This is a genomic window from Rhizobium sp. NZLR11 (assembly GCF_019685115.1).
In the GTDB taxonomy this organism is placed as follows: Bacteria; Pseudomonadota; Alphaproteobacteria; order Rhizobiales; family Rhizobiaceae; genus Rhizobium.
The window spans coordinates 1-57,671 of sequence record NZ_JABDWD010000026.1 but is presented as its reverse complement, the minus strand read 5'-3'; the positions used below and the strand labels follow the sequence as shown (position 1 = coordinate 57,671).

The 57,671-nt window shown below is 56.9% G+C and carries 41 protein-coding genes, 8 pseudogenes and 1 riboswitch (1 of these 50 running past the window's edge); of the genes and pseudogenes, 22 read left to right on the top strand and 27 right to left on the bottom strand.

What is annotated here, in order from left to right; all coding sequences use genetic code 11:
- A protein-coding gene (gene thiC, locus HJB83_RS30015; protein ID WP_221159703.1) for a phosphomethylpyrimidine synthase ThiC crosses the window boundary here: on the bottom strand, positions 1 to 1,626 show its 5' portion. It extends 192 nt beyond the left edge of the window; 1,626 of the gene's 1,818 nt are visible here — the first part of the coding sequence; it begins with the start codon at positions 1,624 to 1,626; the stop codon falls past the left edge of the window.
- Positions 1,627 to 1,718: 92 nt separating this feature from the next.
- Positions 1,719 to 1,850, bottom strand: a riboswitch (TPP riboswitch).
- Positions 1,851 to 2,059: 209 nt separating this feature from the next.
- Positions 2,060 to 2,770, bottom strand: coding sequence for a hypothetical protein (locus HJB83_RS30010; protein ID WP_221140630.1), 711 nt, complete (start codon positions 2,768 to 2,770; stop codon positions 2,060 to 2,062).
- A 1,136-nt stretch (positions 2,771 to 3,906) separates the two neighbouring features.
- Between HJB83_RS30010 and HJB83_RS30000 the strand changes: the two are divergent.
- The 3 genes and pseudogenes from HJB83_RS30000 to HJB83_RS29990 all read left to right on the top strand — a co-directional run.
- Positions 3,907 to 4,148: pseudogene (locus tag HJB83_RS30000) on the top strand (rhizopine-binding protein); the annotation flags it as partial.
- Positions 4,149 to 4,729: 581 nt separating this feature from the next.
- A pseudogene (locus HJB83_RS29995) lies at positions 4,730 to 4,962 on the top strand (helix-turn-helix domain-containing protein).
- Positions 4,963 to 5,447: 485 nt separating this feature from the next.
- On the top strand, positions 5,448 to 5,867 hold the full coding sequence (locus tag HJB83_RS29990) for an ACT domain-containing protein (RefSeq protein ID WP_168260224.1): 420 nt from the start codon (positions 5,448 to 5,450) through the stop codon (positions 5,865 to 5,867).
- A 364-nt stretch (positions 5,868 to 6,231) separates the two neighbouring features.
- On the opposite strand, the gene HJB83_RS29985 is transcribed toward HJB83_RS29990, so the two are convergent.
- Positions 6,232 to 7,326 carry a TlpA disulfide reductase family protein gene (locus HJB83_RS29985; protein WP_221159702.1) on the bottom strand — a complete coding sequence of 365 codons (1,095 nt, stop codon included), beginning with the start codon at positions 7,324 to 7,326 and terminating at the stop codon, positions 6,232 to 6,234.
- Between the two features lie 684 nt (positions 7,327 to 8,010).
- Between HJB83_RS29985 and HJB83_RS29980 the strand changes: the two genes are divergently transcribed.
- Both HJB83_RS29980 and HJB83_RS29975 read left to right on the top strand, forming a co-directional pair.
- Positions 8,011 to 8,352, top strand: a complete 342-nt coding sequence (locus HJB83_RS29980; RefSeq protein WP_221140488.1) for a hypothetical protein — start codon at positions 8,011 to 8,013, stop codon at positions 8,350 to 8,352.
- Positions 8,353 to 8,409: 57 nt separating this feature from the next.
- Positions 8,410 to 8,547, top strand: a pseudogene (locus tag HJB83_RS29975) (IS481 family transposase); the annotation flags it as partial.
- Positions 8,548 to 8,735: 188 nt separating this feature from the next.
- Here the strand turns inward: HJB83_RS29975 and HJB83_RS29970 are convergent.
- The 21 genes and pseudogenes from HJB83_RS29970 to nifH form a co-directional block, all read right to left on the bottom strand.
- Positions 8,736 to 9,266: a hypothetical protein gene (locus HJB83_RS29970; RefSeq protein ID WP_221159701.1), complete on the bottom strand. Its 531-nt coding sequence runs from the start codon at positions 9,264 to 9,266 to the stop codon at positions 8,736 to 8,738.
- A 131-nt stretch (positions 9,267 to 9,397) separates the two neighbouring features.
- The gene (locus tag HJB83_RS29965) at positions 9,398 to 10,060 is read right to left on the bottom strand and encodes a transcriptional regulator (RefSeq protein WP_168260073.1); all 663 of its coding nucleotides are present in this window, start codon (positions 10,058 to 10,060) and stop codon (positions 9,398 to 9,400) included.
- A 40-nt stretch (positions 10,061 to 10,100) separates the two neighbouring features.
- Entirely contained in the window at positions 10,101 to 10,496 is a 396-nt protein-coding gene (locus HJB83_RS29960) for a hypothetical protein (protein WP_221140483.1), read from the bottom strand.
- A 176-nt stretch (positions 10,497 to 10,672) separates the two neighbouring features.
- Positions 10,673 to 12,229: an RNA polymerase factor sigma-54 gene (rpoN, locus tag HJB83_RS29955; RefSeq protein ID WP_221159700.1), complete on the bottom strand. Its 1,557-nt coding sequence runs from the start codon at positions 12,227 to 12,229 to the stop codon at positions 10,673 to 10,675.
- Between the two features lie 312 nt (positions 12,230 to 12,541).
- A complete protein-coding gene (gene ccoS / locus HJB83_RS29950; RefSeq protein ID WP_221140480.1) occupies positions 12,542 to 12,700 on the bottom strand; it encodes a cbb3-type cytochrome oxidase assembly protein CcoS in 159 nt (52 codons plus the stop codon).
- Entirely contained in the window at positions 12,697 to 14,982 is a 2,286-nt protein-coding gene (locus HJB83_RS29945; protein ID WP_221140478.1) for a cation-translocating P-type ATPase, read from the bottom strand. Before HJB83_RS29945 ends, ccoS begins: the two co-directional genes overlap by 4 nt.
- Positions 14,979 to 15,464, bottom strand: coding sequence for a FixH family protein (locus tag HJB83_RS29940; RefSeq protein ID WP_221140476.1), 486 nt, complete (start codon positions 15,462 to 15,464; stop codon positions 14,979 to 14,981). Before HJB83_RS29940 ends, HJB83_RS29945 begins: the two co-directional genes overlap by 4 nt.
- Positions 15,461 to 17,028 (bottom strand): annotated as a pseudogene (gene ccoG / locus HJB83_RS29935) (cytochrome c oxidase accessory protein CcoG). The gene HJB83_RS29940 and the pseudogene ccoG overlap by 4 nt, the downstream one beginning before the upstream one ends.
- Before the next feature lie 338 nt (positions 17,029 to 17,366).
- Positions 17,367 to 18,230 carry a cytochrome-c oxidase, cbb3-type subunit III gene (ccoP, locus tag HJB83_RS29930; RefSeq protein WP_221140471.1) on the bottom strand — a complete coding sequence of 288 codons (864 nt, stop codon included), beginning with the start codon at positions 18,228 to 18,230 and terminating at the stop codon, positions 17,367 to 17,369.
- 1 nt (position 18,231) lies between these two features.
- Complete coding sequence (locus tag HJB83_RS29925) at positions 18,232 to 18,384, bottom strand: CcoQ/FixQ family Cbb3-type cytochrome c oxidase assembly chaperone (RefSeq protein ID WP_003568501.1); 153 nt, start codon at positions 18,382 to 18,384, stop codon at positions 18,232 to 18,234.
- A gap of 8 nt (positions 18,385 to 18,392) precedes the next feature.
- On the bottom strand, positions 18,393 to 19,127 hold the full coding sequence (gene ccoO / locus HJB83_RS29920) for a cytochrome-c oxidase, cbb3-type subunit II (RefSeq protein WP_221140469.1): 735 nt from the start codon (positions 19,125 to 19,127) through the stop codon (positions 18,393 to 18,395).
- A gap of 8 nt (positions 19,128 to 19,135) precedes the next feature.
- On the bottom strand, positions 19,136 to 20,758 hold the full coding sequence (ccoN, locus tag HJB83_RS29915) for a cytochrome-c oxidase, cbb3-type subunit I (protein WP_221140467.1): 1,623 nt from the start codon (positions 20,756 to 20,758) through the stop codon (positions 19,136 to 19,138).
- A gap of 1,231 nt (positions 20,759 to 21,989) precedes the next feature.
- Positions 21,990 to 23,090 carry a uridylate kinase gene (locus HJB83_RS29910; protein WP_221140465.1) on the bottom strand — a complete coding sequence of 367 codons (1,101 nt, stop codon included), beginning with the start codon at positions 23,088 to 23,090 and terminating at the stop codon, positions 21,990 to 21,992.
- Positions 23,087 to 24,112 carry an aspartate-semialdehyde dehydrogenase gene (locus tag HJB83_RS29905; RefSeq protein ID WP_221159698.1) on the bottom strand — a complete coding sequence of 342 codons (1,026 nt, stop codon included), beginning with the start codon at positions 24,110 to 24,112 and terminating at the stop codon, positions 23,087 to 23,089. The genes HJB83_RS29910 and HJB83_RS29905 overlap by 4 nt, the downstream gene beginning before the upstream one ends.
- A 326-nt stretch (positions 24,113 to 24,438) precedes the next feature.
- Positions 24,439 to 24,762, bottom strand: coding sequence for a ferredoxin III, nif-specific (fdxB, locus tag HJB83_RS29900; protein ID WP_168301764.1), 324 nt, complete (start codon positions 24,760 to 24,762; stop codon positions 24,439 to 24,441).
- Positions 24,763 to 24,775: 13 nt separating this feature from the next.
- Positions 24,776 to 25,117 carry a hypothetical protein gene (locus HJB83_RS29895; RefSeq protein WP_221140455.1) on the bottom strand — a complete coding sequence of 114 codons (342 nt, stop codon included), beginning with the start codon at positions 25,115 to 25,117 and terminating at the stop codon, positions 24,776 to 24,778.
- Between the two features lie 25 nt (positions 25,118 to 25,142).
- A complete protein-coding gene (gene nifN / locus HJB83_RS29890; RefSeq protein ID WP_221140453.1) occupies positions 25,143 to 26,462 on the bottom strand; it encodes a nitrogenase iron-molybdenum cofactor biosynthesis protein NifN in 1,320 nt (439 codons plus the stop codon).
- Positions 26,463 to 26,539: 77 nt separating this feature from the next.
- The gene (nifE, locus tag HJB83_RS29885) at positions 26,540 to 27,937 is read right to left on the bottom strand and encodes a nitrogenase iron-molybdenum cofactor biosynthesis protein NifE (protein ID WP_221159697.1); all 1,398 of its coding nucleotides are present in this window, start codon (positions 27,935 to 27,937) and stop codon (positions 26,540 to 26,542) included.
- A 54-nt stretch (positions 27,938 to 27,991) separates the two neighbouring features.
- Positions 27,992 to 29,533 carry a nitrogenase molybdenum-iron protein subunit beta gene (gene nifK, locus HJB83_RS29880; RefSeq protein ID WP_168301761.1) on the bottom strand — a complete coding sequence of 514 codons (1,542 nt, stop codon included), beginning with the start codon at positions 29,531 to 29,533 and terminating at the stop codon, positions 27,992 to 27,994.
- Between the two features lie 94 nt (positions 29,534 to 29,627).
- Positions 29,628 to 31,112 carry a nitrogenase molybdenum-iron protein alpha chain gene (gene nifD / locus HJB83_RS29875; RefSeq protein ID WP_168301760.1) on the bottom strand — a complete coding sequence of 495 codons (1,485 nt, stop codon included), beginning with the start codon at positions 31,110 to 31,112 and terminating at the stop codon, positions 29,628 to 29,630.
- 95 nt (positions 31,113 to 31,207) lie between these two features.
- Positions 31,208 to 32,101 (bottom strand): nitrogenase iron protein, encoded by an 894-nt coding sequence (gene nifH / locus HJB83_RS29870; RefSeq protein ID WP_003551759.1) that lies wholly within the window; start codon positions 32,099 to 32,101, stop codon positions 31,208 to 31,210.
- A 1,111-nt stretch (positions 32,102 to 33,212) separates the two neighbouring features.
- On the opposite strand from nifH, the gene HJB83_RS29865 reads away from it, so the two are divergent.
- The 12 genes from HJB83_RS29865 to HJB83_RS29810 all read left to right on the top strand — a co-directional run bounded on the left by HJB83_RS29865 (position 33,213) and on the right by HJB83_RS29810 (position 50,658).
- Complete coding sequence (locus HJB83_RS29865; RefSeq protein ID WP_168260056.1) at positions 33,213 to 33,695, top strand: TlpA disulfide reductase family protein; 483 nt, start codon at positions 33,213 to 33,215, stop codon at positions 33,693 to 33,695.
- A gap of 431 nt (positions 33,696 to 34,126) precedes the next feature.
- A complete protein-coding gene (locus tag HJB83_RS29860) occupies positions 34,127 to 34,696 on the top strand; it encodes a hypothetical protein (RefSeq protein ID WP_221140450.1) in 570 nt (189 codons plus the stop codon).
- A 531-nt stretch (positions 34,697 to 35,227) separates the two neighbouring features.
- Positions 35,228 to 36,502, top strand: coding sequence for a diaminobutyrate--2-oxoglutarate transaminase (gene ectB, locus HJB83_RS29855; RefSeq protein ID WP_221140448.1), 1,275 nt, complete (start codon positions 35,228 to 35,230; stop codon positions 36,500 to 36,502).
- 557 nt (positions 36,503 to 37,059) lie between these two features.
- On the top strand, positions 37,060 to 37,761 hold the full coding sequence (locus tag HJB83_RS29850) for a hypothetical protein (RefSeq protein ID WP_206990211.1): 702 nt from the start codon (positions 37,060 to 37,062) through the stop codon (positions 37,759 to 37,761).
- Between the two features lie 474 nt (positions 37,762 to 38,235).
- Positions 38,236 to 38,445: a helix-turn-helix transcriptional regulator gene (locus HJB83_RS29845; protein ID WP_206990212.1), complete on the top strand. Its 210-nt coding sequence runs from the start codon at positions 38,236 to 38,238 to the stop codon at positions 38,443 to 38,445.
- Between the two features lie 104 nt (positions 38,446 to 38,549).
- Positions 38,550 to 39,785 carry an acetyl-CoA carboxylase biotin carboxylase subunit family protein gene (locus HJB83_RS29840; protein ID WP_221140443.1) on the top strand — a complete coding sequence of 412 codons (1,236 nt, stop codon included), beginning with the start codon at positions 38,550 to 38,552 and terminating at the stop codon, positions 39,783 to 39,785.
- Between the two features lie 672 nt (positions 39,786 to 40,457).
- The gene (gltB, locus tag HJB83_RS29835) at positions 40,458 to 45,116 is read left to right on the top strand and encodes a glutamate synthase large subunit (protein WP_259671441.1); all 4,659 of its coding nucleotides are present in this window, start codon (positions 40,458 to 40,460) and stop codon (positions 45,114 to 45,116) included.
- A gap of 228 nt (positions 45,117 to 45,344) precedes the next feature.
- The gene (gene glnA, locus HJB83_RS29830) at positions 45,345 to 46,751 is read left to right on the top strand and encodes a type I glutamate--ammonia ligase (RefSeq protein ID WP_206990214.1); all 1,407 of its coding nucleotides are present in this window, start codon (positions 45,345 to 45,347) and stop codon (positions 46,749 to 46,751) included.
- A gap of 72 nt (positions 46,752 to 46,823) precedes the next feature.
- Positions 46,824 to 47,144, top strand: coding sequence for a thioredoxin (gene trxA / locus HJB83_RS29825; protein WP_221140439.1), 321 nt, complete (start codon positions 46,824 to 46,826; stop codon positions 47,142 to 47,144).
- Between the two features lie 257 nt (positions 47,145 to 47,401).
- Positions 47,402 to 48,682 carry a D-amino acid dehydrogenase gene (locus HJB83_RS29820; protein ID WP_221140438.1) on the top strand — a complete coding sequence of 427 codons (1,281 nt, stop codon included), beginning with the start codon at positions 47,402 to 47,404 and terminating at the stop codon, positions 48,680 to 48,682.
- Between the two features lie 4 nt (positions 48,683 to 48,686).
- A complete protein-coding gene (locus HJB83_RS29815; protein WP_206990217.1) occupies positions 48,687 to 49,067 on the top strand; it encodes a RidA family protein in 381 nt (126 codons plus the stop codon).
- Positions 49,068 to 49,182: 115 nt separating this feature from the next.
- Positions 49,183 to 50,658, top strand: a complete 1,476-nt coding sequence (locus HJB83_RS29810; RefSeq protein WP_221140436.1) for an NAD-dependent succinate-semialdehyde dehydrogenase — start codon at positions 49,183 to 49,185, stop codon at positions 50,656 to 50,658.
- A 69-nt stretch (positions 50,659 to 50,727) separates the two neighbouring features.
- Here HJB83_RS29810 and HJB83_RS34800 read toward each other — a convergent pair.
- A pseudogene (locus tag HJB83_RS34800) lies at positions 50,728 to 50,866 on the bottom strand (IS5/IS1182 family transposase); the annotation flags it as partial.
- A 46-nt stretch (positions 50,867 to 50,912) separates the two neighbouring features.
- Here HJB83_RS34800 and tnpC point away from each other — a divergent pair.
- Positions 50,913 to 51,505, top strand: a pseudogene (gene tnpC, locus HJB83_RS29805) (IS66 family transposase); the annotation flags it as partial.
- 9 nt (positions 51,506 to 51,514) lie between these two features.
- Here the strand turns inward: tnpC and HJB83_RS34375 are convergent.
- A pseudogene (locus HJB83_RS34375) lies at positions 51,515 to 52,061 on the bottom strand (serine recombinase); the annotation flags it as partial.
- An 84-nt stretch (positions 52,062 to 52,145) separates the two neighbouring features.
- Positions 52,146 to 52,610 carry an Lrp/AsnC family transcriptional regulator gene (locus tag HJB83_RS29795; RefSeq protein ID WP_115097769.1) on the bottom strand — a complete coding sequence of 155 codons (465 nt, stop codon included), beginning with the start codon at positions 52,608 to 52,610 and terminating at the stop codon, positions 52,146 to 52,148.
- A 185-nt stretch (positions 52,611 to 52,795) separates the two neighbouring features.
- Here HJB83_RS29795 and HJB83_RS29790 point away from each other — a divergent pair, with 185 nt between their 5' ends.
- From HJB83_RS29790 to HJB83_RS29775, 4 genes and pseudogenes are all read left to right on the top strand, one after another.
- On the top strand, positions 52,796 to 54,199 hold the full coding sequence (locus HJB83_RS29790) for an aspartate aminotransferase family protein (protein ID WP_221140429.1): 1,404 nt from the start codon (positions 52,796 to 52,798) through the stop codon (positions 54,197 to 54,199).
- 169 nt (positions 54,200 to 54,368) lie between these two features.
- Positions 54,369 to 55,778 (top strand): aldehyde dehydrogenase family protein, encoded by a 1,410-nt coding sequence (locus HJB83_RS29785; protein WP_221140428.1) that lies wholly within the window; start codon positions 54,369 to 54,371, stop codon positions 55,776 to 55,778.
- Between the two features lie 78 nt (positions 55,779 to 55,856).
- A complete protein-coding gene (locus HJB83_RS29780) occupies positions 55,857 to 57,158 on the top strand; it encodes an aspartate ammonia-lyase (RefSeq protein WP_221140427.1) in 1,302 nt (433 codons plus the stop codon).
- A 287-nt stretch (positions 57,159 to 57,445) separates the two neighbouring features.
- Positions 57,446 to 57,671 (top strand): annotated as a pseudogene (locus tag HJB83_RS29775) (CapA family protein); the annotation flags it as partial.

Below are 57,671 nucleotides of genomic sequence, written 5' to 3'. Positions count from 1 at the left end.
CTTGTCGTGGAAGCTGCGGGCGGTTTCTGGGTCCAGCGAGAGGTTGAACTGATCTTCCCAGCGGAATTCGAAACGGGCGCGGGAGAGCGCGTCGTCGCGCAGCTGTGCCGCCGGATGCCCCTTGGCGAGATCTGCGGCGTGAGCCGCGATCTTGTAGGTGATGACGCCTACCTTCACGTCGTTGCGGTCGGGAAGCCCCAGATGCTCCTTGGGCGTGACGTAGCAGAGCATCGCCGTGCCGAACCAGCCGATCATGGCTGCGCCTATCCCAGAGGTGATGTGATCGTAGCCCGGCGCGATATCGGTCGTCAGCGGCCCGAGCGTGTAGAAAGGCGCCTCGCCGCAGACTTCGAGCTGCTTGTCCATGTTCTCCTTAATCTTGTGCATCGGCACATGGCCGGGGCCTTCGATCATCACTTGGCAGTCTTTCGCCCAGGCGATCTTGGTCAGCTCTCCCAGTGTTTCCAGTTCGGCGAACTGCGCCGCATCATTCGCGTCGGCGATCGAGCCGGGGCGCAGGCCATCGCCGAGCGAAAAGGAGACGTCATAGGCGCGGCAGATGTCGCAGATCTCCTCGAAATGCTCGTAGAGGAAGCTTTCGCGATGGTGATGGAGACACCACTTCGCCATGATCGAACCGCCGCGCGACACGATGCCCGTCAAACGGTTGACGGTGAGCGGGATGTAGTGAAGCCGCACGCCGGCATGGATGGTGAAATAGTCGACGCCCTGTTCGGCCTGTTCGATCAGCGTGTCACGATAGACCTCCCAGGACAGGTCTTTGGCAATGCCCTCGACCTTCTCCAGCGCCTGATAGAGCGGCACGGTACCGATCGGCACCGGCGAATTGCGGATGATCCATTCGCGGATATTGTGGATATTGCGGCCGGTGGAAAGATCCATGACCGTGTCGGCGCCCCAGCGGGCCGCCCAGACCATTTTCTCGACCTCTTCCGTCATGGACGAGGTGACAGCAGAATTGCCAATATTGGCGTTGATCTTCACCAGGAAATTCCGGCCGATGATCATCGGCTCGGATTCCGGATGATTGATGTTGGCGGGGATGATCGCCCGACCCGCCGCCAATTCCTGCCGGACGAATTCCGCCGTCACATGGTCCGGAATATGGGCGCCGAAGCTTTCGCCGTCGCGGACCATGGCATCCGCCTGCGCCTTGCGACCAAGGTTTTCGCGGATGGCTATGAATTCCATCTCGGGCGTGATGATGCCTGATCGCGCATAGGCGAGCTGGGTGACCGCCTTGCCATCCCTGGCTCGTAGCGGCTGACGTTTAGTGGGAAATTCGGGCGTCAGCCTTTCGCCGCTGGCAAAGCCGTTGTCTTCGGGGCGGATATGGCGCCCCTGATAGTGTTCGACATCGCCCCGCCCGAGCACCCAGTCGCGTCGCAGTGAGGGAAGCCCTTGTTCGATACGGATCTGGGCGCCCTCGAGCGTATAGGGGCCGGAGGAGTCGTAGACGACAACGGGCGGCTCGCCCGATGTCGGGTGCAGGCTGATTTCGCGCATCGGCACGCAAATGTCGGGATGGACGTCCCCCCGAATGTAGATCTTCCTGGATGCCGGCAAGGGGCCGGTGGTGACAGTTGGGGTGGCGGCGATATTCATGGTTTGAGGCTCCAAGTTTTCGATTGGAGACCCAGTCATCAGCCGGAATGATGAAAAGACGCCGGCACGGATTCCGCGCGTGAATCCACTGCCTTCGAGCGCTTGCACCGTCCCTACGCCAGTATGAACTGGATCAGGTTCAACGGGTCACTGCGCCACAATCGGCAAAGCCGTATTGTCCAGCAGTATCTCAGCCCCTTGCCGGGACCCCCCTGGTGAATGCAAAAAGGGTAGAGGCTTGCCGAGGGGACTGTCAAGCGACAATCTGCGATGGCTCGGGGTTAGGTTACACACAGGATATCGTGCGTGTCGCCGCTGTTAAACGATGGACAAGGGCAATCGTGCCGGCCGGCACGCTTCCGCAAGACAAGCGCCCTTGTCGCATGCAGTGGCAGTCGATTTATTTCGCCAAATCTACCGAGATACCGAAGCGCTATTGAGAAAGCAGGCGCGGAACTGGAAAGTCTAGTACTTTTTCCGTGTAGCTTTCGACCAGGGCGCTAAACGGCGTGCCGTCTGGAAGTTTCAATACGGCTCGATGTTCGAGCAGGAACGCCGGCAGGCCGGGGGAACTTGTTTCATGCGCTGTTGAGCCGTCCATGTCCCAGCCTTCGGATAGAGGGGACCAGAGCAACTTGGCAGACAGGTTTGTGCGAGTGAAATTGAGAGCCTGAACGGCTCTGCCAAAAGGGATATCGCTGGTATTCAGCGCCTGATTCATTTCTGCAGTTAACTTTGCAGGTACATACCAGTTGTCGGCTTCAGACAAGACGCGATCTCCGCAGACCAGTCGGACGCGGCGATAAGCGATCAACTCACCGGGTCCGACGGTCAGAAGTTTACGGATGTCCTCATCGGCCGGTTTGCCTTGCCCGCCCACACGCTGAGCTACGATCTTGAAACCTTCCGGTGCGAGCTTATGCGCGGCGCACCAACGGTCAAGGGTCAACGTAGCACTGGCGTTACTCAGGAGATTGGCATTCAGGGTCTGGAGGACCGCAAGCGCTTCCACCCGAGATACCGGCGTGTTCAGCCACTGAGCCCCTATAGACGGTTCTTGCGCAATTGCGAACTGGGTGCCCAGCACGATGGCAGCCGCTGCAAGCGCGGCGATGCGAATGCATTTCGCAGAACATAATGACATAGAGAATGAAATCCTTTCGGAAGTATAATTGGGCGAACCTTGCGGGCCAAATACCCTTGAATTTTGCCGACAAGTGAGCGTTGTCAGTGTATATGATAGCGGCAGCAGGATTTGAACTAGGGCTTGCGCGTACCGTGTAACGGTCAGGTTCCTGAAGACTTTCTTACCATCTTTCGATGTTCCTGCCGTGCTGGTTCGCACGTTTTGAAACCCGTGTGCCCGAGCCGTCCTTTGCTTGCGTTGCATCCATGTCGTCCATGATGTCCTCCATCCGCTCGCCGACCTGTTGTTGTAGTTTGCAAGAGTTGGCGACTGAGCAGGCGCTTCCATTCTGGAATATGGAAACCCGAGAGACGTGGATTTCAAATGAGGGACGTGGCGGCCGGTCCGAACTCTCCCAGTTCCATACTCGTAACTCTCACCTAATGGTTTAGCGCCCTTGTCGTCGCCCTCGCTCGTTGCGAGATGTTCATATAGCTGGATCGGATAAAATAGCTCGCAGCCGAAAGCAAAATCCAGGAGCAATTGTTGGAGAAAGGTCTTCTTCGTCGACCCAGAACCCTCCTGCGGCTCGAGTGACAACTGCAGACCAGACAGCGACACGCCGTCGATGGTTGCCAACCGCAGATGCGAGCAGCCAAGGCGCTTGTCTGATTGCTTTTGATGATCCATGTCATGTGCTCCTTGTGCAAGCCTCCAGACGATGCTGTCGCCGGAAAGGTTTCAGCATTCATAGGGAAAGAATTTCCCGTGCTACCGTAGCTCCCCATGACGGGACACTCGATGAAAACGATAAACAACGCAACAGATGTATTGAGTATATATTATCGTATATCATTTCCAGTTTGGCGAACTTTACCTATTATTTTGAGAAACCTTCGAGTTATAAAGTATGTCATTCATATATTATTACATATATCGCACTTCACGGCGCCTAGGTGAAATGGCAGGTCTCTACCGCTACGGCAAACTCTTGCTGGTGAAAACGGTAGTCGGGCGATACAAGGCCATCATAGGGCGGCCTCTGGGAGCCAGGTCGCGGCCTGGTCGGCAGACCGAACTCGCCATCAGTTGCTCCGTTCTCGACCGCATGCTTGACGGGCACGCCCGAAAGCCGTCTGCCGCCATGCAGACACGGCGTGATCAGACGTTTCAAAGAGGCAAGGAATATGACCACGGTCGTCGTCGGCGCCGGCGCCGACGCCACACAGGACGTGCTTGCCGCCATGCAGGCGCGCGATCTCGACCTTACCGTGTTCCAGGATGGCGCCGGCCAGGGCAAGGCTCAGTCGATACCGCACTCAAGCCTGCTAAGGGCGAAAAGGTCGAAAAGAAGGGCTACATTCCGTTTCAGCTCGTCACGCCTCAAGGACTCCGTCATCAAGAGCTGAAGGGCGAATGCGACACAATGCAGGTTTGCTTGCATCCTCTTTTTGGGCGCTCCAAGTCTCACTAAACCCTTAGAGTGCCAAGACGATGAAGGGTCCTTGAACTCAGGCCGCGCTTGACCTCGACGCGCCGTTCTCCGGCGATCTATTCAACCCGACGCCGATCAACAGAGCCCGGGAGATTTTTTACAAGCTCTGGCCGAACCTGCGGCCCACGAGCTAATCACGCCGAGGCAACGCCCGAATTGTTTGTCCATCACTCCCCGCTTGGGAACAATCAGTGCATTACTCCCTACGAGCTTCCCACCGCCGCGAACGCTCCCGCCAGATAGGAAGCTGTTTGTCGGCCGTCGCGAGTTTGCGCCGCAGTTCGGAGCTGGTCACCTCTCGTTGTTTGCCATGCAAGCGTTGTCCATCCTTCATCGCGTTAGACCTATACTCCGTCGCACAAACTGATAGAAAGAGCGCTCGCGGATTTCGAAGCAACTGTCCGTTGCCGGACGCGATCGGCAGCGGTGGAACTAGAAAACGGATGCACGTTTTCCGGCCGCCAAAAGGAGCCTTAAACGACATGAACATGGTCTCGAAAATTGCGAAATTCCCAGTTGCCCCGTCCGTTGGCGCTCTGCTTGCAGAAGCTCGTCTGGCTCGCGGCTATTCGCTGGACGACGTCGCAGAAACCACTGGTCTGACTGTGGCAGAGGTGACAGCTCTGGAAATGACGCGGATTTCGACGCGTCGAGGATCCGAAGGACCGCATCCGCTCTAGGGATTCTAAAAAAAATATGTGATGCGCCGCGCTGACTTTTTTGAACAGCTTCTTCCACGCTGCACCTCTTCCAGGAAGATTGGTGCCGCAACTCACGGGTCGCGCTTCAACCACTATCTCGAGCAAGAAATCAATGCCTCCCGAGACGAGGTGACATGCTATTACTTCGGGAATGGGGAGGCCTCTAGGAAGGAGTCTGCGTTGTCGTGGGAGTACCGTGCGGCGTAACGGAATATCCTCACTCCAATTGAGTAGGCCGGCACGGTTGATCGCGGGCTATGAAGACAGCCAACCTTTTCCTCAAGCGCTCTAATATGCTGCGAGACCGCCAAAGGCGTAACCCGAAGTACTTTGGTCACCCGCTCAAGGGCTTGCGTTGCGAAGGACTGCGCTTAAGTTGAAACGATCCAACATCGTCAATCTGCCTTATGCCAGTTAAGGAAATCTCATTTGTTCGCGCCCAGTTCCCGTCTTAGACATGGCCAAGACATCCTGTGATACGCAGAGGAGACCGCTGGCAATGGCTATTGTGTTGCGAGACAAATTCGAAATGCTGTCGAACATGACGCCCTCGCTCAAAGAAGGCGAGTATGTATTCTGCTCGATTCCCAATGAAGGGAGCAAAGCCCACAATCTGAATCCGATCGCGACATTTCACGAAAAAGAAGGTTTGACAGTCATCCTTGAGAAAGGAGAGGCGCACGAAGCGGGGTTCGAAATTTCACTTGCGATGCGCCAGATCACCCTCAATGTGAATTCTGCGCTCGATGGCGTCGGCCTTACGGCGGGCGTCGCCGCCTCTCTCGCAGAAGCCGGGATACCGTGCAACATGGTGGCCGCGTATCACCACGACCACATCTTTGTTCCGACGGGCTTAGCCGATCGAGCATTGCATCTGTTGGAAAGGCTGCAACGCGAGTCCGCGCGGGCGATGCGCTGACGAACGGTAATCCCCGCACATAGCGGCGAAGCTTTGTGAAATTCGCGGGCAAGCGGCAGCACGAGCAGACCTGGCGTTGGTTCGCGATTCGGGTAGACCTTGATATCAGCGCTCAGTTTGACATTGCGCAAAGCTCCGATGATCGCCGTCAATGCATCCAAATTCCCGTATCCCAGCGAACGCTTCATTCCATTGCGCTGATTTCGGAAGAAACTGACAGATCGACCGTCTTCCCTCGTGATGCCGGTTGTGGGATGTGTGCGAAACGCGAGCGATCCGGCCGGATCAAACATGCGTTTTTGCTCCAATGGTTCGTTAGAATTCCTGTCGACGCTGTCTGAGCAGCGCCAACAGGTTCCTATTTTCAACACTGCTTTCGCGGAGCTGCACAAATCCCCCCATAACAAACCTGCTCACCCTTATACTCCGCCAAGGTATGCAGCAATTGTGCCATCCGTTCGTGCTTCTCGACGTCCGGGAGAGCCTCTCCGTCCACGAACTTCAGAGCCTGCTCGATCAAATCGACAGCGCGGTCATCGTCGCCGCTCTCATGGTAGTAAAAGGCAATTGTCAGGTAAGAATGATAGCGGAAAGGAGCATCGTGCTGCGGATACAGTCTCAGGATTCGTTCGGAGAGCTCCTTAGCCATCGAAGAACGTTCGGCCAATGGAAGGCCCGAGTAATCGTAGATTGGACCGAAGAGGTCTTGCAGCGCCGCGAGAAGCCAATCTTCAGAGTTTCGTTCAATTGCAGTGCGAGCAAATTGGACTAATGCGATCCAGCCCGCCTCCATGTCGCGCATTACTCCAATCAATATCTCGACATGCTTCTGGTGGAACCTGATGTTGTCCGGGAAAAGGATGATGCCCTCTTCAATGGCAGAGAGCGCCGTCTTCCAATCCTCAATCTCTGTCGCCTCCCGGATTCGACGAAGCAACGCGCGCTGCGGAGCATGGATCTCGGCTTCAGCAATCCGCTCCTCTTCGGCATTTTTTGCTTCGGCGCTGGCGCGCCAGCTGCCGTCAATCACTTTTGGCAGAACGTCCTCGAGCTTAACCAGATCGCCGATAAAGGCGATCCTACCGTCTCGGTCGACAATGAACGCCTTTGGAACGTGGAACGTCAGGCTGGCTTTGAGCCAATCCTTATCCATTTCGCCTGAGTGGTCGAACCCGATCCGTATGTTCGCATTCGGGAGCCATTTGGTTACCCATGCGTCCACCTCAGCTGGGGCCTCGTCAGCCGTTACAATGCCGATGACCTCAATTCCGATATCCCGGTATTGCTCATGCAACTGAGCCAGGCGGGCCAGCGCCGGCCCGCAACCACTGCAGGTAGTCGAAACGAACGCAGGGATGTATATCTTGCCGAGCTGGAAGTTGGAAAGCGGATCGCCTCGCAGCCAGTGCTGCACATTGATAGACGGAGCTGGAGAGTCTATGCCTAAACAAGAGGTCATTTTCATTCTCCACCAATAGCTATCCGACGCTTCGTGCGCCAGGAATGAGCGTGTGAAGTATCAGGCCGAGTTGCTTCGATTTCGAAGCGCGGCGCATGTTCCGTCTGTTGGACCCACGCTTGTGATCTCGTCTTCTAAAATGGCTTCTGCGGGTGCGGGCGGCCATTGCGATAGTGTCCTTCTTTTGGGAGGATGGCGATGTCTCCGTCGTGACAGGAAGACACCCGAGCCTTGATGCAGATGGCGGTCATTGGAATTCCCATTAGTCATGAACACCTATGCTTCTCCGCGTTGGACGCCGCGGGTCGTGCAAGAGACGCCTGTAAGTCAGTCACCGGAGGTTCTGCATCTTTGCAATTGCGGATCCGACCGGGGCCGGGTGTCCATCAATTGTCCGCTTTCCGGAACGACGATCAGGCGCCTGAATGTCCGGCACCCGTTTGATAAAAGGCACAGTGTGCATAGTCACTTGATCTCCCAAAATCGGAACAGGTCAGTAGCGACCCGACTTACTCTGAGCACTACTCGTGCCAGTCAGGTTGCGCCGATAACCCTTTGAAATTGCACATGTGCTGTTGTCGCTATTCGCAGGGTTTGTAGGGCTTCCGACATGCGTTGTCGGAAGCAGCCCCGATCACTACCGCGTTGAAGAGGCGCTCCGACAGGCTTCAAATCGGATAAGTCATGAAGGCTGCGCTACGAGCGGGTAGATTTGGACAATCCCCATACCGTGGGTACCCATCGCCCCTGGTCGCGTCCTTCTCCGGGCGCGCTTCTCGCATCCTGGACGACGGCCGGGTTGCGCAAGATCAGGAGATCCTCACCCTGGATAATGAGGTGGTTGCGAAAAAGCTCATGGCGGTTAGAGCCAATGTTCGGGCTAGCAGCGATCTTGCCATTCACCTCAAAGCTCTGATCTCGTTCGGATCCACCATCGGCCCGGTCCGCCTCCTCACCGAAACGGTTAAGGCCGAGCTGGCGCATTTTCTCAACCTGCTGCGTGAGAACCGATTTTTCCCGTACTAGGTGTTTGATCCCGGGAATTGATGGTGCGATCTTTTCCGCCGAATGGAAGGAAGCACTATCGGCCAAATACGTCACGGCAGCGCCACGACCGCGCACGCAATTCGAGCTGCAATACAGCGATCGCAAGCTTCGGCCGCGGAGCTGAGCCGGAGCTACGGGATCAATCCGAAGACGGTTCTGAAGTGGCGCAAGCGGGCATAAATCAGGCGACCTACTTCAAATGGAAGAAGAAGTATGCCGGCTTTCCGCGCCGATCAGGCCTGTCTGGAACGTCGTCTTCGTGAGATCTGCGAGAAGCGTGTGCGGTACGGCTATCGTCCTCAGCATAAAATGCGTTGACACGCAGCTCAAACCCGCGGCCGGTGGATCGGACTTGGACACGTTCAGTGCTCGAAACGCTCCAGCATATGCTTCAGTTGCGCATTTTGCATTCGAAGCTTGCTCTCGAGTTGGTGGCGGAGGAGCCTGATCTCTTCATTGAGATTGACCGCATCGTCAGAAGCAGTGCAAACGCTCGGGGACCGTGGGAGAACGACTGCAATAGTTTTCGACTTCTTGCCCCGCGTGCTGCGCTTTCGCGTTTGACCTTCACCCGCGGCATGCGCAGCTATGTCGACTTCATCGAACAAAGCTGGATCAGCTCCTTCCTCCGGTCCCGCGCCTTCGATATCTGCGGGACCATTAACAGCGCTTGCCGCCTCTTCGGCACGACCCGGGTCGACTGGCGCCGCCGCGGAATGACCCTGGAGAACTGACTTTTCATCGGCCGGACGGTCTGCGGCGCCTAACTGGTTGTTGGCTGCCGGCTTGGCAATGGCCAATACGTCCTTCACGGCATCGGTCGAGCCGTGTTCTTGCCTCTGCTGCCGTTGCGGGGACACCAGTCTGGCAAGAAGCTTCCATGGAGACGCCATTTTATTCGACCTCGAATTCTACCCCGTGCGCAAACTACGTGCAAAAGCGTTGCCGGCATGACTAACCGCCGCCAAACTATTCGCATCAATAAGCATGAGAATGCGGCCAGCGCTTGATCGACGGCTGTCGATCAACCGAGGTTGAGCCTCTTTCGCAGATCGGCATTTTCAGCACGTAGCTTCTCGGCCAGCAGCTTCCGCAGTCTTTGATTTTCCTCTTCCAGCTGCAGAAGATCCGAAAACTCGTCAACTGCAGCTACCGACGGTGCCGTCGCTGCCTGAACCGCCCTCGGAGCACGCCTGATAGGCGCACGTCTGGCGTTTGTCGCACCTTCGTCAGACTTTGCTTTGCGTCCTCTCTTTTGCTTTCCGGCGGTGGCATTCGAAGCCAATGCTGGTTGCACAGAAACCGGGGCTGGGGCCGTTTCAGGCACTGCCTTCTTGGCGCGAGGTTTGCGCACTTTCTTCGATACATCGGACGCGATCGCGGCCGGCGGTTCAGCATTGATCATCGTATCGTTTTCGTCGGCCATTGTGGTCTCCTGTAAAGCCGATGCATTTGTCTCCTGCTCGATCGGCAGTGTCAATAACGACCCAGCCTGTTCTTCTCCGGATACAAGCATCTCGCTGCTTTTTGCCTGAGGAGTTAATGACAGAAATGGCATTGCCTCGTTCTGAAGATCTTGAGCAACGGACTTGAGATCGGTGTCTCCCCAGATTGAGTTCGGTTTGAAATTGAGTTTCCGGCGACCTGATTTGTACTCGACGGCAAAGCTGCGTTGGACTTTTTTCATCTTAATGAAGCCTCGGGTGTCTGATTCGGCGGCGACGTCTTCAGCGTCGCAAGCCTTTCAGATAGCGACTGCAGTCCATCCGGTCTATATTTTTTGAATATTGGCTCACTGGGTCGAATCGAAAACAAGCAACTGCTATGATATCGTTCCGTTGGCGCCGCTCGATGATTGCGAGCCGATCTTGGCTGGTGAGAGGATAGCCCTTCGACGTGGCAACACGGCCTGATCCGATGTTCCGGCTATACAAACATTGCGTTAGTTCGTTTTGCGCCGAACCATCGCATAGACGACCAATAGCTGACGCGCCGAACCCGATCACGGTTGTGCAAGTGTCGGGCGAATAGCCGAATGCGTGACGTAGAAAATGGCCGGCTTTCTGCGCCAGCGCAAGCTCATCGTCCGGCAAAGCGAAAAAGATCGAGCGCAATTGGGTCATAGTCCTCCGCAATTAGGGTATCGCCCACGCCGCGGCCTAACCGGCTCGGGTAGGCATATCCGGCAATGCCTTCTCCTCGATCAAGGGTTGGTTCTATCGTAACCTGAGCGCAGCCGGACACGGAAACCCGCGCCGCCGATTAGAGCAGGATAATTCGATCCGGGTTGAAGACAGCCTCAGAAGCCCGCGACCTTGGCGAGTGCCCGCTTCTCGCGGCGGCGCTGGACCGAAGAGGCGATGTTCATCTCTTGCCGGTATTTCGCAACCGTGCGGCGGGCAAGATCGACGCCGCCCTTCTTCAGCATCTCGACGATATCGTTATCGGAAAGCACCGCCTCCGGGCTCTCCCGCAGGATCAGCGCACGGATCTTGTGACGCACGGCTTCGGCCGAATGGCTGTCACCGCCCGCGACGGCGCTGATCGAGACGGTGAAGAAATATTTGAGTTCAAAGAGGCCGCGTGGCGTCAGCATATATTTGTTCGACGTGACGCGGCTGACGGTGGATTCATCCATCTTGATCGCCTCGGCGACCGTCTTCTGGTTCAGCGGGCGCAGGTAGTCGACGCCGTGCAACAGGAAGGCGTCCTGCTGGCGGACGATTTCGATTACCACCTTCATGATGGTTTTTTCCCGCTCGTCGAGGCTGCGCTTCAGCCAACTGACCTTCTCCTGGCAACCGGCAAGGAAGGCGCGAGCTTCGTCGTTCTTTTTCACCAGGGAAGAATAGGACTTGTTGACCAGCGGGCGCGGCATTGCATCCGGATTGAGCTCGACCAGCCAGCCGCCATCCGAGGAGGCTCTGACGACCACATCGGGTATGATCGCTTCGGAAACAGCTGCCTCGAAATCGCTGCCGGGCTTGGGATTGAGCTGACGGATCTCGCCGTGCATGTCGAGAAGATCTTCTTCGTCGACGCCGCAGAGCCGCTTCAGCGTCGCAAAGTCGCGCCGGGCGAGCAGCTCGAGGTTTTCGACCAGAGCCTGCATGGCCGGGTCGTACCGGTCCTTCTGCCTGAGCTGGATCGCCAGGCATTCGGCGAGGCTACGGGCGAAAACACCTGGCGGATCAAGGCTCTGCAGGGTGGCAAGCACGCGCTCGGCCTGTGCGAGGCTCGTGCCCAGCCTCTCGCTTGCCTCGACAATATCGGCCTGCAGATGACCTCGCTCGTCGAGCTGGTCGACGAAAGTCTGCGCGATCAGCCGGTCGGCCATGTCAGGCAGGACGAAGGGGATCTGCTGGGCGAGGTGATCGCGCAGCGACACCTGGCCGGCGACGAAATCGTCGATATCGTAGTCGACGCCATCGCCGCTGCCCGGCATCGACTTCCACTGGCTGACGAGCTCCGGCGCGTCGAGGCGCTGCGGGGCCGCGTCGTCAGGAAAGACATCGGTGTAGTTGGCGTCGAGCTCGTCGTTCAGTCGGCTGGTGCTGGCGCTGCCGCCATTGTCGCACCAGTCGGTGGAGAGCGCCTGGTCACGATTGTCATAACCATCGTCCCCGCCAGCATCCTCCGATTGATGAGCATACTCACCATCTTGGGTTCCGCCGCATTCGCCATCCGCCACGTTGTCGTCCTGAAATTCGAGCAGCGGATTCTGTTCCACTTCTTGAGCGATAAACTGGCTGAGTTCGAAATGATTCATTTGCAGCAACCGGATGGATTGCATCTGTTGCGGTGACATCACCAGGGACTGGGTCTGGCGCTGGATAAGATTGGCGGAAGGTTTCATGATAAAGTCCACTTAATTCTCGGATCAATGCCCGATCATGACCTCAGGGCACGAGATCGATGCCGTCAGGTGGCACGTGCTTGGCATCATGAACCAAATTGGGGCAACTTGGGCGCCCCGTCGCTTAGTAGCTTTCAAGAAAGCCCTCCAAATCATCGAGTGAATCCCGAAAAGAATATTCCTAAGTTTTAGTTATTTTGGCGAGCCGTGAACTCGGTTAGGAAAGGGAATTTGTCGCGGAGCCGACAAACGACGACAGTGCAGATTGTCGCAATTCTGTATCTACATTTCCTTTTTGGACCCAGTGTTTGGTCAGGGTTTTCGTTGATCGGTTTCGTCCTGGGCGAGGATTCGCCAGGCGGCGCCTTCAAGGTCGTCGTACTGGCCGCTCTTCAGCGACCAAAGGAATGCCAGGAGTCCTATTCCTCCCATCAGCAGCGCGATCGTTATGAGATAGATCAACATGTTCATGCGGCTTTGACCTCCGCGATCCTGCCGATCCGCCCTCGAATGTGCATATCCGGACGCTTGCTGAAGGCGTTCAGGCGCAGTGCGTTCGTCACGACGATGATCGAAGATGTCGACATTGCCACCGCCGCTATCAGCGGCGTCGCCAATCCGGCGATGGCGATCGGCACCGCCAGCGCATTATAACCAATCGCCAGAACAAAGTTCTGCCGGATCAGCGTGGCAGATCTTCTCGCAATGGCGATCGCTTCCGGAACAGCGTCAAGGTGATCGTTGAAGAAAACCAGGTCGGCCGCCTGTCTGCCGATATCGGAGGCTGTGGCCGGCGCCATCGAGACATGCGCGGCAGCAAGCGCCGGGGCGTCGTTGATCCCGTCGCCGACCATGAGCACGCGACGACCTTCGCCATTCAGCCTCTGGCATTCCTCGACCTTCTGTTTCGGCGTCAGAGAGCCCAAAGCCCTGTCGATACCTAGGGCATGTGCCGTATTGTCGACGACGGTTTGCCTGTCTCCGGACACGATCAGCGTTTCAAGGCCGGCTGCATCGAGCCGGTCGATGGCCTCGCAAGCACCCGGACGAAGCGTGTCATCGAAGAAGAAGCGGGCAAGATCGACGCCATTCTTCGACAGGACCACTTCCGAGAACGGACTGTCGGCGGTGCGGGGCACGACGCTGGTTCCGCAGGCAAACGCCGCGTTGCCCAATCGATAGACATCTGCTCCGTTCCTGGCTTCCAGTCCCCCGCCGGGGATTTCCGTGACGAGGTCGAAGAACATGAGGTCGGTTTCGGTATCCCGTACCAGGGCCCGAGAAAGAGGATGCCGTGAATGCGCTGCCAATCCACGAGCGATCACGGTGGCGCTCTCGTCCATGGCGTCCACTCTGACAAGGCGCGAACTGCCGATCGTCAAGGTGCCCGTCTTGTCAAAGGCCACGGTGTCGGTCTCGGCCAGTCTTTCGAGTGCTGAACCGTCCTTCACCATGATGCCTTTCCGGAAAAGCTCCCCCGCAGCGACAACCTGGACCACGGGCACGGCAAGACCCAACGCACATGGGCAGGTGATGATCAGCACCGCTACGGCGACCAGCATGGCCTGTTTCCAATCTCCGCCCAGGAGGCCCCAGGCAAGGAAGGAGACCAGCGCCAGCAGATGCACGACCGGGGAATAGAGTGTCGCAGCGCGATCGGCGATCCTGCGATAGCGAGCTCTTCCGCCCTCGGCGGCTTCCATGAGGCCGATGATCTCCGAGAGAAGCGAATTCTTGGCAATTCTCGTCGCCCGCAACACGAGGGAGCCGGTCAGATTCATCGCCCCGGAACTCACTTCGCTGTTGCTGGCGACGGCGACGGGGCTGCTCTCGCCGGTGACGATGGAGAGGTCCAGGTCGCTCTCTCCGCTGACGACGATGCCATCGACGGGAACCCGTTCGCCTGCGGCTATCGAGATTTCATCCCCCGCCGCGATCTCATCTACCGCAATGTAGCGTCGCGACCCGTCCGGATTGATCAGCAATGCTCCGCGCGGGGCCAGTCTAGCGAGTCCGTTGATCGCCGCCCGAGCCTTTTCCCGCATGACATGATCGAGGGTTCTGCCGATCAGCAGGAAGAAGAGCAGCGAGACCGAAGCGTCGAACCACGCATGCTCGCCGTGATGGACGGTCTCCCACAATGAAACGGCATAGGAGAGCGTCACGGCGAGCGAAATCGGAACGTCCATGTTGGTGCGCCCATGCCGCAGCGCATTCGAGGCCGATTTGAAGAAGAAGCGCCCCGCATAAACCAGCGCGGGCGCTGCTATCATCGCCGAGATCCAATGAAACATGTCGCGCGTCGCAGCATCTGCGCCCGACCAGACCGATACCGAGAGCAACATGATGTTGGCGGCCGCAAAACCGGACACGCCGATCGCGAGGAGAAGTTGATTTCTGGTCTTGTCGTTCTCGGGAGCTGAGGGCGTGAAGACATGCGCGCGATATCCGGCCGAGTTGATCGCTGCGAGGATCTTGGACGGATCGGTTGCGCCCGTCTCGATCTCCTCCTGGTAGACGCAGCTCACCCTTCGCGCCGTGAGATTGACTCGTGCTGTCTTGACGAAGGGAAGCGCCAACAACGCCCTTTCGATGGTCGAAATGCAGCCACCGCAGTGGGCGTCGGGAACGCTCAGGTCCAGCTGGCGCAATCCTTCGCCGAGCGGCTGGCTGGCAAGGCGAACCTCTTCGGCACTGAATGATGTCGTGCTGAGGGCAAGCACGCTTTCCGCGTCCATGGTACAGCAGCTCACTGGCCTAACTCCGCGGTATCGATGCGTTTTGCCTCATGCATGACGACCACGCCGCCGTTTCGCGAGATGGCCTCGACGATCCAGTCACCGTCGGCTAGATCATGCTCCGCTTCGAACCGCCCCGCCGCTCTCTTCCTGAGCGTAAGGAGGAAGTCTTCGTGGTCTCCGACCGGACGTTTGAAATTCAGAATGACGTCGTCGACGATCGCAGGCGATCCGCTCTTGTCGTGAATATCGTAGCGGATCTCGTGCCCCTTTATGGAGAGGTTGCCCTCGATGTCGGAAGCGGCCATTGCCTTCATCGCCGCCGCTTTGCGGTTGAACTCCTGACTGGCGACATAGGTGTTTTCCACGACCAGACCGCTCCAGCTGGAAGAGGCATAGAAGGCCATGGTGACGTTCACCGCGATCACCACGCCAAAGAATGCCGAGGTCGAAAGCAGCATGTGCAGGCCTGTAAAACCTTGAGCAGAGGTCTTCATTTGATGTCTCCCGGTGCATTGAACGCCGCGCGGTAGGTTGCCCGATCGGCATGATCGATATCTTCGATAACGAACAGAAATTCATTGATCGGGGCTCCGGTAGGCTTGCGCGTAACGAAGATCTTCAGCGTCGTGGCCGCGTCGGGCTCGGCATGAACTGTAAAGCTGCGGGCGTCTTCATTGCCTACCTCGGGAATACGCATCGTCGCCCCCTCCAGCCCGACCAGGCTTATGTTCACATCCCTCGGCTTCGGCACCATGTTCAGGATACGAAGCGTGTAACCATTCCGCAGCGAGCCGTCGCTTTCCAGAACATACTGGGGGTTTCGGTCGTGAACGACGTTGAGTTCAAGGCGCTCCCGAAAGGTGAGATGGACGAGCATGGCCACGCCGACTGCCGCCCAGGAGAGTGCGTAAAGAACGATTCTCGGACGAAAGATGATGCGCCAGTTGAAGTGCCGGATCGCCGGAACGAAAGTCCCATCATCGTTTCGAACCCTTGACGGCTGAACGGCTGTTCGCCCTACCCTGGTGGCAAGCGACATGTTGCTCGAGTATTCGCTCAGCGTGGCGTAGGCGATCAGGCCGCGAGGCTTCCCGCGCTTGTCCATACGACCGTCGCAGGCGTCGATGCAAAGCGCGCATGTGATGCACTCCATCTGCTGCCCGTTGCGAATGTCAATTCCCATCGGACACACCGCCACGCAGGCATTGCAATCGACGCAATCCCCAACCGGGATGCCCCTGGCTCGAGCGCTCTTGGGGTACCGCGACCGCTGCTCGCCCCTCCAGGCATTGTAGGTGACGACGAGAGAATTTTCGTCGAGCATCGCACCCTGGATGCGTGGCCAAGGGCACATATAGGTGCACACCTGCTCTCGCATGAGACCGCCGAGCACATAGGTGGTTGCAGTAAGGATGGCGACGGTCGTGTAGGCGGCTGCAGGAGCGTGGCCGGTGAACAGCGAAACAAGCAGGCTCGGCGCGTCGGCAAAATAAAAGATCCACGCTAATCCCGTGACTACGCCTATCAGCAGCCAGATCGAATGCTTGACGACACGCTTCCTCAGCTTGGCAAAGCTCATTGGCCTAGCGTCGAGCTTCATTCGCGCGTTTCGATCGCCTTCGAGTGCACGTTCGACGACGAGAAAAAGATCAACCCAGACGGTCTGCGGACAAGCGTAGCCGCACCAGGCGCGGCCAACGGCGGAAGTGACGAGAAACAGGCCGAGGCCTGCCATGACGAGGAGACCCGCTACATAGTAAAATTCCTGAGGCCAGATTTCAATGAAGAAAAAGAAGAAGCGCCGTGAGGAAAGGTCGATGAGGATTGCCTGGTCAGGCGCGTAAGGCCCGCGATCCCAGCGAATCCATGGCGCGAGATAGTAGATGCAGAGCGTAACCAGCATGACGATCCACTTGAACCGACGGAATCGTCCCTCTGCACGCTTGGGAAAGACCTTCTTCCGAGGAGCGTAGAGAGGCTGCCGGTTGCGACGGGCGTTGACTGGCTCGCCACTGAGCCTTTTGATGTATCGGGATCTGGGGCGGTGCGGAGGTTCATGGGGCCTATCGGACTTCATCTGCCGTTGTCCCATCTGCTGCGCATCTGCCCTTGATGCAGATCAAGAGACAAGGCCTTCCCGCGAAAGGAAAACGCCATGGAGAGAGGGCGTGGCTTTGGGGGGCTGCGGGGGAACAAGCAACCACGCTGGAACGTCCTCGACAAGGCTATTGCAACCGGCTTGTCTGCTCGTGGTCTTTGAGGCAGGTCCAACTGATGATCGACCTGCCGCTCTTTGCTAGGTCGTCCTGATTGGAAGGTGGCGGCGTGGCCTTGCCGCGTCGTGCCATAGAGATCGAAGATTTGGTTGTCGCCGTGAGCTGTCATGGTTTTTTTCCTCACGTCCCGCCGCCAAGCGAATGCACGAAAATGGTAAGTTCCTTGACGGTCGTATCGCCGAGACGCCCTGCCCAGGCAGGCATGACGCCATGCTTGGGAGCGGCCACCTGACGGATGATCGCATCCTCGCCACGTGCCTTCAGCCAGATCGCATCGGCGAGATCTGGCGCGCCCATTTCGGCTTTTCCTTTGGCGTCGTCGCCGTGACATGCGGCACAGTTATCGACGAAGACCTGTTTTCCGGCCTCTGCGAGGCCGGGGTCCGACGGTGTATTGGTCAGTCCCCAGACGTAAGCCGCGACCTGCCTTGTCTGGAGGGGATCCAGAACATCGGCAAAGGGCGGCATCTCGGAAGCATGAGTGTCCGTATCCTCGTTGAAGCGAATTCCATGCGCGATCGTCGCCTGGATGGCATCCAGGTCTCCACCCCACAGCCAATCGTCGTCGTTGAGGTTCGGAAATCCCGGGCCGCCGCTTGCTCCCGAGCCATGGCACGGCGCGCAGTTCACCTTGAATGCAGATGCGCCGCCGGCGACCGCGAATTCGCGAAGAGCAGAATCGGAATCGATCTCGTGCACCGTCTTGGCGGCGATCAGATCACGCAGCGTCGTCTGCGATGCTTTGGCCTGATCCAGGTTCTGCTGCAACTCGGCGCGGCTGGAGAAACCCAGCATGCCCTTGGTGGCGTCGGTAACCATCGGGATCGCGGGATATGCGATCGCATAACCCAAGGCCCAGACGATGGTGGCGTAGAAGGTCCACACCCACCAGCGGGGCATCGGATTGTTGAGTTCGCGGATGCCGTCCCATTCATGTCCGGTCGTTTCGACGCCGCTAAATTCATCGATATGTTTTTCCGACATCTCAATCGTCCTTCAAGGGAATATCGGCGGCTTCTTTCGCCGTTTGCTTGCTGCCTGGGCGAAGGGTGAACACAACCGCGCCGACGAAGAATGCCGCCATTGCCAAAAGGCCCCAGCTGTCAGCGAAGTGTCTCATTGCAGTGTAGGTTTCCATGGATCACCTCATCGGTAGCCGGTCGCGTCGTCGTAGGTCGAGAAATCGACCAACGTTCCGAGCATCTGCAGGTAGGACACCAGGGCATCCATTTCGGTCAGCGCAGCAGGATCGCCGTCGAAATCGCCGGTCTTCGCCTTCGGATAGCGGGCAAGCAGGGTCGTCGTATCTGCGTTCGGATCGGCTTGGGCCTTCATGTCGGCCTCCGCATTCGCCAGCATGTCGTCGTTGTAAGGCACGCCCACGTCCTCGTTGGCCTTTAGGTCCATTCCCACGTCCTTGACCGTCACCCTCTGCTCTTTGAGGAAGGCGTAACTCGGCATGATCGACTCCGGCACGACCGCCCGTGGATCCGCGAGATGCTGGACATGCCATTCGTTGGAGTAACGTGCACCGACACGCGCCAGATCCGGCCCGGTTCGCTTGGATCCCCATTGGAAAGGATGATCGTACATGGACTCGGCCGCGAGCGAATAATGGCCGTAACGTTCGACCTCGTCGCGGAACGGCCTGATCATCTGGCTGTGGCAGAGGTAGCAGCCTTCGCGGATGTAGATGTTCCGGCCGGCCAATTCGAGCGGCGTATACGGCCGCATGCCTTCCACCTTTTCAATCGTATTCTGCAGGTAGAACAGCGGTGCGATTTCGACGATGCCGCCGATGCTCACGACGAGCAGCGAGCCGACGAGAAGAAGCGTCGCGTTCTTCTCGAGGATCTGATGTTTATCTAGTATCGATGCCATGTCTCACCTCATTCGGCAGGCTGTGGTTGGGGCACGAAAGTGGTTGGGATTGCAGCTTCGTCGCGCAGGTGGCCGCGGATCGTCATGAACACGTTCCAGGCCATGACGAGACCGCCTGCCAGGTAAAGCGTTCCGCCGACCGCGCGCAGCACGTAGTAGGGGAACATCGCCGCGACTGTCTCCGCGAAGGAATAGACGAGGAAGCCCTGAGAATTGTACTCGCGCCACATCAGCCCCTGCTGGATGCCGGCAACCCAAAGCACGGCGGCGTAGACGACGATCCCGAGGGTTGCGAGCCAGAAGTGCCAGTTGACCATCCGCAGGCTGTAGAGACGCTCGCGTCCCCATAGCTTCGGCGTCAGATAGTAGATCGCCCCGAAGGTGATCATACCCACCCAGCCGAGGGCGCCGGAATGCACGTGGCCGATCGTCCATTCGGTATAGTGGCTGAGCGAATTGACGGTTTTCACCGACATCATCGGGCCTTCGAAGGTCGACATCCCGTAAAAGGCGATGGCGACGATCATCATACGGATGATCGGATCGGTGCGGATCTTGTCCCAGGCGCCTGAAAGGGTCATGAGACCGTTGATCATGCCGCCCCAGGAGGGCATCCAGAGCATGATCGAGAAAACCATGCCGAGCGTTTGGGCCCAGTCGGGCAGTGCCGTGTAGTGCAGATGATGCGGGCCGGCCCAGATGTACATGAAGATCAGCGCCCAGAAGTGGATGATCGAAAGCCGGTATGAATAGACGGGTCGGTTGGCCTGCTTCGGCACGAAATAGTACATCATGCCCAGGAAGCCGGCGGTGAGGAAAAAGCCGACGGCGTTGTGGCCGTACCACCATTGGGTCAGCGCGTCCTGGACACCCGAGGAGACAGAATAGCTCTTGGAGCCAAGGAACGAGGTGGGAACCGCCAGGTTGTTGACCACGTGCAGCATGGCGATGGTGATGATGAAGGCAAGGTAGAACCAGTTTGCTACATAAATGTGCGGCTCTTTGCGCTTCAGGATCGTCCCAAAATACACTGCTAGGTAGGCCACCCAAACGATGGTCAGCCAGAGGTCGACGTACCACTCAGGTTCGGCATATTCACGGCCTTGGGTGATTCCGAGAACGTATCCGGTCGCAGCCATCACAATAAAAAGCTGGTAGCCCCAGAATACGTACCAAGCCAGGCTACCGCCGAAAAGACGTGCGCGACAGGTGCGTTGCACCACGTAGAACGACGTCATGATGAGCGCATTGCCGCCAAAGGCGAAGATAACCGCCGACGTATGAACGGGCCGCAGCCTCCCGAAATTGAGATAAGGGGCGATGTTGAGGTCGGGATAGGCAAGTTGCAGCGCGATGATCACGCCAACCAGGAAGCCGACCACGCCCCAGAATACCGTGGCGATCAAGCCATACCGTATCACCTCGTCGAAGTAGCCGGACTTATCGGCGTTACGCTGTTGGCCTGCCGGCGAAAATTCAACCTTGCTGACCATCAGCACAGCCCCCATAACGAGGCAGAGGCAAAGTATGCCCATATGAACCGCAAAGAGATGATCATGCGCGAATGCGGCTAGTAGCAGCGCTAGAAACGCCGCGACCGCGATCACCATCGTTTCCGTTGTGTAATTCATGATGTCGTCCCCAGTACGCCGACGACCGCGTCGCGGCCGTCTTTCTCGCCAGGACTGTCATGAAGCCGCGAATTGCGCCTTGATCTGCGTCAACGAGAGGTCGGGAAGACGGGACTGCGCTACGATTATAATACAATGGGTCGTTTAGTCGTTCGGCACATTGCAACTGTCCTGACATCACGCTGGGTGTGTTAGATCACGTTTTTGTGGTGGATCAGTTCTCCCGGATTGGCGGAACGCGTTATGGGCCAGGTGTTATAGACGAGCGCACGACGACAGATGCAGCCCATCAAACAATGTCAGAGTTTGCTGACGCGCTATAGGATCAACCTGAGGAAGGTGGCCGGAAGAAAAATTATGTTTTTGGCCGACATGCCGTAGGAAACGCCGAATTTAGGGCGCTGCACCCTTGAGGTGAGATGTCCAGAAGGAGGGCTTAGGAAATCGTTGCTAACATCGGCTGGGATACATGTTTCGAGCGGCAACTTGTCGACGGCGTGCAAGCCCGGCGTATAATCAATGAAACACGAGCCGATTGGAAGCAAGCTGCGCGCTTCGCTCGATCGTGTCAGAAACGCCGCTACGGGTGAGCGGCATTATTGTTCCTCTCTATGTTGGTTGTCTGGTCAAAAAGGGGACCGTCCAACACCTGGTTCGCCAAGATAGGTGGAAGTCTCCGATTCGATCAGAGCGTTCCGCAGGGAGCGTTCTCCTCTCGTCGTACAGGGCTGCGCGAGTCGTCCGGCGGCTGGAAGGTGCGCCGAAGACCAAACGCAATGCCATCAAATGGAGGCGCTAGTCATATGCCACCGCGGCGCGGACTGCCGCCAGCCGCATCAATGACCGCGAATGCGAGCTCAATACCTTGCGATGGGTTCTGGCGACCAGCAAGCACTTCATGATCGAGCCTGAGTCAGACAACGATATGCTGGCGCACCGGAGTCGAAGGCTATCAACTTCAGCCGCATTGGGCTGCCTCGTCTTCAATAACGGGAAAGCGCCGATCCGGAACCTACAACCCTATCCGTATTCACCGGTCGGGTCTGTCCGCGCCCTGTCCGTGCGATGAAGACTGCATGTTGAACTCGACGATGTGCCGGGTTATCAGAGCGGTGGAACAGGCGATCGCCGCCAGCGATCAAATGGCTACCAAGTCGACGCGTCCCTGGGCCGATGGCCAGATCAAGCGATTTCGCCGCCGCCTCCATTCGGGCGTCGCTTGTGGCGCTGTTTAGTCGTTCTCTATCACAAGATCGCCAATGGCTGCAGGATGCATTTGTTCGTGGATGTTTTGCGCATGTGCCATGGCGCTCTCGTAGTCAACGTGAAGGTGGACGCGCGACATCGCGCCATTAAGCTCGGTCACCACGACCTTTGATCCGATGGCGACGGCGCGCGTGCCTGCCGTTTCGACGAGGCGCATCGCGAAATCGATGTCGGTTATGATGCAAAGGCAGGGCCTGCCGTCCTCTTCAAAGCATATCGAGCTAATATCGTGTTGATCAAGAAAGACACAGAGAGCATCGCGTTCTGCAACACTCGCGACAGCTAATACTGCTGTGTCGCGTGCTAGTGTCACGGAAGCGGAGTATCCGTGGCCTGTGATGATCGTGCCCGTCGCCGCTCCGTTATCAGTCAGTGCTTTGCACACTATGGTGACTGCGTGCTTATTAGCATAATCCACTGCCCTGTGGTGCAGCACCTTTGCGCCCTGTCGCGACATCTGCGCGATTGTCCCATACCCAATCTTCGGGATGAATCGTGCCCCTGGTACAAGATGAGGATCTGCCGTGTAGACGCCCTTAACATCTGAATATATTTCGCACACTTGCCCTCCCAACATAGCCGCGATCACGACCGCTGTCAGATCGGAGCTGTTTCTGCCGAGAAACGTTAGTCTGCCCGACTGATCAACTGCCTGACCACCCGCGACAACGACAATGTCATGCTCCTGAAGTGCAGCCCTGATTGGCTGAGGATCGACGCTTTCAACTGAGGCGCGACCGAAGTCCGAATTTGTGTGTATCCCTAGGACATAGCCGTTCAACGACGTTACGGGAATCCCAAGGCGACTGACCGCAGCTTCCAACAGGCACGCACTCAGCATCTCGCCGATAGCAAGCGTCGCATCGAGATTCGATGGCGTTGCTTCCCTATTGACGCCAAGCACGGTTGATTTCAGCTCGTCGGTCATTCCAGACATTGCGCTGACCACGGCAACTATCTTGCTTCCTCCTTCAGCTCGCAGCTCAGCTAAATACCGAGCAACTCGGGCATAATGGCAAGGGTCTCGAAAACTCGAGCCCCCGAATTTGACAATAGTCGTCTTCATGATTCACCGATCAAATTTTTGGCGATCGCAAGCTGTGCGATGAGGAGTGCGTTGAGTGCGGCCCCAACCTGAACGTTGTCGGCTACAACCCACATCCACAGCCCGCGCGGGTTCTCTGGATTAACTCGGACCCGTCCGACGTGAACATCTGCAGGATCTCCCAGATAGCGCGGCGTTGGATATCCGTCAGCATAAAGTCGAACACCTGGTTCATTTGCCAGGAGCTCATGGACCTGTTCTAGTCGAACATGTTCGTCAAACTCGACGTATACCGCCTCGGAATGACCCGTCTTTACCGGCACTCTGACGCAGGTGGCGGCTAACTGCAGATGAGGCATACCGAAGATCTTCCGTGACTCTTGAACCAGCTTGCGTTCCTCAAGAGCCACGCCTTCGCGGGAAATCTGTCCGATCTGCGGTATGACGTTGAATGCAAGAGGGACAGGGAAGCTCTCCGCAGCGGGTCCGGTGCTCCCCTCGAGCCAGGCTTTGACACCGTCTTCCAGCTCCTTAATCCCGCGCAGGCCAACTCCTGAGGCGGCTTGAAAGGTGGTCAAAAGAACCTGGCTAATGCCGAACGTCGCTATCAACGGTCGCAGTGCCCGAACCAGCTGTATCGTGGAGCAATTTGGATTTGCTACTATTCCAGACGGTGGACGAACCGTAAGTGAACACGCGTTAACTTGTGGTACGATGAGGGGTACGTCAGGCCTCATTCGAAAGGCATTCGAGTTATCAATCACCAAGGCTCCTTGGGATGCGAACCGAGGTATCCATTCGCCGCTTACGTCGCCGCCTGCAGAGAAGAATGCAATGTCGGTTTTGGTATCACCGATATCGCTAATGTCGCGGAGTGCCTCAACCTGGTATGTTTGGTCTCGAAACTTGAATTGGCGCGCACCCGAACTGGAGGCGAACATCCGCAGTCGATTGACCTTAATCTCACTTTTTTCCAATAACTTGATCAGGGCCGTTCCGACCGCCCCGGTTGCTCCAACGATAGAAATATCTAATGGTCTCATGAGTACCTCATTTAGACGCTCGTGGTTGGATCTTGCTTTCAATATTCGAAGCTCGCTTCGGCCGCCCAAGGATGTAACTGGAAGTCTGTCGTCGCGGCTTGATGCACAGTTCAATGCCTCCTCTCTTCAGATCGTTGGACTTTCGACCTGGTGTTTCCTGCAATAATTGCCTCCGAATGGCAGATTGGACGCCTAGAAAGGTCTTCGCGTCGCCAGCCGGATTTGCTTTCAGGAAGCTGCCATGCGGCCTTCTCCACGTCTTCGAACCGATGCGATAGTCTCGCAATTTGGACGGTGCCGGCGGCTTCTAGCGCTCGGAACGGAATTCAAGATTCGTGCGGTGAAAGATGATCAACGGCGATATGAGTCTGGCAGTTCTTTGGACAGACGCGGGCGCACGCTCCGCAGCCGATACAGCGGCCGGGATAATCAATGACCATGATGACCCGACTGAGTTCACCATTAAAGTCGTCCTCGCCATCGCAGGCACCGAGCATGTCGCCTGCTTCATCGATGCCGTAGGGATGCATGACCTCGCGTGAGCAGACCTTGAAGCAGCGACCGCAGCCAATGCAGGTCGCAGGGTTGATCGAATTCAAATATTCCGGCATCCATTGGGATCCGTCGCGAGTCACGCATGAGCTTGTCATAGATTCCTCCAATTTAGCGAGTTCTGCCGATGGCAAATGTGACAGCCGAAGGCCCGCCGATTGCCAGACAAAAACGAGTTGGCAGCTGTCTACAATCTTTGCCCAGCGCAGCCTCACCTTCGCTTCGATGTCTTTCGATCTTGTCGGAGATATTCTCGATCCCGGCGGCTTCCACGAAGGTCCACGTGTCGCTTGTCTCGTCGTAGGTGGCAAATAGTCTGACCGATGCAAACCGCGCTGTCAGTCCCTTCATATCTTGCGTGACGATCGCAATTCGCAGAGCGCCTGCCGGCAGTTTCGGCCGCTGTTGCTGGAGTCTCCCATTGAAGAGTGAGAGGCGACGAATTGATCTCATTTGCGATTCCCGCCTGTCGGTTGGGTCAACTGGACCGTGGGTTCGGAGGGTGGTTGGCCTGAATGATGTTTGCGAGGTCAAAGATCACATCGCGGGTTCCCCGGTATAATATTGTAAGCTTTTGCTGGCTGCCGACGCGGTCGAAAATTGGCAAACCAAGCCGCATCAGCGGAACGCCGAGGCGTTTGGCAGCTTCCCGGCCGTGCGAGTGTGTGGCGATAAGATCGGCCGTTGCGGCGAGACTCTCCAGATCGCTGAGATCACCGACTTTGACGGTGTTGGCCGGTACCATCTCGAGTGCCTTCGAAGTGCCGGTCGTGGCGACTGCGACCGCAATTTCCGCACCCATGGCAGTAAAAAGATTGGAGAACTGGAAAAGCTGATCCGGCTCGGAGGCGATTGCGATCTTCTTGCCTGCCATATGGAAATGTCCGTCGAGCATCGCATCCTGCAGCTGCATTCGATTGCGGCGGACGTTGAGCGGCGCCTGTTTCCGTGACAGAGCGGCAAGCACGCGAATAAAGCGATCGACGTTCTCTAGGCCCGTTAGCGATCTAAACAGGACGTATGGGACGCCGGTCAGTCTCTGTAGCGCTTCAGCCGGTCGCCGCATATGCTCACCGATTGCGATACACTGCATCGCAGTACCAAGATCGCGGATTTCCTGCACTTTCGTGCCGCCATATGTGGTCGGCATCCATTCTTCGGGGATGGACCCGTCGAGCGCTCCCGACACATCGGGAAGGATAACCGGATCGAGCCCGAAGCTTACGGCCGTCTCGCGCAAATGTTCGATATCAGCAACTGTTAAGTTGCAGCCAGGCAAGATCGCGATCTTGCCTGCATCTCGATACTGCTTTTCAGGTCGTGTTATTGCCTCGATCATGGCGGTAACAGCTTTAGACCAACCTTCCTCTATGGCGCCGTCAAAGTCCGGCGTGTTGGCGAGTACCACTTCGGTGCCCACAAGTTCTATCGCCCGCTTGCGTTTTATGTTTTCGACGTCACCGGCGACATCCTCGTCGCGGGCCTCTACCGATGCGGTCGTGCATATCCCGATCAGTCGTGGTCTTGTGCGGGCTTTGAGGCTGAGAATTGCCTCTTCGAGACGATCCGCGCCGCCGACGATTATCGCGGTTTCGTTCATCGCCGTCGTTTGCAGCGGGATCGCTTCATTGAAATGCCTCACGAGCAGTGCGAGCGCGAAGCTCGTACATCCCTGGCTGCCATGGAGCAGAGGTATTGCGCCGTCGACGCCCAGAAAGGCGAAGGCAGCACCAAGCGGCTGAGACGACTTCAGGGGGTTGACCGCCGCCGACTTATTTTGAGATACGACGCGTGCCATAGTACGACCTCAAGATTTTTTGCGAGTGATCTCGCGGTTTTGGTTCGACGCGCTTACGCTTCTCTTTTAGCTCGTTTTTAAACGACCAAGGCCGGCTCCCATGGCGCCGGCTCGCGCACCTGCGGCCACATCGGATTGTGGATTGCCAGGTCAATTTGTCGAGCAAGTTGCACCATTCCCTCATAGCCAGCGTAAGCGTGATGACGCTCCTGGTTGATGTCGAGCCAGGGCAGTTTTGCCTTTAGCGCTATATACTGGGTGCGTCCGCCCGACAGCATGATGTCAGCCTTTCTCTCGAGTAGAAGCGAGAAAAGTTCGCGCGGCGACATCGACTCGAACAGGAGGTTCTCCTCCTTCAGGGTCTGTTTCACTCGCTCTCTATCTTCGAGCGTCGATTTCTTGACTGATGTGCCGACGATCTCCATGCCGATCTCCATCAAGGCATGGACGACCGACCATGATTTCACGCCGCCTGTATTTAGAAGCACGCGCTTGCCCTCAAGGCGAGGTCGGTAGGCTTCCAGCCTCTTCCACACCTTTTCCTCTTCTTCCGCTACAAGGATTTCCGTGCGACGCAAAAGCGAGGGGTCAGCACCTTTCCTTACAAGCAGATCGGCGATCCGCCGGAGCGCCTCCGAGGTGCCGGAAATGCCATAGAAGGAGCCCTCAAAAAATGGAATGTCCCAGCGTTCCTGCATCTTACGTGCCAAAGCAACGAACGCTGTCGAACACACCGTCATCGCTGCGCGTGAGCGGTGGGCGGAGGCGACGTGCAGGTATCGCGCGTCTCCCGGGATACAGGCGCGGACGCGGATGCCGAGCTTATCCAAGAGCGGCTTCACCAGCCAGAACTCACCCGAGAGGTTAAATTCGCCGAGTATGTTGATATCGCAAACGCTTGGTTCATCGGCCTCCACGGTACCAATGACATGCTTGAGTAGCGCCTCGCCCGCTAGCTTGTTGCCGAGGTTCTTAGATCCGAGGAAGCCTGGCGCATTGACCGGCACCACTGGTAACGCAAATTCGTCCGACGCTCGCTTGCAAACAACCCCGATGTCGTCGCCGATCATCGCCGTTATGCAGGTTGAATAGACGAAGATTGCCGCGGGCGCATACCCCTCCTTGATTTCCCGGATTGCTTTAAAGAGCTTCCGTTCACTGTGGCCCATTACGATGTCGATTTCCGTAAGATCAGTCGTGAAGCTCGTGCGCCAAAGTGTTGGACCTGACGAGGCAGTGCCACGGTTGTCCCAGGAATTTCCCTCGCAGGCGAGCGGTCCGTGAATCAGATGCGCGACATCGGTAATCGGCTGCAGTGCGACCTTGGCGCCGTCGAAAGCGCAACCGCCGACAGCCGTTCCCGGGGCCATTGGCCTCGCGCAATTCTTTCGGCGCGCCTTAGGACCCTTGCCGCCGCTCCTTTCACTCGCTAGCTCGTGGAAGGCATCTTTGATTTTGGCGTTGGGCGAGGACATTCGTCTGCCTTCATATCTGGTTTGAGAGATAGGCCGCCTGGCCGGCCGCCGCTCTTAGCGAGTGAGGTCATACGAATAGTCTGTGACACCGGCGTGCATTGTTTCGCGATCGAGGTTGTCGAAGATCTTGTCGAGGATCGCGGTCAAAAGACGCAGTCCGCCCTGGTAGCCCATGAGGGGGAATCGATGATGATGGTGCCGGTCAAAAATTGGAAAGGTCAGCCGAACCAGTGGGGTACCGGTGTCCCGTTCGAGATACTTCCCATAAGAATTGCCTATCAGGAGATCCACGGGCTCAGTGAAAAGTAGCGAGCGCAGTGCCCAGAGATCTTTGCCTGGCCAAACCTGTGCATTCTTCCCGAAGGGCGAGGATGCGAGGAGTTCCTTCATCTCGTCCTCCCAAGCTGAGGTGCCGTTAGTGGCAAGGCAGTGGGTTGGCTCGCCGCCGGTTTCCATGATGAAGCGCGCCATCCCATAGACGAAATCTGGATCGCCGTAGATCGCGTATTTTTTTCCATACAGCCAAGCTTGGCTGTCCGCCATCGCGTCGATGAGTCGCCCGCGCTCCAGACGGATCACCTCGGGAATTTCTCTCGTGGAAATGTCAGATATCGCCATCAGGAGTTCGTCGGTAGCTTCGACGCCAAGAGGATAGCGGAAGGAGGTCGTCGCTTGTCCAACGGCTCTGCAGTAATCCAGCGTCTTGCGAGTGTTGTAATATTGCAGGGACAACGTCCCCTCCGCGTTCAACGCCGCCTTCACGTCATTGATTTTGGTCCCCCCGTCATACATACGAAAGTTACCATCGGAGGGGGTATCGAACTGATCTGATGCGTCCTGGATGAACATGTAAGTCACTTGCATCAAGTCGAGCAGGCGTTTTAATTCGCGATTGTTCCCAACGCAGAAGCCATCAAATCCAGGAATGATGTTAATAGAAGCGGTGGCTTCACTTCGCGCGGTGCCCTTCCAGAAATTCTCCAGCACACCTTTTACCATGCTGTCGTAGCCATCGACATGGCTGCCGACAAAGGCTGGTGTGTGGGCAAAGGGGACATCGAAATCGCGCGGGACCGAACCTTCACTTTTGGCATTTTCGATAAAACCATGCAGGTCATCTCCGATGACCTCTGCCATACATGTGGTCGACACCGCGATCATCTTCGGGTTATAGAGCTTGTACGTGTTGGCGAGACCGTCGACCATATTTTTCAGGCCACCAAAAACAGCCGCGTCTTCTGTCATCGATGACGAGACCACCGATGACGGCTCCTTGAAATGGCGCGATAGGTGCGATCTATAGTAGGCAACGCAACCTTGGCTGCCATGGACGAACGACATCGTTCGCTCGAATCCCGCCGCTGCGAAGACCGCACCGAGGGGCTGGCAGGCTTTGGCTGGATTGACGACAAGGGCTTGGCGGGCCAAGTTTTTCTCTCGGTATTCCCAGCTCTTCGTGAATTCGCGCTGGTCCGACACGACCTGATCCGGGTGTGGGCACTCGAATTTCAGCTTTTTTTTGGCCAACATCTTCCTGTATTCAGGCTCGCAGAATAGGGGCGCGTGGTCGAGAGTTTTCTCAGCTGACTGCGGCATAGGGTCACCTCTTTCGATCTGGCCGCGGCTCAAGGGCGGTCCAGAAACATGCGTCGTTTAAGCCGTTGCGCGTTTACGCGCGAACGCTATGTTCTCACCCAGCAACCGCCGCCAAAATGCGGTCATTTTTCCAGGGCGCGTCGTAGAGACCCCAAACTGGATTGTTGATGGCCATGTCCATGTCCCGAGCGAAAATTGCGAAGCCGTCATAACCGTGATACGGACCAGAATAGTCCCAGGAGTGCATCTGACGGAATGGAATGCCCATTTTCTGCACCGGGTATTTTTCTTTAACGCCGGACCCGACGAGATCGGGCCGAATTCCCTCAATGAATTTCTCAAGTTCATAGCCAGTCACATCGTCGTAGATCAGCGTGCCATCTTTTACATAATGGCCAGTGCGCTGATAGTCGTCGCCGTGACCGAATTCGTAGCCGGTTCCTACGATTTCCATCCCGAGGTCCTCATAGGCGGTGACGACGTGACGAGGACGCAATCCCCCGACGTAGAGCATCACCCGTTTGCCGGAAAGGCGCTGCCAGTATTTGTCGATTACGGCCCAAACGAGGGGTTGGTATTTGGCTATGACCTTTTCGGCTTTTTCTTGGATCTCCGGCCCGAAGTGTTCGGCAATGTTGCGCAGCGAGGCATCGATTTGGGAGTGTCCAAAGAAATTGTATTCCATCCAAGGGATGCCATATTTTTCCTCCATATGCCTGGAGATGTAATTCATCGACCGATAGCAGTGAATGAGGTTGAGTGCCGCTCTCGGCGCGCGCTCCACTTCGGCGAGAGTTGCATCTCCGGACCAGTTGCCGACCACGCGCAATCCGATCTCCTCGAGCAGGATGCGCGAGGCCCATGCGTCGCCGCCAATGTTATAGTCGCCTATGACATTTACGTCGTAGGGACCTGGATCGAATTTTATGTCTTTCTTGTCGAAGACCCAATCTCGAATTGCGTCGTTGGCGATGTGGTGGCCAAGCGATTGCGACACGCCACGGAAGCCTTCGCAGCGTACCGGCACGACGGTCGTCGCGTGTTCTTTGGCCTTCTTTCGCGCTACGGCCTCAATATCGTCGCCAATCAGACCGATCGGACATTCTGATTGTAGGGTGATGCCATTGCTTAGCGGGAAAAGTTCAGCAATCTCATCGATGACCTTTTCCAGTTTCTTGTCACCACCGAAGACGATATCTTTTTCCTGAAAATCAGATGTAAATTGCATCGTCACGAATGTGTCGATGCCTGTCAGACCGACGTAATAGTTGCGACGTTGCGACCAGGAATATTGACCGCAACCCACAGGCCCGTGTGAAATGTGAACCATATCCTTGATTGGTCCCCAGACGACACCTTTTGAACCGGCATAGGCGCAGCCGCGTATCGTCATCACGCCTGGAACAGACTTGATGTTCGACTTTACCTCGCATTCGCTGATCGCGTTTGCGTCCGTTTCGCTCGTTGCAACGCTGAGGTGTTTACTGCGGCGCTTCGCTGCTTTGCCCGGGTATTGCGACAGCACGTCTGCAATAAGCTTCGCATGGAAGTCACTGTCATTATCGTATTTGAGGCTCATTGACACTACCCCTTAGAAAATCCGGATGAAGCCTCATGGCGAAACCTCCCTCACGGGACGGCGGGCGCCTTGCGTGTCGCTGCGCGTCAGTGTGATCACTGGGCAGCTATCAACTTGGCATCCCTGGCTTGAAGTTCGGCAAGCATCTGCTCATCGGTTTTCATGATCCCGAAATCGAGAAGCATGTCCTCAAGTTCTTCCATGGTGATGGGGGTCGGGATGGTGCCTTTGCCCGAATTGTCATGTATTCTTTGGGCAAGTGTCCGGTACTCGGCCGCTTGCTGAGAGTCCGGCGCATATTGGATCACCGTCATCTTTCTAAGTTCGGCATGTTGGACAATGTTGTCGCGTGGCACGAAGTGGATGAGCTTGGAATTGAGTTTGGCAGCCAGCGCTTCGGCGAGGTCGAGTTCGCGGTCGGTCTGACGCTCGTTACAAATGAGGCCACCCAGGCGCACGCTGCCGCCTGCAGCATATTTTAGAATGCCCCTGGCGATATTGTTGGCGGCATAGAGGGCCATCATTTCGCCGGACATGACGATGTAGATTTCCTGAGCTTTGTTTTCACGGATCGGCATCGCGAAGCCGCCGCACACAACGTCACCGAGCACGTCATAAGACACGTAGTCGACATCGTTGTAGGCGCCGTTCTCTTCGAGAAAGTTGATCGACGTGATAACGCCGCGTCCCGCGCATCCGACGCCTGGCTCCGGGCCGCCAGACTCCACGCATTTGATACCCTTATAGCCTACCTTGAGCACGTCTTCGAGTTCAAGATCTTCAACCGAACCTCTCGTTGCTGCGAGATCAAGAACCGTATCCTGGGCCTTCGAGTTCAAGATCAGGCGCGTAGAGTCGGCCTTAGGGTCACAGCCGACGATGAGGATCTTCTGCCCATGGTCCACAAGGGCGGCTAGCGTGTTTTGGGACGTAGTGGACTTGCCAATTCCGCCCTTTCCATAGAATGCGATCTGACGCAGAGCTGCCATGCTTGGCGTTCCTTCATGTGTTCGAGCAATGCGGTTATCCCGCAAAGCGAAAAGCGGAGGCCGTTCCGCTGCCTCGCAATAGCTCTCAAGATTCGTGCCAAGCGGGCCGATAGAGATGACGAACAATAATTAGCTGCGAATCCAGTTATGTGGGCGTAGAATACGGGATTGAAAACAGGAGCGCTTGTCACGTAACCGACAAAGGTGATGACAATGTCGAAAATAGATTGTCACGCTCTGAGGGCCAATGAACGGTGCGGCCCTTTGTGCAATATCTGACCAACCGACAGGATGTCTCATTTTGTGTAGCGGACTATTGTTAGAGCAGTTTCTATCCCATCACCAGACCGGCCGTAACGAATTCTGATCGCTTCCCCTAAAGAGTTGTCTTCGGTGGATATTGATGATGATCATGATCATGCTATCTAGGCTCGACTGCGCCACGGCGAGCGGTCTACTTCACAAGGAAGACGTCATTCGCGCCTCGACTGGTCCCCTACATAAAGTTAACTTCCTGCTCTGCTGTCGGTCATGATAGTGGCAGTGATGTCAACGAAGCTCTCGCCCCTGCTCACGCGGTCAGCAATCATGACCACTCGACGACGAAGAAGGCGCCACGTTCTGACGAACGTCGTGTGGCGCGGTCCTATTGAGTACGGATCTTCTCGAATGCGCTTCAACGTGGCATCCGTCCTTCGAAGTGGCTTACTTTTCTTCAAGGGCACTAGCCGGATGTAGATCGTTCAGAATTGTTCCGCGTTTCAGTGGCGTCCAGCTTCAGAACAGATCTTTGTCTCAAGGCCTTCGTCGAATGATTACTTCGCCCCGTTAGGGATCGTAACTGGCAAATTCTAAATGGCCTAATTAGTTGGAGTAGGTCACGAGTTAAGGCATTGTCGCCCACCTTTGTCGGTTACGTGACAGGCGTTGTTCTTCCTCAATTCCGAATTTTTCGTCAGTTAGCTGAAATGGCAGCGAAATTGTTGCTCGCCAGCTAAATCGGCCTGCTTGGCACGAATCTTGAGAGCTATTGCGAAGTGGCGGAACGGCCGACACATCCGCAGTGCAGGGTAACCGCATTTGGTTTTGAACACGTGACGGAACACCAAGCATGGTTGATGTGAAGGTAGGTGACTCAGCGCCTTCGATCATTGATGTGGGCTGGGTTCGTGGCAGGCCTCTCGAGACCTTCCAGCCAGGCAATGTTTACATTCTCGTGTTTCTGACGGCCACCCGCGGAGGCTGCGCGGAAATAATGCCCGATCTCGTGCAGTTGCAGGAAAAATACCGGACTGATGGTCTTGAGGTCATCGGCATCGTGATCAAATGGCCTACAACGGCGGCTGCGGCTCGTGTTTATGTGAACGCATGGCTAAACCAAACCTGCCCGAATCTCAATTTTCGAGTAGGGGTCGATTTCACAGGTCAAATTCACAGCCTCTGGATGGACCCGATCCATTCTGTTGTGCCGTACTCGTTCGTTCTCGACCGCGGCGGAAAGGTCGCCTCTGTCCACCCGATAGACCTTGATGACGTTGTGCGGAAAGCGCTTGACGTAAGCCAACGCAAAGCCACGCCGCATAGGCGCTGTTGATGTTTCACGGGCATGATTGATCCAATCAAGGCCGCTCGACCTCATAGGTGCCAAGACCGTCCCCGTCATAGAGCACCAAGCGCCATAACGCAGTGGAGCGCAGATATGGTTGATTGCGGATTGGCTCCGTCGATTAAAGCGCAGGACTGGCTGCGAGGCGATCTCTTTTCGACCTTCCAGCGCGGCATTATGCACATCCCCGGATCCTTTCCTCGTGCGTGTCTGCATACCGGCACTGGCCCGCCTGGAGCAGGTGCCGGAGAAATACGGAACATGGGTTGGAGGGTATCGGCGTTGCAGCAGATGAGGAAGCTGCGACCGCTGACGGCTAGAGCTCACCCACCTGTACATGTGGCTAACGGCAAAGTTCCCTCATTTTGACGCAGCTGGCGCACCAGCAAGAAGCGAACGATCTGACAAAGGAGAACGAAATGGATGCCGCTGGACAATCATTGATCGATCGCATCTGGGCGGCGATAGAGGCTAAGGATTGGAAGACGGCACTGTCGCTACTACAAGATGGCATCAGTGTTATGCCGGACAGCCTCTACCTATTCCAGTTATATGCAGACATATTGATTGACGAATTGCAAGACATGGAGGCCGCCTGCCTGATGCTACGCAAATTTGTCCGCCTTGCAATTGAGAAGGACTCAAAAGACTGGCTTCTTGGAGCGATGCATCAACTCTTTGACTCATCGCATGACTACTCGCGATTTCCATTTGGTGAACGCTTGTCGATGGGCAAGGCGCTCTCCGAGCACATGCTGACACTGTGCCAGTGGGAAAATGCCCACTCAAGAGCGGAGTATTATCAGGCCATGGCCTACTTCTTCCATGAGATCGGCAACAACATCGTGGCAGTGGAGTTGTTCGAAATGACTGTGACTTTGGTAAAGGGGTTGCCCATCCAAGACGAAGTGAAGCGGCTAGCCCGATTGCAGAAGACATTAGCCGAGTACAAGTGCCACGAAGCAGTTCGCGCGGAGCTGCTTTGCTAGGGTGGAAAGAGGCGATGCCTGGGCAGCGGGTCTTAAACCAGCTTGGTGCGCTCGATCGCAATGCCGACCCGCCACCACGCCGATAGTTTTGACGGATTGTAGTGGCTGGCGAAGGCAAGCGTGGTCACTTCTAGGCAGGTGACGAACCGCGATCGATAAACAACGACTGAATGCTTTGGTCAACCCCTCCTTTGCCGATTCAAAGTGATCACAGCATAAAGATAAACGACTCGCACATGAGTTCCACGCGCCACAAGCGGTTAACCGTGCATAGGCGTCACGATGTACGACATTGTCTTTGCTGGTTCAGCGACATGCCTGCATTTCTCGGCCCCGTATTTGGGCGCCTGAATAGCTGGCATAGCAGTGAATAATATGGGTCGTCTATAAAGAAGCTGACTGGCACGAAACTTGAAAGAAATGGGCCGGACGAAGGTTGCAAGTCATCACCGTTGAGCCGAGCCGGAATTCCGATCGGACCCTAGCTCGGACAGCAGACCGAAATTGCAGCGGTTAAAAAGGAGTAAGATCGTGTTCCCTGACAACAACTCCAACTCGCTTTCTGTGTTCGAAAATCTCGAGTCGAACGTGAGGTCGTATTCGCGATCCTTTCCTACCGTATTTAGGAGGGGCGTCGGAGCCATTATCGAGGACGAGAAGGGCTGCAAATACATCGACTTTCTCTCCGGCGCGGGTGCTCTCAACTACGGTCACAACGATCCCGAGTTGATAAATGCCATGGTAGAATACACGAAATCGAGTGCAATAATCCATGGATTGGACATGGCTACGTCAGCTAAACGAGAGTTTATGGAGTTTTTCAATGCCACAATTTTACGCCCGCGTGGTTTGAAATATAAATTTCAATTCCCCGGCCCGACCGGCGCCAATGCCGTGGAGGCTGCCTTGAAGCTCGCACGCAAAGTCACTGGACGGCATAACATAATTTCATTCACCAACGGCTTTCATGGAGTGAGCCTGGGCGCGCTTGCGGTGACAGGTAATCGTTACTACCGCGATGCGGCAGGCCTTCCTCCAGCCGGCGCCGTATTCATGCCCTATGACGGCTACTTCGGGCCTGAAACAGACACGTCGGAGTACCTGGACAAAGTGTTTTCGGATGCAAGCAGCGGCATAGATCTGCCAGCAGCCATCATTTTGGAAACCGTTCAAGGCGAGGGGGGCATAAACGTCGCGAGCGAGAAGTGGCTGCGGTCGGTCGAGCGAATTTGCAGAAAGAACGACATTCTCCTCATCGTTGACGACATTCAAGCAGGATGTGGGAGAACCGGCAGTTTCTTCAGCTTTGAATACGCCGGTATATCGCCCGACATAATCGTTCTCTCGAAGTCGCTGAGTGGCATTGGGCTGCCGCTGTCTCTTTTGCTGCTCAAGCCGGAGTTGGACGTATGGCAGCCGGCAGAGCACATCGGGACGTTCCGAGGCAACAACCTTGCGCTCGTGACAGCGACGGGCGCCTTGAGAAAGTTCTGGGCAAATGAAAATCTATCTGACGATGTCATGGAAAAAGGAAGCAACATGAGCGAGCGCCTGCGGCAGATCGCGCAAAGCACCCAAAATCACAATCTATCCGTCCGCGGAAGAGGCCTGATGCTGGCGCTCGACTGCGCTGAAGGCAATGTGGCCGAAAGGATCGTTCGCAAAGCCTTTGATGAGGGGCTTGTGGTAGAGAGATGCGGTGCAGAGGACCAAGTTATCAAGTTTCTTCCACCTCTGACGATCGATGCGCAAACGCTTCAGCGTGGTCTGGACATTCTGGACCTGTCTGTCCACGCGAGCGTCTGACTCTAAGAGCCGAAAATCGGACAGAGGCTCAATGCAGGGTCAGCGAGACATGAACTTCCTTCGAAAACGCGTTGGCTTACGGTCGCGGAAACTGATGTTGCTGAGTGGCGGACTTGAAGCAGAAGATGCTCATCGCCGACGGCGGCGCCTCGCAGCTGGCTCGCAGGCCTCATGTTTAACGTAGAGGCCCAGGAAGGTCCCTCATCTCGCGGCAAGGTGGATGAAGGGGCCCAACTCGTGGCTTAGTCGAAAGCCGCATGTGCTTCACTCATATTCAGGAGGTAACGATGAGCGAACCTGTTGGCCTTTATATTGATCACCAGATGACCGTCGCCAATCTCCCAAGTAGCGAAGCTCGGATATATTCGTCGACGGCTGCGAAGAAAATAGACAGCTCAGCGGAGATTGGGCTCCCGGTGGCTATAGGCCGTAGACCGCGGCGGCATGCGTGTCCGATTACGCCGCAATGCAGGGGTGACCAAACAGACGACTCATCTGTTGGGCGAAATGCCCTCTAGCGATCTTCGCCGCAAACACTGGTGAATAGGAGAAGTGACATGCACGGAAACGTGACGACGCTCGATGTATCAAAATATATCTGCGCAACAAACGAGTTGGCACGCCGATCCGGTCTCAGCATTACAATGGGCGAAGACTTTGAGGAATATGTGGGGATCACCAGCAAACTTCCCGGAAAGCGGCCCACGTATCCAAACTTCCGTCCAGACTGTTCCGATCTTTTCCCTGGAAAGGCTTTTTGGATCGTCGGGCGGGACAGAAAAGGAACCGTGGCACATGTCCAAGCAATGCGCGTCGACGATCTACTTGACACGAACCTTGCAGAGCACCTCGAGTCGCTAAAATCCTGCTTCAAGGATCCTGTCTTGAAAGCGGGACAATACTCCTCATGTCGCTGCTACGCTCCGAGTGCTCGAGGAATAACCGGCGTTGTAGCATATCGTGGCGATCTGTGGCTGCGGGAAGACTTTAGGGGCCGCGGCCTCATGAGTTATATTGGTCACATCGCATTCGGATTGGCATGGGCTAAATGGGCGCCCGATTTCATTTATTCGCTGGTTGCCGACTGGTATGTGGCAAAAGGGGTCCTTGGTCGTTCTGGTTACGTGAACCGAGAGCAGCATGGCTCGGTCCTGCGCCTGGATGCCGAGGGCATCGATGATGATGATTGGCTCCTTTGGATGACGCGAGACCAGGTGCTGCAAATGATTTCGTCCACTTTGGAGACTGACAACAGCTAATTTGTCTGTGGTACGTGGCCGCGCTCGGCGCTCGGTTTGTCCCCAAAGCGACAGACAGCTTAGTGATGCGCGTTCCCGCTCGTAAGGCATCGGTCAAGACCAAGGAAATCCTTAGAGGGATAGGTTATCAAGCATGACCTTATGCCATGGTTTATCAGTCGGTGAAGGCATAGTTGCCTGCTTGCTTATGGCCCAGAGGGATCGGGCTTTCCTCCCGCCGAATAATTGACCGGGCACCGGACCAAACCATGCCGCGAGGTAGGCATCCTGTAGAGTTTGTCTACTTCAAAACACGACGCTGTTGCCCTGCCTCCATGCTTTTATGCCGTAACCAGTTGAAAAGTAATGGCAATGTCGTCTGAGGCTCGTTCGACGCTGTTGGCACGATATTCGCAACGAAAGAAGCGGCGACGTCAACAGGCACTTCTGTGGCGTCCCTCAATCGGTGGAACGAATCGAAATGGATAAGGTGGCATGGAGTGTGTTCCTAGCCTCTCTCCACGCGAGAAAGAATGTCTCCTGTGGATAGCGCAGGGAAAGACATCGTGGGAAACGGCCGTGATCATGGGGATTTCCGAAAATACGGTCGCTTTTCATGTGAAGAATTGCCTACGAAAATTGGATGTCCGAACCAGAACGGCCGCCGTCGCGACGGCAACACGATTCGGACTCCTGAAGCTATAGCGAGCACTACTTTAGCATGGCCTGGCACGTTCCTACCTCGTAGGCTTCGATACTCGCCAGAGCCTCTGCAGAGGGTGCTATCGAAACCATGGAGGTCAACGCCATTGGCCAAAAGAGCGCTTATTCTGGTTGAGGGCCATAGAACTATTGGCCACCTGTACGTGAAGGAAGCCCGGCGTTTGGGTCTTTACCCAATCACGCTTTCTGCTCACCCAGCTCAGTATGCATATCTCGAGGCGGAAGGCACTGAGGTCATCCCAGTCGCCACGGACAATGTCCAGGCTCTGCTTCATGAATGTTCAATACTGCGTTCAACCCATGAAATCGCTGGCATAACTGGCTTCTCGGGACTTGACGAGTCGATTTATGTGACAGTCAGCGAACTCTGCCGGCATTTCAGTCTACCGGGGCCGGACCCTGCTTCAATCGATCGATGCAACGACAAATTCAATCAACGTCAGTTGCTCAGAAAGGCAGGCATTCCGATGCCCGCTTATCGCTTAGCAATGGATGCAAAGGAGGTAGAATACGCAGCCGCAGAGATCGGCCTACCTGTAGTTCTAAAGCCAGCTGAAGGAAGCGGCAGCAGTGGCGTTCGATTGTGCCGCGATGTCGCCGAATTGGCCGCTCATACGAGCTATCTGCTGGGCGGGGAACACACTTGGCGGTCCACGCCGAGGATACTGGTCGAAGAATTCGCAAGGGGAACGTTTTTCAGTGCTAATTTAATGGGGAGTGAAGTCGTTGCAATCGGTGCTTCTGAATTCGGCCCCCCACCGAACTTCGTCTTCCATGAGACTGTTGTTCCGGCCCCTGTGACTAATGAGGAATATCATCGCGTGGTCGATCTGTCCCGGCGCTGTTTGGAAGGTCTCGGGCTTGGCTGGGGACCGTCAAACATTGAATTCCGATCGACAAAGCAGGGGCCCGTGGTGATTGAAGTCAATCCGCGTCTTGCCGGTGGCGCCAGTCCTCGGCTGGTTCAGCTCTCCTGCGGTATCGACCTCATACACGAGCATATAAAGGTTGTTATCGGCCAGGAATGGGATTTGCGCAGCCGGCATTCATGCACTGCAATTGTACGGCATTTAGTTCCTGATAGCGATGGTACGTTAGATTGGATTAGTGGCGGCGCCCGGGCGGCCTCTATCCAGGGTGTCGCCGATGTGAAGTTCCATGTAAAACCTAACGCCCGGATCATCAGGAGAGGCGACTATACAGATACTCTTGGACATGTCATCGCCGCGTCAACCAACCTCGTATTAACGAAGGAGATCCTCCAGCGGGCTGTTGACGAAGTCACCTGGTCAATCACACCATTTAGGACAAACGACGAATAGGTTGGGCTCCTCCCGCCAGCGGCTGATGGGAGGGAAATTTGTATTGATGTGACTCATAACAGAGGGAATCGTTGATGACGCTCTCATTAATAATTATCACGGAAGCTAAAGCCTACGAACGGTGCCGGTTCCCCCATTTCCCTCCTCGACTACGACGTGGCGGCGCCCGCCTGGCGACCAATCTTGGTCAGCTTCCCCGTGGCACCTCAAAGTGCAAGCTTCTAGCGACAGTGGACAGAGTACGTCCATGACATTTAGAGCGGACCACGACCGTGACTTTTAGAAAGAGCGCTTTCAAAGCTGCGCAGCCTGCATACCAGCGCGTCTTCGCATTGCCTCCGCCGCTTGTGCGAGGGAACGTTTACTGGGTGCGAGCCGTCTCGTCTGCATTTTGCAACGGATGGCCGGCGGCAGGACTCCTAGCCGTATTGGCGTTTTCGTGCGCCACAAGCGGATTCGTCCCTATCCGATCCAGTAGGTTTCGGACTGCACGCGAGATGATATCACTGAATTTAGGAAAGGAGATTTGCGTCAGCGCCAGCCGGCGCCGGACCGTTAGATCAATAGTGTTGATCTTGCTGAAACGTGTCATCCGTCCGTCGACGCGAGATTGCCGCTGATATTCCTCACCAGCATCGCTGGTGGGAAAGAGGAGCAGAAGAGGGCCAAGTCATGCCAACATTCAGCTCAAGTCCGACAGCCAAGAAGATTGCTGCCAATGCGATCAAGCCTCGTGCCCAGGGCCTTTACGATCCACGGAACGAGCGTGATGCCTGCGGCTTCGGCTTCGTCGCGCATCTAAAGGGCCATAGGTCGCACCGGAACGTCGTGGATGGTCTGGGCATGCTCGAGAGACTGATGCATCGCGGCGCCGTCGGGGCCGATCCGCTGATGGGTGACGGCGCCGGCATCCTGGTGCAGATCCCCGACCGTTTCTTCCGCGAGGAAATGGCCGAGCAGGGCATCACCCTGCCGCCGGTCGGCGAATATGGCGTCGGCCATATCTTCATGCCCCGCGATGAAAAGCAGATCGAGCACTTCAAGAAGGTGATCAAGGATGTCATCACCGAGGAAGGTCAGGTGTTCATCGGCTTTCGCGACGTGCCCGTCGACAATTCCTCGCTCTCCAAGGCGCCGGCCATTGCCGCCACCGAGCCGCATCATGTGCAGGTCTTCATCGGCGCCGGCGAGGATGCCGAAAACAACGACGAGTTCGAGCGCCGGCTGTTCACGCTGCGCAAGGTGATCTCCAACCGCATCTATGACGAGTTCGACGGCGAGGAGAGCAATTTCTATCCGGTATCGCTGTCGTCGGCGACGGTGGTCTACAAGGGCATGTTCCTGGCCTATCAGGTCGGCGTCTATTACAAGGATCTGTCGGATCCGCGTTTCGAAAGCGCGGTCGCCCTGGTGCATCAGCGCTTCTCGACCAACACCTTCCCATCGTGGAAGCTCGCGCATCCCTACAGCATGATCGCCCATAACGGCGAGATCAACACGGTGAACGGCAACGTCAAATGGATGGAGGCGCGCCGCCAGGCCTCGGTCTCCTCGTCGCTGTTCGGCGAGGACATCTCCAAGCTCTGGCCGATCTTCGAAAAAGGGCAGTCGGACACCGCCTATCTCAACGACACACTCGAATTCCTGGTGCGCGGCGGTTATTCGATGGCGCATGCGATGATGATGCTAATCCCGGAACCCTGGGCCGGAGACCACTCGATGGCCGCCGAACTCAAGGCTTTCTACGAATATCACGCCGCACAGATGGAACCATGGGACGGACCGACTGCCATCGCCTTCACCGACGGCAAGCAGATCGGCGCCAAGCTCGACCGCAACGGCCTGCGGCCGGCGCGCTACCTCGTCACCGATGACGACCGCGTCATCATGGCGTCCGAAGCCGGCGTGCTGCCGGTTCCGGAGGAGAAGATCATCCAGAAGGGGCGCCTGCAGCCGGGCAAGATGCTGCTGATCGACATGGTAGAACGCCGCGTCATCTCCGACGACGAGGTGAAGTCGCAGCTTGCGACAGCGCATCCCTATCGCAGCTGGCTCAACCGCACCCAGCTCATCCTCGAAGACCTGAAGCGGGCGGAGCCGCGGGCGCTGCGCCGCGACGTGTCGCTGCTCGACCGCCAGCAGGCCTTCGGCTACACTGCGGAGGACTTGGCGACGGTCTTGAAGCCAATGGTCATTAACGGCGAAGAGGCTCTCGGCTCGATGGGAATGGACACGCCCATCTCGGCGATGTCGGAAAAGTCGAAGCTGCTCTACACCTATTTCAAGCAGAACTTCGCGCAGGTGACCAACCCGCCGATCGACCCGATCCGCGAGGAACTGGTGATGAACCTGGAGTCCTTCATCGGGCCGCGGCCGAACATTCTCGACCACGAGGGTGCGGCGAACGTCAAGTGGCTCAAGGTTCGCCAGCCAATCCTGACCAATGGCGATCTTGAAAAGATCCGCTCGACCGACCGTTTCGACACCAAGACGCTCGATTTCACCTATGATATCGAGCGTGGTGCCGAAGGCATGCCCGAGATGCTCGACCAGCTCTGTGAGCGCGCAGAAGCGGCCGTCAAGGGCGGCTCCAACATCATCGTGCTCTCCGACCGCCAGATCGGGCCGGACCGGATCGCGATTCCCGCATTGCTTGCCACAGCTGCCGTGCACCATCACCTGATCCGCAAGGGACTGCGCACCTCGGTCGGTCTCGTCGTCGAGTCCGGCGAACCGCGCGAGGTTCATCATTTCTGCCTGCTCGCCGGCTACGGCGCCGAGGCGATCAACCCTTATCTTGCCTTCGACACGTTGCTCGACATGCATGCCAAGGGCGAATTCCCGAAGGAAGTGGATTTTTCCGAAGTCGTCTACCGCTACATCAAGGCAGTCGGCAAAGGCATCCTCAAGGTCATGTCGAAGATGGGCATCTCGACCTACCAGTCCTATTGCGGCGCGCAGATCTTCGATGCGATCGGCCTGCAGTCGGAACTGGTCGACAAGTATTTCTTAGGCACCGCGACGAAGATCGAAGGCGTCGGCCTCGAGGCGATCGCCGCGGAAACCGTCGCCCGCCATAACGCGGCCTTCGGTACCGATCCACTTCTTGCCACGACACTCGATATCGGCGGCGAATATGCCCGACAAAAAGGCGGCGAAAGCCATGCCTGGACACCGGATGCGGTCGCAGCCCTTCAGCATGCCGCGTGCGGCAATGCCGAGGACCGCTACCGCGAATTCGCCGACATGTTGAACAATTCGGCGCTGCGCATGAACACGATCCGCGGGCTGTTCAAGATCAAGAGCGCCGAAGCGCTCGGCCGCAAGCCGGTATCGATCGACGAGGTCGAGCCGGCGGCCGATATCGTCAAGCGTTTCTCGACGGGGGCGATGTCCTTCGGCTCGATTTCCAGGGAGGCGCATACGACCCTGGCGATCGCCATGAACCGGATCGGCGGCAAGTCGAACACCGGCGAGGGCGGCGAAGAATCCGACCGCTACATACCGCTGGCCAATGGTTCGATGAACCCGGAACGTTCGGCGATCAAGCAGATCGCCTCGGGCCGCTTCGGCGTCACGACCGAATATCTCGTCAATGCCGACATGCTGCAGATCAAGATGGCGCAGGGCGCCAAGCCTGGCGAAGGTGGCCAGCTGCCGGGTCACAAGGTCGATGCGACCATTGCCAAGACCCGCCATTCGACCCCGGGTGTCGACTTGATCTCGCCGCCGCCGCACCACGACATCTATTCCATCGAAGATCTGGCGCAGCTGATCTACGATCTGAAGAACGTCAACCCGGCCGCCGATGTCTCGGTCAAGCTGGTCTCTGAAGTTGGCGTCGGCACGGTTGCCGCCGGTGTCGCCAAGGCAGGCGCCGATCATATTACTATTTCGGGCTCCGACGGCGGTACGGGTGCGTCGCCACTAACGTCGCTGAAACATGCCGGCAGCCCCTGGGAAATCGGCCTTGCCGGGACCCAGCAGACGCTGGTGCTGAAGGGTTTGCGTTCACGTGTCGCCCTGCAGGTAGACGGCGGCCTGAAGACAGGCCGCGACGTCATCATCGGGGCGCTGCTTGGAGCCGACGAATTCGGCTTTGCCACCGCGCCGCTGATTGCCGCCGGCTGCATCATGTGTCGCGGGTGCCATCTCAACACCTGTCCGGTGGGCGTGGCGACCCAGAATCCGGCGCTGCGCAAGCGCTTCAAGGGTGCGCCGGAGCACGTCATCAACTACTTCTTCTTCGTCGCCAACGAAGTGCGCGAAATCCTCGCCTCGCTCGGCTTCACCCGGCTTGACGAGATCATCGGCGCCTCGGAGCTGCTGGAGAAGGACGAGATGCTGTCGCACTTGAAGGCCAAGGGCCTCGACTTCAGCCGCATCTTCCACAAGGTTGACGCTCCCAAGGAAGAGACCTTCTGGACGAGCCGGCAGAAGCACCCGATCGACGACATTCTCGACCGCGTGCTGATCGAACAGGCGCAGCCGGCACTGACGGCCAAGACACCCGTCGCCTTCGAGGTCGGCATCAAGAACGTCGACCGTTCGGTGGGCGCGATGCTTTCTGGCGAGGTCGCCAAGCGTTATCGCCATCGCGGTCTGAAGGAAGACACGATCAATGTGACGCTTCGCGGCACGGCGGGACAGAGCTTCGGCGCCTTCCTGGCACGCGGCGTCACCTTCAACCTGATCGGCGACGGCAACGACTATGTCGGCAAGGGGCTTTCAGGCGGCAAGATCATCATCCGGCCGCCGGAGAATTCAAGGATCGTGGCCGAGGACTCGATCATCGTCGGCAACACCGTGCTTTATGGTGCGACCGAGGGCGAGTGCTATTTCCGCGGCGTGGCGGGCGAACGTTTCGCCGTGCGCAATTCGGGCGCGATCGCCATCGTCGAGGGTGTCGGCGACCATGGCTGCGAATACATGACCGGCGGCGTCGTCGTCGTGCTCGGCGCCACGGGCCGCAACTTCGCAGCCGGCATGTCCGGCGGTGTCGCCTACGTGCTCGATGAAACCGGTGATTTCGCCAGCCGCTGCAACATGGCGATGGTCGAGCTCGAGCCGTTGCCCGAGGAAGACGACATGCTGGAGAAGCTGCACCATCACGGCGGTGATCTCATGCACAAGGGACGGGTCGACGTCTCCGGACACATGACGCGCCATGACGAGGAGCTTCTCTACCAGCTGATCTCCAACCATCTGCACTATACGGGCTCGGCCCGCGCCACTGAGATTCTCGACAACTGGGCCGAATACCGTCTGAAGTTCCGCAAGTGTATTCCGCGAGGCCAAGGCCGCTTGCTGGTGAAGAGGGAAACCAAGTGAACGGAAGTGGCAGCGACAAAATCGTTTGGTTTTGTCCGACAATGTCGGCCATAAATATCGTCACAGAAAGTTAACGTGCTGTTTTCACAAGCGTTTTCCGTTCGGCATCGAAATTGCACAGATTGGTGGACAGGCAAGAGGAGAAATCGTCCCGACATCGAGCCTACTGAAAATGCTCCCGCTTCAACGGGTTAAGCTGACTTTGATCGACGCGGCGAAGGACCAAACATGGACCCGCTAAAAAGGCTGCTCAAGCTTATCAAAGACAACGACGTCCAAGAAATCGACTTCCGCTTCACGGAAATAGGCGGCAAGTTGAAGCACATCACATACGACGTCGCAATAATCGACTCGGACACAATGACTAAAGGTTTAATGATAGACGGTTCGTCCTTTGACGGCTGGAAGGCGATCAACGAGTCCGACATGGGCCTTATTCCAGATCCGACGACCGCCCAAATGGATCCGTTCCTCTCGGTACCCACGCTGACGATCATCTGCAACATTTTCGAACCTGTCACGGGTGAGCGCTACAACCGCGACCCACGCGCCATAGCCGAAAAGGCTGAGAATTACGTGCGGTCGATTGGAATCGCCGACACGGTGCATGTGGGTGCCGAGCCCGAGTTCTTCGTCTTCGACGACGTTAAGTACCAGGCTGACCCCTACAACACCGGCTTCAAACTCGATTCCGCGGAGCTGCCGATCAACAGTGATAAGTCTTACGAAGGAGGGAATCTCGGCCACCGCATCCAGACCAAGGCCGGCTATCTGTCAACGCCGCCGGAGGATTCTGGTCAAGAAATGCGCAGCGAGATGTCAGCACAGATAAGATCGATGGGCGTGACAGTGGAAAAGCACCACCACGAAGTGGCTCCTGCCCAGCACGAGATCAGCACGCAGTTCAAGACCCTGGTTCGCAGCGCCGACGAGGTGCAGATCTTCAAATACTGCGTCCGCAATGTCGCTGAACGTTACGGCAAGACGGCGACATTCATGCCGAAGCCGGTCATTGGCGTGAATGGCTCGGGCATGCACGTGCACCTATCGCTGTGGAAGGGCGACAAGCCGATATTTGCCGGCGACGAATATGCCGGCCTTTCGGAGAGCTGCCTGTACTATATCGGCGGCATCATCAAGCATGCCAAAGCGCTCAACGCCTTCACCAACCCGTCAACGAATTCCTACAAGCGTCTCGTCCCGGGTTACGAAGCACCTGTGTTGCTTGCCTATTCGGCCCGCAATCGATCGGCCGCCTGCCGTATTCCGTTCGGCTCCAATCCGGAGGCAAAGCGTGTGGAGGTCCGCTTCCCGGATCCGGCCGCCAACCCCTATCTCGCCTTCGCCGCCATCCAAATGGCCGGTCTCGATGGCATCAGGAACAAGATCGATCCAGGTCCAGCGATCGACAAAGACCTCTACGATCTGCCACTGCACGAAAAGGAAAAAATTCCGACCGTCTCTCTATCGTTGCGCGAAGCTCTTGACAGTCTCCACGACGACCGCGCCTTCCTCAAGGCCGGTGGCGTCTTTAACGATGATTTCATCGACAGCTATATCAAGCTGAAAATGGAAGAGGTTACTCTTTTAGAGACAACCCCGCACCCGGTTGAGTTCCAGATGTACTACTCATGACAGAAAGGAGCGGCGACATCATCACATTGAGATCGCACAATCACATGACACCCCAATTTCAAGGAGTCGCCCATGTCTATTTGCAATGTTGATAAAGAGAGCTTTCAATCAGAAGTTCTGGAATCCGAAAAACCGGTCGTGGTCGATTTCTGGGCCGCTTGGTGCGGCCCCTGCATAGTGATTGCTCAGGTGCTCGAGGAAATCGCCGTCGAATCGGAAGGCAAGGTCAAATTCGCCAAGCTGAATGTCGATGAGAACCCAGAACTCGCCTCGCAATTTGGTGTGGAGTCTATTCCGACCCTTGCAATCTTCAAGCGCGGCGAACTTGTCGATAAGCTGGTCGGTGCAACACCGAAGACTGCTCTTTTGAACTGGATTTCGAACGTTGCCTGAATGATATCGTCCAACTGTTATCCATTGACGAAAATTCCGGTGCCACCGGTCCTTTTTTATCGCAGTCGCCATCTCGAGGATGCCATTGTCGGCTGGAAGTGAGCTTTGAGGTTGTCCATCCGGAGGGAATTTTCGCAGACTGGAGTTGCCACACCTCGATTTCCAGAATCACTCCGAATGAACATCCGTAAGAATGAACCACTGATACGGCTGCATCGAGAGGAAAAGGCTATGGCCGTTGCATCCATGGGGACATTATGAGGGTCATCGTTCTAGGCGCCGGCATTGTTGGCGTCACCTCCGCTTACCAGCTGGCAAAAGCTGGTCACACGGTAACCGTTATCGACAGGCAGAAAGGTCCGGCGCTTGAGACAAGCTTCGCCAATGCAGGCGAAGTTTCCTTCGGATACTGCTCGCCTTGGGCAGCGCCAGGAATTCCGATGAAGGCTTTGAAATGGCTATTCATGGAACGTGCGCCGCTGATCCTGCGGCCAAAGATCGATGGCGCCATGCTGTCATGGCTTTTAAAGATCCTATCGAACTGCACTTCCGAGCGCTATGCTATCAACAAGAGCCGCATGCTACGGCTGGCTGACTACAGTCGTATCTCCCTCGCTGCCCTGCGCAAAGAGACTGCCATCGAATACGACCAACGTATGCAGGGCACGCTGCAGCTCTTCCGCACGCAGGTACAGCTCGATGCCTCCGCCAAGGACGTCGAGGCGCTTGCAGCCGACGGCATTCCCTACGAGGTACTCGATCGTGATGCCTGCGTTCGCACTGAGCCGGCGCTCGCACATGTCCGCGAGAAGATCGTTGGTGGCCTGTTGACGCCGAAGGACGAAACTGGCGATTGCTTCAAGTTCACCAACGAACTGGCCAAAAAGGCAGAGCAGCTTGGCGTCCGGTTTTCCTGGAGTACGGAGATTAAGGGCTTGGATATCGAGGCCGGCCGTGTGCGTGGCGTTGTGACCAAATGGGGAACCCTGCCAGCAGATGCAGTTGTTGTGGCACTTGGCAGCTACTCTCCGTTGCTTCTCAAATGCCACGGCATCAAGCTCCCTGTCTATCCGGTCAAGGGCTACTCCCTGACTATCCCCATCACTGACTCCTCGCGGGCGCCGGAATCGACGATCATGGACGAAACTTTCAAGATCGCGATCACGCGTCTTGGTGACCGTATCCGCGTCGGGGGCATGGCAGAAATCTCCGGCTATTCGAACGACCTCGGCCTAGCCCGCCGGAGCACCCTCGAGCATTCCGTCATGGATCTTTTTCCCGGTGGTGATGCAAAAGAGGCGACATTCTGGTCGGGTCTTCGCCCGATGACTCCGGATGGAACGCCGGCGATTGGTCCCACCAAGATCGCGGGCCTCTTCCTCAACACCGGACACGGCACACTCGGTTGGACGATGAGCTTTGGCTCAGCCCGGGTCATCGCTGATCTCGTGTCCGGTCGAAAGCCCGAAATCGACGCAACTGACCTGGCGGTTAGCCGCTACGCTTTAAGCCACTGTCAGAAATCTCACGGAGGATAAAACCTTGATTGAACAAATTTCGACGACCGACGCTCCTGGAGCCGTCGGCCCATACTCACAAGCAATCAAGGCCGGCGATCTACTCTTTGTTTCGGGCCAACTGCCAATTGATCCGGCCACAGGCGAATTCAATTCCGCAAACGCCGTAGAGCAGGCCGAGCAGTGCCTCAGAAACCTTCAGGCGATCGCGAGGGCCGCCGGTACGGAACTGTCAAAGACAATCAAGACGACCGTCTTGCTAACCGATCTGGGTGACTTCGCTGACGTCAACCGCGTTTACGCGAGCTTTTTCTCGACCGCCTTTCCCGCTCGCGCATGCTACGAGGTAAGGGGCCTCCCAAAAGGCGCGAAGGTCGAGATCGAAGCTGTCATTTCCCTGATTTGACCGACCACGACAGTAAGGCATGTAGCCAGGGCGCTGACGTCATCGCTCCAGTTTTGTCGTTCTGGACAGACGGAAATACAGACGGCTGGGTGCACAATCGGGAGTAGGAAGAGCAATGACCCTAACGACAGCATTGACGCGCCACCTGAACCGACCGGAGCTATTCCTTGGTCTTGCCAATGACCGTTGTTCTTCGACTGCAGGGCTAAGCAGAAGATTTGCCGTGCTCAATCCGTCCACGGGAGAATTGCTGGCCGAAGTACCGGACATGAGTGCCGAGGATGCTCGGTTCGCCATTGAAAGAGCTCACGCCGCGAAAGAGGCCTGGGCTGGGCTGACTGCTCGGGCACGATCGGATGTGTTGTGGAACTGGCACCAATTAATGATTGAGCATAGCGACGATCTCGGAGCGATCCTGACCGCGGAGATGGGAAAACCGCTGGCAGAGGCCAAATCGGAGATCTCGCATGCGGCGGCCTATGTGCAATGGTATGCCGAGGAAGCCAACCGCATTTACGGCGAAACCATCCCGGGTCCGTCGATTGATCGCCGAATGCTGGTCATCAAGCAGCCGATCGGGGTGGTCGGCGCGATCACTCCCTGGAACTTCCCAGCTTCGATGGTGACGCGCAAGATTTCGCCGGCGCTTGCAGCCGGTTGTACCGTCGTCCTCAAACCCGCTGAGCAGACGCCATTGATTGCTGCGGCTATGTTCAACTTGGCAAAGCTGGCTGGCTTCCCCAACGGCGTCTTGAACCTGGTCTATGCGTCAGAAGGTGATGCGATTGGTCGCGAACTATGCGTCAACCCTAAGGTGCGGAAAATTAGTTTTACCGGTTCGACAGAGGTCGGCCGGCTGCTCATGCGCCAGTGCTCTGACCAAATTAAGCGAATCAGCTTCGAACTCGGCGGCAATGCCCCTTTTATTGTCTTCGATGACGCCGAGATCGATGCTGCGGTTGAGGGAGCGATCCAAGCGAAGTTTCGCAATGCTGGACAGACTTGCGTATCCGCCAATCGGATTTACGTTCAGTCGCGGGTCTATGCTGAATTTGCCGAGAAGTTCACTGAGCGCGTGCGATTGCTTAAGGTCGGAGACGGGTTTGATCCTGATGTGACGATTGGTCCATTGATCAACGGGAACGCGCTCGAAAAGATCGAATTACACATCACCGATGCGGTGCAGAAGGGGGCAAGGGTTCGCTGCGGCGGACGTCGGCTTGGAACTTCAGGAACATTCTTCGAACCGACTGTGGTTACGGACGTTGCGAAAACGACGCTTGTGGCGCAGGACGAGACGTTCGGCCCGCTTGCACCACTTTTCCGCTTCGAGGACTCCGACGACGTGATCCGCGAAGCCAACGACACCATTTACGGCCTGGCGGCCTACTTCTACGCTTCCAACCTCAAGCGGGTCTGGCGCGTCGCTGAAGCGTTGGAATATGGCATGGTTGGCATCAACACGGGGCGTATGTCCTCGGAGGCTGCGCCATTTGGCGGCATCAAGCAATCCGGGATAGGACGCGAGGGCTCGTGGCATGGCCTAGAAGACTACCTCGAAATGAAATATCTTTGCATGGGAGGGCTCTAAAAGTCGCAGGAGTGCCCGCTGTGCATGGAACGGAATTTCCTTCCCCCGAACGACATCGTTGCTGTGCCCGCGTCCGTCCATATCGACCATTATTGTCGCTGGCAGCCTTTGATCTTTTTGCCCGCAGCATAGCCGTGCGGACCGCCGCTCTCATGGTTTTGACACTCTGACTATCCAGCACAGCAGCACTCGGAGAGGCATGGCAGCCCGGTCCGCTCACGGGCCACGGGCTAATCGCTGCGGCATCAGGCGCGAGTAGCGAAACGACAGCACCCGTGCTGGATCCGGGACGGGGCAAGACCAAGACCGGCCAGCTCTGGGCGTATTCCCGCGATGACGGGCCTTGGCAGGGAACCGATCCGCCCGGCGTCGTCTATGTCTACGCGCCGGATCGCAAAGCCGAGCGTCCGATGGCCCATCTCGAGGCTTCGTCGGCATTCTTCAGGTAGACGGCTATAGCGGCTATCGCCCGTTGACTGCCAAGAACACCGTATCTCTGGCATATTGCTGGTCGCATGTCCGTCGGCGCTTTTACGAGCTGGCAGCCGCCGGTCCCGCACCCATTGCCACCGAGGCACTCAGACGCATTGCTGAACTCTACAAGATCGAAGATGAGATACGTGGTCGCACGCACAAAGAGCGCAGCACCGCTCGGCAAGAAAGTAGCCGTCCGATCACCGATAGCCTCGCTCCTTGGCTACGCGAAGAGCTTGGCCTCCAGAAGACAAAACTGGCCGAGGCGATCCGTTATGCCCTGTCACGCTGGGACGGGCTGACAAGATTTATCGACGATGGCCGGATCGAGATCGACTCCAACACTATCGAGCGATCCATCAGGCCGATTGCCGGACCTGAGTCATTGTGCACTCCTTCTCTCAGTATCTGTAAACATTGGAAGCGTCTCCATGTCAGCAATGCGACACGGGCGGCCCTTTCGGGCTATCGCGGCTTGGACCCTCGCAGAAGCCAGGTCGCTGACCCTAATTTGATACGGCGCACCGCGAACCACCTCTTCAGCGGACAACACCTTCATCTTTGTCAGATGGCGTATTCGATGGTTAGTTACGCCTAATGCCGCCGCAGCCTCGGTCATGGTCAGCCATTCGCCGTCTTTGTCGGCTGATTTGTACGCGTGGATCGCACGTACCCGCCTTACAGAAACGACCCGATGCGCGGTCAGGTTTTTCCTTGCCCCGTTGGATGCCCATTCGATTAAGCGACGCGGCGATATGTTCATCGGACCAGCGACCAGCCATGCTGCGCATCACCGCCAGGGCATCCTCAGTGGTGGCACAACCGTGTTCACCGGTCTGAGGCTTACGGACCTTGAGTTCCGAATGCTGACCGCCCTTCCAATGGATCGTCAGCACCACGTCACGCACCGCATCGTCGACATGCGCCACGCCGCATCTGGCGAGAAGGGAAAAAAGCCTTGACGAGTGCGGCGCAAGAGAAGACGACACCTTGGCCTAGTCGACCAAACACTCTCAGTCTTCGATCGGAAAGGCAAATCCAGCCTTCACGCGGTCCATGACAACCATTGTTTTAAACCCTTTAATATCATTGTTCTCGTAGAAGAAACGACGCGTGAACTGCTCGTAATCCTCCATATCTTTTGCCGTAACGACGAGCAGGAAGTCGGCGTCACCGGTTACATAGTAGCCGATCATGACTTCGCGCGTGTTTTTGATTGCTGCCTTAAAGCGATCGATAATGTCAGCCCTCTCTCGCTCGAGGGATACCAGGACGACGACCGTCACATGCCTGCCGACTGCCTTCGGCGACACGATTGAAACGTCAGCCTCGATGACGCCCTCGGCCCGCAAGCGTTTGAGCCGGCGCTGGCAGGCTGTCGGTGAAAGATGTGCTCGTTCTGCCAGTTCCTCGGACGTGAGCTTGTTGTTCTTTTGAACGGCGTTTAGAAGCGCGATGTCCGCGCGGTCGAGTTCCATGGTCGTGAAATCCTGCAGCTAGCTTTAAAATTCGCAGAATTCCTGCATAGGTGGCATTATATCCGCCGTCAATCGGCATCAATTTCGCAGCACATTGAACCATCGAATATAGATGCGGGAAATCAGCGGAGCATATCACGCTGGCTTCAGCCGCTTCACTCCATCGCGCTACGGAAGGGGTCAGAATGACCATCAACATCAAGGACATCGCCGAGAAGGACCGCAACTCGGTCCTGCATCCGTTCACGCAGCTGCAGGACTTTGCCAGCGGCAAGCTTGGCGAGCCGACGATTGTCGAAACGGGCAAGGGTATCCACATCCAGGACGCCTACGGCAATCAGCTCATCGATGGCTTTGCCGGCCTTTACTGCGTCAATGTCGGCTATGGCCGAACCGAGGTGGCCGAGGCGATCTCGCGCCAAGCCTACCGGCTTGCCTATTACCACTCCTATGCCGCCCACACGACCGACGAACTGGCGATCCTGTCAGACCGTCTGGTGAAGATGGCGCCGGGCAAGATGAGCAAGGTGTTCTACGGCATGTCCGGCTCCGACGCCAACGAGACTCAGGCGAAGCTCGTTTGGTACTACAATAACCTCCGCGGCAAGCCCACAAAGAAGAAGATCATCTCACGCGAGCGCGGCTACCACGGCTGCAGCGTCGTCTCCGGTTCGATGACCGGCATGAGCTTCTACCATGATCACATGGACCTTCCGCTGCCGCAGATCACCCATACCGGCGTGCCGCATCATTATTGGGGCGCCCATCCTGGCGAGACCGAGCGGGAATTCTCCGCGCGCCGGGCTGTTGAGCTCGACCAGCTCATCGAACAGCTTGGGCCTGACAATGTCGGCGGTTTCATCGCTGAACCGGTGCTTGGCACTGGCGGTATCACCCCGCCGCCGGAAGGCTATTGGGAGGCCATCCAGCCGGTGCTGAAGAAGCACGACGTGCTGCTAATCGCCGATGAAGTGATCACCGGTTTTGGACGCACCGGCTCCATGTTCGGCTCGCAACATTATGCCATCGAACCGGACCTGATCACGGTCGCCAAGGGCCTGACGTCTGCCTACTTCCCACTCTCGGCAGCGATCGTCGGGGAGAAGGTCTATCAGGTGCTGGAGGACGGAGCCGACAGGGTCGGCGCTTTCTCGCATGGCTATACCTATTCCGGCCATCCGATCGGCGCAGCCGCAGCCAACGCCGTACTCGACATCGTTGAGAAGGAAGATCTGCCGGGGAACGCCCGCGATGTTGGCGCCTATTTCCAGGCGCAGCTCAAGGAAAAATTCGCGCAATTGCCGATCGTCGGCGAGGTGCGTGGTGTTGGCCTGATGGGTGCAATCGAGTTCGTCGGCGACCGCGAGAGCAAGACCCGTTTCGATCCGTCGCTGAAGGTGGGTGCACGTGTCTCGAAGACAGCTCGCGACGGCGGTCTGATCGCCCGTGCGATGCCGCATGGCGACATCCTCGGCTTCGCACCGCCACTGGTCACCACCAAGGAAGAGATCGACGAGATCGTCTTGATTGCCGAGAAGGCAGTGCGCTCGGTCATGGACGACCTGGTGCGCGACGGCCAGAAGCTCTGACCGAGAGCGGCTTGCGTTTTCCAGGCCATCGCCTGAACAGCCAGTCGCAATCAGATTGTCGTTGTCGACCACATCAAGTGGGCACAGGGTGGGGGTAAGACCTCACCCTGCCCGAAGACCATACCCGCCGGTCATGCAGGCGCTTCATCAGGGAAAGGGGAGCTGGTCTATGACCGCCGCCAAACTTCAGATCAAAACTGGCTTGCAGCCCATATTTGTTTACAGTCCGTTTGACGGCTCGCTGATCGGATCGGTCGACACGACGGACGCAGAGGACGTCGGGGAACTCATTGCTCGCGCCCGTCGCGGGGCCGAGATCTCGCGCAACCTGCCGCGGCACAAGCGGGCAAGCATCCTCGACGGTGCCGCGCAACTTATCGAGCGCCGCCGTGATGCCTTTGCCGAGACCATCGTGCGCGAAGCCGGAAAGACGATCGTTCAGGCACGCAAGGAAGTTAGTCGTTGTGTCAACACGCTCAAGCTTTCGGCCGAGGAAGCAAAACGCAACGCAGGCGAGATCATCCCCTTCGATGCATTTGCCGGATCAGAACAGCGCCAGGGTTGGTTCACGCGGGAGCCGCTCGGTATCATCACCGCTATCACCCCGTATAACGATCCGCTGAACCTGGTCGCGCACAAGCTTGGCCCGGCGATCGCAGGCGGCAACGCGGTTCTGCTGAAGCCGTCGAATTTGACGCCGTTCTCCGCCATCAAGCTCGTTGACGCTCTTTTGGAAGCCGGCCTGCCTGACGATGTCGTTACCATTGCTCACGGTGATAGGGAGTTGGTCACTGCTTTCATCTCGTCCCGCGATGTCCGCATGGTGTCGTTTACCGGTGGCTTTGCCACCGGCGAAGCCATCAGCCGAACGGCGGGGCTGAAGAAACTGGCGATGGAGTTGGGCGGCAATGCCCCAGTGATAGTGATGAATGACTGTGATTTCGATAAAGCTGTTGAGGGTTGCGTTTCCGGCGCGTTCTGGGCGGCTGGCCAAAACTGTATCGGCGCCCAGCGCGTCCTGGTGCAAGCGGCTATCTATGAGCGGTTTCGTGATGCCTTCGTCGCTGGAACCAAAAAACTTAAAGCCGGCGATCCGTTGTGCGACGACACCGACGTCGGCCCGATGATCTCCGTCCAATCAGCCGAACGGACCGAAGCTGCTGTCAATGACGCAGTCGCAGCTGGGGCCACGCTGCTGTGGGGTCATCGTCGGGAAGGCTCCCTTTATCATCCGACGGTGCTCGAAGGCACGCCGCGAACTTGCGGGCTCTGGAGTGAGGAAGTGTTCGCCCCGGTTGTCATGCTGGCGCCGTTCGAGACCATAGATCAAGCCATCGAGATGGCCAACGACCCCGAATACAGCCTGCATGCGGGCATCTTCACCAACGATCTCAATGTGGCGCTCGACGCAGCAAACAGGATTGAGGCAGGCGGCGTGATGATCAACGATAGCTCCGACTACCGCTTCGATGCCATGCCCTTTGGCGGCTTCAAATACGGCAGCATGGGCCGCGAGGGCGTTCGCTTCGCCTACGAAGACATGACCCAGCCAAAGGTCGTTTGTATCAATCGGGGATGATGTCGCCTGGAACTGCTGCTGAATCTTCCGTAATCCTGGGCTACGCGAGGCAACGCGGCCTGAACAATCGAGGCCACTATGTCTAATGACACTCGTATCGAACACGATCCGCTTGGCCCGGTGAGCGTGCCGTCAGAGCGATATTATGGCGCCCAGACGGCCAGAGCGCTCGCTAACTTCCCGATCTCGGGCATACCGATCAAGACCATGCCGTCCGTCATACAGGCACTCGCCCACGTAAAGATGGCTGCTGCACAAGCAAATTGTGACGAGGGATTGCTTCCGAACGAAAAGCGAGACGCGATCGTGCTGGCTTGCCAGGAAGTGCTGGCGGGTAAACACGACGACGAATTTCTGGTCGACGTCTTCCAAGGTGGGGCAGGGACCTCCACCAATATGAACATGAACGAAGTGCTGGCCAATCGTGCGAGCGAATTGCTGGGCGGAGTCAGGGGCGAGGGGCGTTTGGTTCATCCAAATGACGACGTTAACCGATGCCAATCAACAAACGACGCCTACGCGACTGCCGTCCGGCTTTCTGTGATTCCGGCTAGCCGCCAACTGCGCGATGCGCTCGCCGATCTCGCCACGGTTCTCAATTGCAAAGCAAAAGAGTTTGCAGACATCCGCAAGCTCGGGCGCACACAATTGCAGGACGCTGTTCCGATGACGCTTGGACAGGAGTTCGCAGCGTTCGCGACGACACTTTTGGAAGACTGTGACCGTCTTGACGAGACAGAGCGGCTGTTCCTGGAGGTCAACCTCGGCGGTACAGCAATCGGAACCGGGGTCGCAGCCACCCCATCCTACCGACAGCGGGCGATCGAGAATTTATCCCGCAACATGCAATTGCCAGTGGTCGGATCAAAAGATCTACTGGAGGCAAGTTGGGACATGGGCGCATTCATGCTTCACATGGGGCTTTTGAAGCGAACTGCGGCGAAGCTTTCGAAGATCGCGAATGATTTTCGGCTCCTGTCAAGCGGCCCGCGCGGGGGCATCGGCGAGATTGTGTTGCCCTCCCTTCAACCGGGTTCTTCGTTGATGCCTGGAAAGGTCAACCCGGTTGCAGCGGAAGCGCTGAACCAAGTCTGCTTCTGCGTCTACGGCATGGACACGACCGTCGGCATAGCTGCCGAAGCAGGGCAGCTTCAGCTGAACGCCATGGAGCCGGTGATCATTTTCAGTATCCACAACGCCATGGAACTCCTCAAGCAAGCGATCGGGACATTTAGGAGAACATGCGTCGAGGGGGTTCAGGCCAACGCTGCACGGTGCGAAGCCAACTTGCAAAATAGTACGGCGTTCGCAACAGAACTTGTGACGTCGATTGGCTACGAGGCAGCGGCCAAAATCGTGAAAGCACGATTGGCGAGTTGATTTCTCCGCAAGGTACGTCCGAGTTTCCCCGCCCTCCGGGGCGAACTGGCTGTCGTCGAATCCGCTGCGCGGCAGCCTCTTTTCGGATGGGCTGACAACGTGGCTTGGCGGACAGCTGGCGATGTGTGCCAGAATTTGGCTCTGCCACCCATCACGCATTGCTTTGTGAGGACTCATCCGGACCTCCGACTACCGGGCCCACAGGCCGCATGTTCAGCATGCTGGGCAGGATGAGAGACAGTTCATTGCCTTTAAAATTCAACGAACGAACGATTGAGGATAGATTCATGACGGAAAAGCTGGCGGTTAATTCTGGGCATGATGATAATGGACCGGTTCAGCCAGGCCTCTACGACGTCGATGGCTGCGTTGAGACAAACGTCGCAGATGGCTTCACGCTGGCGGCAGTTGGCGACCTGATCGTCACGCGACCGCTCACAAAAGGTCACCATCCAGGGTTCGGTGAGGTGGTCGAGATCCTGCGCAATGCTGACGCCACTTTTGGGAATATGG

Bases quoted from the DNA above. Each gene is read 5' to 3' on its own strand.
- HJB83_RS30010 (WP_221140630.1), bottom strand. From the start codon at position 2,770: ATGTCATTATGTTCTGCGAAATGCATTCGCATCGCCGCGCTTGCAGCG.
- HJB83_RS29990 (WP_168260224.1), top strand. From the start codon at position 5,448: ATGGCTATTGTGTTGCGAGACAAATTCGAAATGCTGTCGAACATGACG.
- HJB83_RS29985 (WP_221159702.1), bottom strand. From the start codon at position 7,326: ATGACCTCTTGTTTAGGCATAGACTCTCCAGCTCCGTCTATCAATGTG.
- HJB83_RS29980 (WP_221140488.1), top strand. From the start codon at position 8,011: ATGAAGGCTGCGCTACGAGCGGGTAGATTTGGACAATCCCCATACCGT.
- HJB83_RS29970 (WP_221159701.1), bottom strand. From the start codon at position 9,266: ATGGCGTCTCCATGGAAGCTTCTTGCCAGACTGGTGTCCCCGCAACGG.
- HJB83_RS29965 (WP_168260073.1), bottom strand. From the start codon at position 10,060: ATGAAAAAAGTCCAACGCAGCTTTGCCGTCGAGTACAAATCAGGTCGC.
- HJB83_RS29960 (WP_221140483.1), bottom strand. From the start codon at position 10,496: ATGACCCAATTGCGCTCGATCTTTTTCGCTTTGCCGGACGATGAGCTT.
- rpoN (WP_221159700.1), bottom strand. From the start codon at position 12,229: ATGAAACCTTCCGCCAATCTTATCCAGCGCCAGACCCAGTCCCTGGTG.
- ccoS (WP_221140480.1), bottom strand. From the start codon at position 12,700: ATGAACATGTTGATCTATCTCATAACGATCGCGCTGCTGATGGGAGGA.
- HJB83_RS29940 (WP_221140476.1), bottom strand. From the start codon at position 15,464: ATGAAGACCTCTGCTCAAGGTTTTACAGGCCTGCACATGCTGCTTTCG.
- ccoP (WP_221140471.1), bottom strand. From the start codon at position 18,230: ATGTCGGAAAAACATATCGATGAATTTAGCGGCGTCGAAACGACCGGA.
- HJB83_RS29925 (WP_003568501.1), bottom strand. From the start codon at position 18,384: ATGGAAACCTACACTGCAATGAGACACTTCGCTGACAGCTGGGGCCTT.
- ccoO (WP_221140469.1), bottom strand. From the start codon at position 19,127: ATGGCATCGATACTAGATAAACATCAGATCCTCGAGAAGAACGCGACG.
- ccoN (WP_221140467.1), bottom strand. From the start codon at position 20,758: ATGAATTACACAACGGAAACGATGGTGATCGCGGTCGCGGCGTTTCTA.
- HJB83_RS29910 (WP_221140465.1), bottom strand. From the start codon at position 23,090: ATGAAGACGACTATTGTCAAATTCGGGGGCTCGAGTTTTCGAGACCCT.
- HJB83_RS29905 (WP_221159698.1), bottom strand. From the start codon at position 24,112: ATGAGACCATTAGATATTTCTATCGTTGGAGCAACCGGGGCGGTCGGA.
- fdxB (WP_168301764.1), bottom strand. From the start codon at position 24,762: ATGACAAGCTCATGCGTGACTCGCGACGGATCCCAATGGATGCCGGAA.
- HJB83_RS29895 (WP_221140455.1), bottom strand. From the start codon at position 25,117: ATGAGATCAATTCGTCGCCTCTCACTCTTCAATGGGAGACTCCAGCAA.
- nifN (WP_221140453.1), bottom strand. From the start codon at position 26,462: ATGGCACGCGTCGTATCTCAAAATAAGTCGGCGGCGGTCAACCCCCTG.
- nifE (WP_221159697.1), bottom strand. From the start codon at position 27,937: ATGTCCTCGCCCAACGCCAAAATCAAAGATGCCTTCCACGAGCTAGCG.
- nifK (WP_168301761.1), bottom strand. From the start codon at position 29,533: ATGCCGCAGTCAGCTGAGAAAACTCTCGACCACGCGCCCCTATTCTGC.
- nifD (WP_168301760.1), bottom strand. From the start codon at position 31,112: ATGAGCCTCAAATACGATAATGACAGTGACTTCCATGCGAAGCTTATT.
- nifH (WP_003551759.1), bottom strand. From the start codon at position 32,101: ATGGCAGCTCTGCGTCAGATCGCATTCTATGGAAAGGGCGGAATTGGC.
- HJB83_RS29865 (WP_168260056.1), top strand. From the start codon at position 33,213: ATGGTTGATGTGAAGGTAGGTGACTCAGCGCCTTCGATCATTGATGTG.
- HJB83_RS29860 (WP_221140450.1), top strand. From the start codon at position 34,127: ATGGATGCCGCTGGACAATCATTGATCGATCGCATCTGGGCGGCGATA.
- HJB83_RS29850 (WP_206990211.1), top strand. From the start codon at position 37,060: ATGCACGGAAACGTGACGACGCTCGATGTATCAAAATATATCTGCGCA.
- HJB83_RS29845 (WP_206990212.1), top strand. From the start codon at position 38,236: ATGGAGTGTGTTCCTAGCCTCTCTCCACGCGAGAAAGAATGTCTCCTG.
- gltB (WP_259671441.1), top strand. From the start codon at position 40,458: ATGCCAACATTCAGCTCAAGTCCGACAGCCAAGAAGATTGCTGCCAAT.
- glnA (WP_206990214.1), top strand. From the start codon at position 45,345: ATGGACCCGCTAAAAAGGCTGCTCAAGCTTATCAAAGACAACGACGTC.
- trxA (WP_221140439.1), top strand. From the start codon at position 46,824: ATGTCTATTTGCAATGTTGATAAAGAGAGCTTTCAATCAGAAGTTCTG.
- HJB83_RS29820 (WP_221140438.1), top strand. From the start codon at position 47,402: ATGAGGGTCATCGTTCTAGGCGCCGGCATTGTTGGCGTCACCTCCGCT.
- HJB83_RS29810 (WP_221140436.1), top strand. From the start codon at position 49,183: ATGACCCTAACGACAGCATTGACGCGCCACCTGAACCGACCGGAGCTA.
- HJB83_RS29795 (WP_115097769.1), bottom strand. From the start codon at position 52,610: ATGGAACTCGACCGCGCGGACATCGCGCTTCTAAACGCCGTTCAAAAG.
- HJB83_RS29790 (WP_221140429.1), top strand. From the start codon at position 52,796: ATGACCATCAACATCAAGGACATCGCCGAGAAGGACCGCAACTCGGTC.
- HJB83_RS29785 (WP_221140428.1), top strand. From the start codon at position 54,369: ATGACCGCCGCCAAACTTCAGATCAAAACTGGCTTGCAGCCCATATTT.
- HJB83_RS29780 (WP_221140427.1), top strand. From the start codon at position 55,857: ATGTCTAATGACACTCGTATCGAACACGATCCGCTTGGCCCGGTGAGC.